The sequence below is a fragment of the Roseivivax sp. THAF197b genome (assembly GCF_009363255.1).
Lineage (GTDB): Bacteria > Pseudomonadota > Alphaproteobacteria > Rhodobacterales > Rhodobacteraceae > Roseivivax.
Genome location: NZ_CP045318.1, coordinates 767,030 through 824,300, shown reverse-complemented (window position 1 = coordinate 824,300; position 57,271 = coordinate 767,030). Strand labels below are relative to the sequence as shown.

Genomic DNA, 57,271 nt, shown 5'->3' with positions numbered 1-57,271 from the left:
TTCAAGAAAGCCCTCGCCGAGGCGACCAAGGTGATGGCGCATGACCCGGACCTCACGGTCAGCTATACCGTGGACCCGTCGGGCGTGTCGGGCGATGCGATGCGCCTGCCGCAAGTGTCGCGCCGGATGGGACGCGACGAAGTGCTGCTCGCGCGCGGCACGGCGGATGCGCTGGCGCTGCACCGGCGCTACCACGATATCGGAACGCATTCGAAATACGCCCCCCAGGGTGACATGGCGCGCGAGATCTACGAAGCGATGGAAACCGCCCGCTGCGAGGCGGTGGGCGCGCGTGACATGCCCGGCACCGCCGGCAATATCGACGTCAAGATCGGCCACGAAGCCCTGCGCAAAGGGTATGACCAGGTCAAGGATGCCTCGGACGTGCCGCTGCCTCAGGCGCTGAACTATCTCGTCCGTCACCTCGCCACGGGGCGCGATCTGCCGCCCGCCGCGCAGAACGTGATGGAGCTGTGGCGCAATCACATCGAGGACAAGGCCGGGACCACGCTCGAAAACCTCGAAAGCGTCATCACCGATCAATCCGAGTTTTCCCGCTTCACCCGCAAGATGATCACCGATCTGGGCTATGGCGACCAGCTGGGCGACGACCCGGACGACCTCGATGACGAAGCAGAGGATGAGGCCGACGAAGGCGGCGAGGAGCAGGAAGAACAGAACGAAGGCGACGAGGATAGTGGCGAGGAAGACGACGAGGCCTCGCCCGAGCAGAGCCAGGAGCAGACCCAGGACGCAAGCCAGGCCCAGGTCTCCATGGAGGATGTGGGCGAGCAGGACGACAGCGACGAGGTCGAGATGCCGGAAGGCGAGGCCCCGCTCGAGCCGCCCGCCCCGCAGCCCGTCTCCGATGCCGATCCGAATTACCGCGTCTATACCGCCGAATTCGACGAGGAGATCCGCGCCGAGGAACTCGCCGAACCCGCCGAGCTCGAACGCCTGCGCGCCTATCTCGACCAGCAGCTCGATCCGCTGAAAGGCGCGGTGTCGCGGCTCGCGAACAAGTTGCAGCGCCGCCTGCAGGCGCAACAGAACCGGTCATGGGAATTCGACCGCGAGGAAGGCATCCTCGATGCGGGTCGCCTCGCGCGCGTCGTTGCCAACCCCACCACGCCGCTCAGCTTCAAGGTCGAAAAGGACATGGAGTTCCGCGATACGGTCGTGACGCTCCTTCTCGACAATTCGGGCTCGATGCGCGGCCGCCCCATCTCCATCGCCGCGATCTGCGCTGATGTCCTCGCCCGCACGCTGGAGCGGTGCGATGTGAAGGTCGAGATCCTGGGCTTCACCACCCGCGCCTGGAAGGGCGGACAGAGCCGCGAAAAATGGCTCAACTCGGGCCGCGAACAGCAGCCCGGCCGCCTCAACGATCTGCGCCACATCATCTACAAGGGCGCCGATGCGCCGTGGCGCCGCGCACGGGCCAATCTCGGCCTGATGATGAAAGAGGGCCTTCTCAAGGAAAATATCGACGGCGAGGCGCTGGAATGGGCGCATCGGCGCATGGCGGGCCGTCCCGAGGCGCGCAAGATCCTGATGGTGATCTCCGACGGCGCACCGGTGGACGATTCCACCCTGTCGGTGAACCCCGCCAATTACCTCGAGAAACATCTGCGCGACGTGATCGCCATGGTCGAACGCCGCCGCCAGGTGGAACTTCTGGCCATCGGCATCGGCCACGATGTGACGCGCTATTATGACCGCGCCGTGACGATCACCGACGTGGAACAGCTCGCAGGTGCGATGACGGAACAGCTGGCCTCGCTCTTCGACAGCGATCCGCGCGCGCGCGCCCGGATGATGGGCATCAAGCGCGCATCGTGACGATCAGGCACATGGAGGCGCGAGGGCGCACGCGTGGTGCGGCACAGGTGGCATCCTCGTTCGTCTACGTTCCGGCGTTCGATGTGCGATCTGCGCGTATGACAAAAGGTCAGAGACAGGAAAGGCAGGCATGCCATGAGTGATGATGGCTATTTCCAAAGCTTTGTCGAAGCATCGCGGCCCGAGCAAGGCCCGCCGCGCCTGGCCGCCTTGCGCTCCGAAATGGCGCGCGACGGGCTCGACGGCTTCGTGGTGCCGCGCGCCGATGCCTTTCAGGGAGAATATGTCGCGCCGCGGGACAACCGCCTTGCCTGGCTGACCGGCTTTACCGGCTCCGCGGGACATTGCGTGGTGCTTGTCGAGACGGCGGGCCTCTTCGTCGATGGGCGCTACAGGCTTCAGGCCCGCGCGCAAGTCGCTTCGGATTTCACGCCGGTCGACTGGCCGGAAGTCTCGCTTGGCGATTGGATCAACGACACCGCGACGTCCGGTGCCAAGATCGGCATCGATCCGTGGTTGCTGAGCGTGGACCAGGCCGAACGGCTGGAGGCCACGCTCGACGATGCGCGCCTTGTCCGGTCCGACAACCTCATCGACCGGATCTGGGAGGATCAGCCGGACCCGCCCATGGGCGCGGTCGCCCCACAGCCCGTGGCCCTTGCGGGCGAGGCGCATGGCGAGAAGATCGCGCGCCTGTCGCAGTCCCTCGGCCCGGCGGCGCATTTCGTGCTGACGCAACCGGACAGCCTTGCCTGGCTTTTGAACATCCGCGGCACCGACATCCCGCGCAATCCCGTGCCGCATGGATTTGCGATCCTTCATGCGACCGGCCAGGTGACGCTCTTCATGGCCGCCGGGAAGCTTGACGCCGTGCGCGAGCACTTGGGCGACAAGGTCATTCTTCGCGACCCCGATGCTCTGCTGGAGGAGATCGCGCAACTCGAGGGCCGCGTCGGGATCGATCCGGCGACCTGCCCTCTGGCCGTGCTCGACGCGCTCGAGACCGCCGAGATCCCTGTGCACCGCGCCGAAGACCCCTGCCTTCTGCCCAAGGCCTGCAAGAACGAGACGGAGATCGCGGGCGCGCGCGCCGCACATCTGCGCGATGCTCACGCGATGTGCCGGTTTCTGGCGTGGCTCGACCGCACTGCACCCGGCGATCTCTACGAGACCGACGTGGTCCGCAAACTCGAGGAGTGCCGCCGCGAGACCGGCGCGCTTGTTGATATTGCGTTCGAGACGATCTGCGGGGCGGGTCCGCATGGTGCCATCGTCCATTACCGTGTGACCGAAGGCACGGATGCGCCGATCCGCGACGGCCAGCTTCTCCTGGTGGATTCCGGCGGGCAGTACCGCGACGGCACGACGGATATCACCCGCACGATTGCCATCGGCACACCCGGCGACGAGGAACGCCAGAACTTCACCCGCGTGTTGCAGGGCATGATCGGGGTCAGCCGCCTGCGTTGGCCCGCAGGTCTGGCCGGGCGCGATATCGACTCCATCGCGCGGCAACATCTGTGGCAGGTCGGGCTCGATTACGGTCACGGCACCGGCCACGGCGTCGGCGCCTATCTTTCGGTGCACGAAGGGCCGCAACGCATCGCGCGCACCGGACAGGTTCCGCTGAAACCCGGCATGATCCTCTCGAACGAGCCGGGCTTCTACCGGGAAGGCGCATATGGTATCAGGATCGAGAACCTCGTCGTGGTACAGCCCATGGCCAAGATCCCCGGTCAGACGGTCTCGGAGATGTTGTCCTTCGAAACCCTGACCTATGTCCCCCTCGACCGCAGATTGATCATGCAGGACATGCTGACCCGCGACGAACGGGACTGGATCGATGGCTATCACGCGGAGTGCCGCGCGCGGCTCTCTGCCGATCTGGACGACGAGACACGAAGCTGGCTCGAGACGGCCACAGCGCCGCTTTGACGAGAGGCCGCTTTGACAAGCCTATGACACAACCGTTCGGTAAACGCGGTAACGGAACGATAAAAGGGAGATTGGGATGACGAATGATATAAGGATCCGCCCGGTAGACGGAACATGGGTTGTCCGTGCGGGCGGTGCGGTGATCGGCGAAAGCAATGCCGCGCTGGAGTTGAGCGAGGGCGACCGCGCCCCGGTAATCTACTTCCCGCGCGAGGATATCGGCATGGCGTTTCTCGATCGCACAGATACGGAGACGACCTGCCCGAAGAAGGGCAAGGCGGCGTATTACTCGATCATGTCGAAATCCAAGACCTATACCGACGCGGTCTGGACCTATGAAGATCCGAAGGAAGACGTGGCCCAGATCAAGGGCTACCTCGCCTTCTACGAGCAGGATGGCGTGACCGTCGAAGAGCTCTGACGCGACAAAAACTCTGCCCGGGCACAGCGCTGCACCGGGCAGATCCTCGCCCGTACCAGCCTTATTCAGCGGCCGGAAAAGGGCACCTTTCCGCACATATACCGTCGCCCGGCACGGTCCGCATAAATGGACCGGCGATCAGCTATGCTCTTCCGCTGCGGTGGCCGCGAGCGCCCGGTTGTAGGCTTTCAGCGCATCGACGTGGAATAATGCCCCTTGCAGGATGGCCGCGTCGCTCTCTTCGTCGCGCTTGACCACCGGCAGGAAGGCCACTCCCGATTTCTCGAACAGCGGCAGCGCGGTCTCCAGCGTCGAGGTGAGGTTCACGAAGAGCTCCTGCTCGATCATCTCGTGGCAGGCCTGCTCATCCGCCGCTTTCAGATCGGTCGGCTTCCGCATCACCCCCGACACCCCGAACATCGCCAGAAGATAGGCTTGCGGCCCCGCGGCCAGATGAACGTTCCGCCGCTCGAGCTGGCTGAGAAAGAAGGACCGGTCCACGAGCCGGGACGCCAGCGCCGTCGAGATGGAGACCGAGACCATCACCGCGAGCCCCGTCTGCCAGTCGCCCGTGAGTTCGAACACAATGAGCGTGGTCGAGATCGGCGCGCCGAGAACGGCCGCCGCCACAGCTCCCATCCCCGCCAGCGCATAAAGCGTCGAGGAGCCCGATTGGTTGGGGAAGATCCCGGTCGCGATCAGCCCGAATGCGAGCCCGGTCAGCGCGCCGATCATCAGCGACGGCGAAAACACCCCGCCCCCCATGCGCCCCGCCAGGGTGATCGCCAGCGCCACGACCTTCAGGACGACGAAGATGATGGCCTCATGGGTCAGAAGATTGCCCGTCAGCGCCAGCGACGTGGTCTCGTAGCCGACCCCGATGATATGCGGATAGAAGATCGCAAGGCCGCCCAGTAAAACGCCTGCCACCGCGGGCCGCAGGAAGTGCGGCAGGCCCAGCCTGCGCTGCAGCCCGGTACCCCAATCATCCGCCATGAAGATCGCGCGCATCGTGATGACGGCGATCAATCCCGCCAGAAGCCCGAGGATCAGGAAGGCGGGAAGTTCGAGGTAGAATTCCACCGTTGTGGTCCCCGGCAGACGAAATTCGGTCACATCGCCGAAGGTCAGCCGGTTGATCACCGTGCCCGCCGCGCTTGCCACCACGATCGGCGCAAAGGCATGGAGCGCGAAATGCCGCAACACGACCTCGAGCGCGAAAAGCGCCCCCGCGATGGGCGCGTTGAAGCTCGCGGAGACGGCCGCCGCGACCGCGCAGCCCAGAAGATCCCGGCCGGTGATCCCATCGACGCGCAGCATGTTCGACACCCAGCTTGCGATCATCGCCGCGATATGGACGACCGGCCCCTCCCGCCCGGATGAGCCGCCCGTCGAGAGCGTGATCCAGGAGCAGAGGGCCGAGGCGATGCCCGCCTTCTTCTCCACCCGCCCGTCATTGAGGGCGGCCCCCTCGATCACGTCCGAGACGCTGCGCACGCGACCATCCGGGGTGAAATAATGCACGATCACACCCACCGTCACACCGCCAAGCGCCGGAATGGCCATGACGAAATACCATGGCAGGGTCTCGGCGAAACTCGCCAGCGTGTTTGGATCTTCGATGCCATAGGCCGCGGTCTGCAGCGCCTCAATCGCCAGACGGAAGAGGATGGCCGCAAAGCCCGCCGCGATCCCCACGGCCAGCGCGATGAACCAGAACTGGATCTGCCCCGGCCCTTCATGGCGCAGCATGTCCCAGCCACGGCCACAGGATGCTGTGGCGCTTCTGAGCTGGCGCGCGAAAAAGGACTGCTCCGTCATGTCACCACACGGGGGCTTCGGGTATGTATCCCGTGCTTAAGCCATTCACCGTATTGGAGGAAAGGGGCGGCGCCGGATTTCTCAGGTCTGCATTCGGCGCGGTGCTGCGTGGGCTGGTCTCGTGTCGTGCTCGGATTCCCGGACACGTGCCGGATCAGCCCTGCAGGAGCGCCCGAGCGGCTGCCCGCGCCTCTTCGGTCACGGTATCGCCCGCGAGCATCCGCGCGATTTCCGTCTCCCGCGCCGGAGGATCGAGCGCCAGCACCGTCGAAGTGGTGACATCGTCGGTCACGCTCTTGGCCACCTGCCAGTGATGCGCGCCGAGGGCGGCCACTTGCGGCGAATGGGTCACCACAAGCACCTGGCCACCGTCTGACAAGGCTGCAAGGCGGCGTCCGACCGCGTTCGCCGTGGCCCCGCCGACGCCGCGATCGATCTCGTCGAAGATCATCGTGCGGCCCGCCTCGCCCTCGGCCAGACAGACCTTGAGTGCCAGCAGGAAGCGGCTCAATTCCCCGCCCGACGCGATCTTGTTGAGCGGGCCTGCCGGCGCGCCCGGATTGGTCGCCACGGTGAAGACCACGTCGTCCCGCCCGTCGGGGCCCGGCTCCGCCTCCGTGATCTGCGTGGCGAAGACCGCGCGTTCCATCTTCAGCGGGGCAAGCTCCGTGGTGACGGCCTTGTCGAGCCGGTCCGCTGCCGCCCGGCGCAGGGCCGTCAGCGCATCGGCCGCCGCATCATAAGCCGCCTCCGCATCGGAAAGCGCTGCTGTCAACGCGGTGATATCATCCGCCCCGCGGTCCAGCCGCTCCAGCCTTGCGCGCAATGTCTCCGCCAGCTCCGGCAAGGCATCGGGGGTCACGTTGTGCTTGCGCGCCAATGCGCGGATGGCGAACAACCGCTCCTCGGTGGCCTCGAGCTCGCTCGGATCGAAGTGCAAGCCATCAAGACAGGCCTCGACGCCCGAGACAGCCTCGCCAAGCTCGACCATGGCCCGTTCCAGTGCCGAGATGGAGGCATCGACTGCCCCCTCGGCCCGGTCCGCGACCCCTTCAAGCCAGCGGAGCCCATCGTTCATCGCGCTTTCTGCACCATCGGCAAGGGAATGCCGCGCGCGCTCGATATCATCGCGGATCTTTTCCGCGCCCTGCATCCGGCGCCGCGCGACATCGAGCTCGGCATCCTCGCCGACCTCTGGCGCGAGGGCATCAAGCTCGCCCACCGCGTGCCGCAGGAATTCCTCCTCCGCCTTCACTTCGGCGAGGTCCGCCTCTGCTTGCTTCAGGGCGCGAGCGGCCTCTGCCCGGCCGCGCCAGGTCGCGCGCGTGGCCGCCTGCGCCTCCGAGGCATCCGCGAAATCATCCAGCAATTGCCGATGCCCGCGCGGGTTAAGAAGGCCCCGGTCGTCATGCTGACCATGAAGCTCGACCAGCGTCTCCGACAGACGCCGCAGCACTTCGCCCGAGCAGCGCCGGTCATTGACCCAGGCCGTCTTGCGCCCGTCCCGTGCGTTCACGCGGCGCAGCAGCAGATTATCCTCGACAGGCAGTCCCGCCTCTTCAAGGATGGCCCGTGCAGGATGCGTGGCAGACAATTCGAATTCGGCGACCACTTCGCCCTGGGACGCGCCCTGCCGCACCAATTCCGCCCGACCGCGCCAGCCCAGCACGAACCCCAAAGCATCGAGCAGGATCGACTTGCCCGCGCCGGTTTCCCCGGTCAGCACGTTCAGACCGGGCTGAAACGCGAGGTCCAACCTGTCGATAATCAACATGTCGCGGATTTCGAGTGCCCGCAGCATTCGTTCACCCCGTAGGATGCGCGTTGAAGCGCAGTCTGCGCCTATGCGCTTGTTATAACCACTCGCCCTTGACGGTCTGGCGATAGATCCGCGACAGCCAATTGTCGCCGCGCGACCGCATCTCGAGGCCCTGCCCCGTCAGAAGCGCGAAGCTGTCCTCGTACCATTCGGTCGATTGGTAATTGTAGCCGAGGATCGCGCCCGCCGTCTGCGCCTCGTCCGTGAGGCCGAGCGACAGATAGGCTTCGACCAACCGGTGGAGCGCTTCCGGCGTATGCGTCGTCGTCTGGAAATCCTCCACCACGACGCGGAAACGGTTCACCGCCGCGGCATAGTGCTGACGCTTCAGGTAGTAGCGCCCGATCTCCATTTCCTTGCCCGCAAGGTGGTCGAAGGCCAGGTCGAATTTCAGGATCGACGAGCGCGCGTATTCGCTCTCGGGATACCGCTCGATCACGGTGCGCAGCGCCTGGAGCGCCTGGAAGGTCAGCCCCTGATCGCGCCCGACCTCTTCGATCTGATCGTAATAACTCAGCGCCAGAAGATACTGGGCATAGGCCGCGTCATCGTCGAGCGGATAGAAATCGATGTAGCGCTGCGATGCGGAGCGGCTGTTCTCATAGTCGCGATCCTGATGGTAGGCAAAGGCCTGCATGATCAGCGCGCGCTTGGCGAATTCCGAATAGGGGTAAAGCCGCTCGACCTCGGCGAAATACTCTGCCGCGTCTTCGGGCCGGTTGCGATCCAGTTCGAACTCACCGCGTTCGAAGATCTGCTGCGCAGTAAAGTTCTCAAGCGGTTGGTTGGCCGGGTTCGGCTCTGCGGCACGGAAGAAGTTGCCGACGCTCGATCCCACGGAATTCACCGCGCCACATCCCGTGAGTGACAGAACGAGACATCCTGCAACGAGTGCCGATTTCACCCTTACACCGCCTGTCATGCCCGATCTTCCTCGTCCGTCTCGGCGGGCTGTACCGCCCGGTTCAGGATCGGTCCTAGCACAGAAAATTCCGGGGCAAAACGTCTTAACGGCAATTCCCGTGCGGTCGGACACGGGCGCGTGCATTGCCGGGTTCAGGCGACGGCCGGCATCTCGGCAAGGGCGACGCCCGCACCGGGAAGATAGCCGCGCGTGACCGGATCGCAGACCTGCATGCGGAACGCGCCCTCGGTGGTGAAGAGCGCTTCGAGAAGCATGTTCGTCATTGAATGGCCTGCCCGCACGCCCGTGTAATGCCCGAGGATCGGCGCGCCGGCCAATGCCAGGTCGCCAAGCGCATCGAGCATCTTGTGGCGCACGGCTTCATCCGCGTGGCGCAGGCCACCGGGGCTCAGAACGCGATCACCATCGACGACGACGGCGTTTTCATAGGTGCCGCCGAGCGCCAGACCCTGCGCCTGCATCGCCTCGACATCGCTGAGACGGCAGAAGGTCCGGCTGTCGCACAATTCGCGCACGAACGCGCCGTTGGCCAGCGTGATCCGCTTCGTCTGCGAACCGATCGCCGCATCGTCGAAATCGATGTGGAATTCCATGGACGGCGTCCGCGACGGCTCAAGCCGCGCCCAGCCATTCGGCGTCTCGACACTGACGGTGCGCATCACCTCGATCGCGCGCACAGGCACGTTGAGGCTGCGCAGACCGCGCTCGAGGAAGGCTTTCACGAAGGGCAGCGCGCTGCCATCTAGGATCGGCACTTCCGGTCCATCGATCTCGATCAGGGCGTTCTGGATGCCGCAGCCTGCGAGCGCGGCCATCAGATGCTCGATCGTGGAGACCGACACGCCCGCGCCATTCACGATCCGCGTGCAGAGCGGCGTGCGCTCCGCCGCATCCCAGCGCGCGGGCACCAAGGCATCGCCGATGGAGATATCGACGCGCTTGAACCAGATCCCATGCTCAGCCACAGCAGGACGCACGACCATGCGAACCTTGCGGCCCGAATGGAGGCCTTGGCCTTCGAACATCACTGGTGCCTTGAGCGTGGTTTGCACATCGAACTCCAATTCACGCCGGACAGAATTCGCCCGGTGCATTGGACCTAAACGCGCGCCCGCGATCTCTCAAATCAAGTATTACAACGCGTTGAAACATGCGCTGTAACATATGGGCGAAGCACCGCCTGCCCCTGGCAATTCATTAATATTAAACGAAAAACGCCCCCGCAAAGCAGGGGCGCTTCCTCCGGAATGTGACCGGTTTTTAGTTGGCCTGACGCCGCAGGAAGGCCGGGATCTCGATCCGGTCCTGATCTTCGTCCTCATGACGGTCGCTCACGGGATCGGGCTGCTGGGCATGCATCGGCGGCTGGGTGCGGCGCGCGGGCGCTCCACCCTCGGCCGCATGGCCCGTCATGCGGTTGATCAGCGAGTTGATCCCGAAGCGCGGCTTGTCGGCATCGCCGTGGCGCGCTTGCGCCTGCGGCTGGACCTGCGGACGCGGAGCGGGCCGCGCGGGACCTTCTTCGCGGGCGCGCTCGGCAGCGGCCTGAAGGCGCGCCATCGTGTCGGCCGACGGTGTGCCGGGCGATTGCGCGCGCGGCGCGACGAAAGCCTCGGGATTTTCATCGAAGGACGCGGTGTGCGCGCGTGTCTCTGCCCGGCGGGGCTGATAGGCCGGCGGCGGCAGACCGTCATCCTCGACCGCGCGCTCTTCCTCGAAGATGTGCTCCATCTCGTCTTCGGCTGCGGCGCGCTGCGTCTCCAGTTCGGAGAAGAGTGACGGTTCGTCTTCCTCGTAGCCGACATCGGCCTGGCTGCGCGCTGCGACAGGTGCCGGGGCAGGCTCTGCAGGCGCCGGGGCCTGAGCCGGTGCGGGCTCTTCGGCCACGACCGCCTGCTTCAGCGGCTCGGAGAGCTTCCGACGCGGCACGGCCATTTCAGAGGCGCCTTCAGTGGCGTCGATGCCGGTGGCGACGACGCTGACGCGCATCTGGCCCTCAAGGCTGTCATCCAGCGTGGAGCCCACGATGATGTTCGCGTCCGGATCCACTTCCTCGCGGATGCGGTTTGCGGCTTCGTCCAGTTCGAACAGGGTCAGGTCGTGGCCGCCGGTGATGTTGATCAGGACGCCCTTGGCGCCGCGCAGGCTGATTTCGTCCAGCAACGGGTTCGCGATGGCCTTCTCGGCGGCCTGGATCGCGCGATCTTCGCCATCTGCCTCGCCGGTGCCCATCATGGCCTTGCCCATCTCGTCCATGACCGCGCGCACGTCGGCGAAGTCGAGGTTGATGAGGCCCGGACGCACCATCAGGTCGGTCACGCCCTTCACGCCCTGATAGAGGACATCGTCCGCCATCGAGAAGGCTTCGGTGAAGGTGGTCCGCTCGTTCGCCAACCGGAAGAGGTTCTGGTTGGGGATGATGATCAGCGTGTCGACGACCTTCTGAAGGGCTTCGACGCCCTCCTCGGCCTGCTTCATCCGCTTGCCGCCTTCGAACTGGAACGGCTTGGTGACGACGCCCACGGTCAGGACGCCCAGTTCACGCGCGGCCTGCGCGATGATCGGGGCCGCGCCGGTGCCGGTGCCGCCGCCCATGCCTGCGGTGATGAAGCACATGTGCGCGCCCGCGAGGTGATCGACGATCTGTTCGATGCTTTCCTCGGCAGCGGCGGCGCCGACCGTGGCCCGTGCGCCCGCACCCAGACCTTCGGTGACCTTCACACCCAACTGGATGGAGGTCTGCGCCCGGCTTTGCTGAAGCGCCTGCGCGTCGGTGTTGGCCACCACGAAATCGCACCCGTCGAGCGATTTCTCGATCATGTTGTTCACAGCGTTGCCGCCTGCCCCGCCCACACCGAACACGGTGATGCGCGGCTTCAACTCGTCGTGCCCTGGCACGGAAAGGTTCAAAGTCATCGCTAATCCGCCTGCTTTTTTGTGGACCGTTAGGGCCCTTTTTCGCCTATTCCCGCCCAGTATTAACGCCGACGGCACGTTTCGTCATCAAAAAAACGGCAAAATCCCACCAAATATGGCAGTTTTAAGGCCGGTCTTCGCGGTATTTCGCCGATCTCGCGACATATTGGGGTCACCAGTTGTCTCGGAACCATTTGACAGCCCGCTGAAAGGATTTCGCGGGCAGCCGGTCCACCGGGATCTCGAAGTCCCACCATTCGTCCTGCGGATGCGCTGCAAAGAGGCACAGGCCCACCGCGCTCGAGAAGCCGGGACCGGTGGCCGCCTGCGGCAGACCATGCACGCGCATGGGCCGCCCGAGCCGCACCTGCTGGCCCAAGATCTTCGCCGCAAGCCCGTCAAGCCCGGGGATCTGGCTGCCTGCCCCCGTCAGCACGATCTGCTGGGAGGGCAGGTGATCGAAGCCCGCCGCATCGAGCCGGGCGCGCACCTCTTCGAGGATTTCCTCGACCCGCGGGCGCATGATGCCGATCAGCTCGGCGCGGCTGACCGTGCGTCGGTCATGCTCCCAGTCGCCCGTTTCGCCGCCGATCTCGATCATCTCGCGGTCATCCATGCCGGTGGCGACGACGCCGCCATAGAAGGTCTTGATGCGCTCCGCGGTGGCCATCGGCACCTGCAGGCCCATGGAGATGTCGGAGGTGATGTGATCGCCGCCCATCCGCACCGCGTCGGCATAGATCATGTGTTTCTTGATGAAGATCGAAATGCCCGTGGCCCCGCCACCGAGATCAATCGAGGCCGCGCCCAGCTCCTGCTCGTCTTCAACCAAAGCAGCGATCCCGCTCGTGTAGGCCGAGGAGGCAAGCCCCGCGAGTTCCAGGTCACAGCGCTTCACGCAATGGGCGAGGTTCTGGATCGCCATGCCGTCGACCGTGAGCATGTGCATGTCACAGGCCAGGTCCTGGCCGATCTGACCGCGCGGATCGCTGAGGCCGGAACGATGATCGAGCGCGAAATTCACCGGCTGCGCGTGCAGCACTTCGCGCCCATCGCCGAAATCAGGCACGTCACAGGCGGAAAGCACCCGCGCCACGTCCTGCTCGCTGACCTGCGTGCCTTCCAGCTCCACCTGCCCTGCCAGCCCGTAGGACCGCGGATCGGCGCCCGAAAAACAGGCGATGACGTGATCGACGCGGATCTGCGCCATTTTTTGCGCGGCCTGCACGGCGGTGCGGATGGCGCGCTCGGTTTCGTTCATCGCGGCGATCTCGCCGAAGCGCACACCGCGCGAGCGTGTCGTCGCCGCCCCGATCACCCGGAAGCCCGATTGCCCGGCGAGCGAGCCGACACCGTCGACATCCATGTCGCGGCCGGTGCCGTCAAAGCGCAAGATCAGGCAGGCGATCTTGGACGAGCCCACATCGAGCACCGCAACCACACCCCGCTGCATCGCGGCCTTACGCATGTTTCGCATTGCCCGTTGGGATTCATAGAGCTCGATCATGACGTCAGTCGTCCCCTGCCTCGATTTGCCTGATACGCCAGAGGTCCTCCAGCGCGGTTTGTGTCATTCGGAGCGTTGGCCGCTCTCTCAGCCGAAGGTCGACCGCGACGAGGTCGCGCGCCAGCATGTCGACCGCCTGATCCATGGCGATGGCGCGCTCCAGCGCGCGCACCGCGCCCTCTTCGGGCAGCATGATGCGCTGACCGCGATCCAGCACGACGTCCCAGCGCCGCTCGCCCATCCGCTCCAGCCCGCGCAGCCGGTGCCGCAAGGGGGCGGCGGCCGCCACAAGGCGCAAGGCTTCGTTGACATGGGCGTCAGCGCCCGATCCCGCGATGACGGGCAGATCCGGGAAGGCGGCGCGCGTGCTCACCGGTCCGGTCATCACGCCGCCCCGATCCAGCAGTTCGAGCCCCGCTTCGGTCCGCCACAGGACCACAGGTTCGCGCTTGCGCACATTGACCTGCAAAACGCCGCCCTGACGCACGAACAGGCTCGCGGATTCCACCGCGTCGAGGCCGGTGATCGTGCGGCGCATCGCATCGAGGTCGAGATCGAAGGACGAGATCGGAAAATCGAGCGGTATGATCTCGCGAATATCCTCGGAGATGGCGGGGTCCGCGCCGTCGATGGCCATCAGCTCGACCATGAATTCCGGCCGCTCCTGGATCGCCGCCCGCGCATCCGCATAGGTCAGCGCGATCCATTCCCGGTTTTCCTCGTGGGACAGCCACCAGCTCGCCGCCCCGAAGGTCAGCGCGAAGGGCAGACCGACCCGCAGGAGCAATCGGTAGAGCGGGGTCAGCATCATCCGCTCGACGCGGTACTTCAGCCGCGAGGGGGCAGGATCGAAGCGCGTCATCTCTGACATGAAGCATCCTCCACCATCCAGCGGCAGAATTGCCCGAAGCTGAGGCCCGCCTTTTCCGCCTGCTCGGGCGACAGCGATGTGGGCGTCATGCCCGGTTGCGTGTTGGTCTCCAAAAGGATGAGGCCCGCGAGACCCTTGCTTTCGTCCCAGCGGAAATCGGTGCGTGTCACGCCCCGACAGCCCAGCGCGGCATGGGCCCGAAGCGCGTAATCGCGGCAGGCCGCGGCGATCTCCTCGGGGATGTTCGCCGGGCATTCATGGCGCGAGCCACCCGGTTTGTACTTGGCGTCGTAGTCGTACCAGCCATCGGTGATGATGTCCGTGACGCCCAGCGCCCGGTCGCCCATCACGGTCGTCGTCAGCTCGCGGCCCGGCGCGAAGGCCTCGACCATCACGGTCTCCGGCATCTCGGCTGAGAGCTGCGGCGGCGCAGCCCCTTCAGCGACAAGATAGACGCCGACCGACGAGCCTTCGTTATAGGGCTTCACCACGTAGGGCGGCGGCATGACATGCGCGGTCATCACCTCGGCCTTCGAGGCAAGGCGGCTTTCGGCCACGGGAAGACCATGGGCGCGGTAGACGTCCTTGGTGCGCTCCTTGTCCATCGCCAGCGACGAGGCGAGCACGCCCGAATGCGTATAGGGCAGACCCTGCCATTCCAGCAGGCCTTGGACGCAGCCATCTTCACCCCAGCGGCCATGCAGGGCGTTGAACACGACATCGGGAGAAATCTCTGACAGACGCACAACGAGGTCGGGGCCTGCATCGACCTCGACCACGTCAAAACCTTCTGTCCGCAAAGCGGCGGCACATTCCTTGCCGGAACTCAGCGACACCTCCCGCTCCGCGGAAGGTCCACCCATGATTACCACCACTTTGGGGTTTGCCCTGCTCGACATCCCCAAAACTGCCTCTGTCCGGGGCTTTGCCCCTTGTTCCGATCCCGCCGCCTGCCTGCGGCACGAACCTTATTATCGGGGCTTTTCGCCCTCTGTCTCAGGCGCCGGTTCACCGATGCGCATGATTTCCCACTCTAGCTTTATTCCACTGGTTTGGAAAACCTTTTTTCGAACCTCTTCGCCCAAACCTTCGAGGTCCGCCGCCGTGGCGCCGCCGTTATTGATCAGGAAGTTGGAATGCTTCTCGCTCATTTGCGCCCCGCCGCGCATGGCACCGCGCATGCCCGCGTCGTCGATGACCTTCCAGGCCTTCAGATCATGCACATCATCCGCCCGTCCCGTCGAGGAATGCCCGGCGGGATTGCGGAAGGTGGACCCGGCGGTCCGCTCCTTGGTGGGCTGGGTCGCATCGCGCTTGGCAAGCTGCGTCTCCATGCGCGCGGCAAGCGCCTCCGGATCGCCCGATGGCCCCTCGAAGACCACCTCAACGATCACGGTTCCCTCGGCCAGATCGGTCTGGCGGTAGCGGAAATCGAGATCCTCGGCGGTCAGCGTGACGATCTCGCCCGCGCGTGTCACCGCCGTCGCCTCGACGAAGACATCTGCCACATAAGATCCATAGCATCCGGCATTCATCCGCACGGCACCGCCCACGGCGCCGGGGATCGTGCGCAGGAATGTCAGGTCCACGCCTGCCTCGGCTGCCTTCCGCGCCACATGCGCGTCAAGCGCGGCCGCCCCGGCGCGCACGCGGTTTCCCTCGACCGTGATCGCGTTGAAGCCGCGCCCCATGCGGATCACCGCCGCATGCAGGCCCCCGTCGCGCACGATCAGGTTGGAGCCGACCCCCATGGGGAAGACCGGAACGTTCGGCGGCAACGCTTTAAGAAAATCTGCGAGGTCCCGCACATCGGCAGGCTGGAAGAACCAATCCGCAGGCCCGCCGACACGCAGCCATGTCAGGTCGGCCAATGGGCGGTCCGCTGTCAGGCGTCCGCGGGTTTCGGGCATTTTCGTCATGGCCGCGGGTATCGCGCGCAGTGATCCGAGTTACAAGCCCGCCCGGACTGCCTTACCTCTTGGCAATCGCCGCGCCACGCACCGCGCCGACAACTCAGGTTTCGGCCCCGAAGCGACGCCGCAACCACCGCCCGAGATACAGCATCGGCCAGCGCAAAACGCTCGCCCCCGCCGCGAAGACCAGAAGTCCGATCCACGGGCCGTTCTCGTACGTGACGTAGCCCAGGAGCGGGATGCCTACCGCTATCAGGCCATAGGCGCGTCGCCAGTGATTGTCCTGCGACGGGATCATCGCAAGGATATTGGCCGAGAGCGCCCAGATCAGCGCGAGGATTAGCGAGGTTGTCATTCCGGCAGCTCCGGTTTGTGGCCGCGCAGGCGGGCCCAGAAATATTTGAGCGGGTTTCGGAACATCGACAGGAAGGCCGCACATCCCGCAAGCGCCCATACGGGGCCGATACTGACACCGATCCAAACCAACAGAAACGGCGCTGCGACCAGAAGGGCCACGCCGGGGATATATTGCCGCTTCATCGGCAGGCAGGCGGTGATCGTCGCCGCGAGCACCCAGAAACACCCTGTCAGCAATGCGGGTGCCATGGGTCAGCCCTTCAACCGCTTGGGCAGGTTATTGGCCCAGGCCGAGATCGTACCCGCGCCAAGGCAGACCACCATGTCACCCGGTTTTGCCTCCGCGCGCACCAGCGCCTCGAGGTCGTCTTCGTTGTCGATCGCATGGGCGCTGCGATGTCCGTGACGGATGAGCCCCCCAACGAGGTCGTCGCGCGACGCGCCCTCGATGGGATCCTCGCCCGCGGCGTAGACATCGGCAATGGCCACGACATCCGCCTCATTGAAGCAGGCGCAGAAATCATCGAACAGCGAATGCAGCCGCGAGTAACGATGCGGTTGATGCACCGCGATGACGCGGCCCTTCGTTGCATGGCGGGCAGCCTTCAGCACAGCCTGAATCTCCACCGGGTGATGGCCGTAATCGTCGATCACGGTCACGCCCCCAACTTCGCCCACGCGGGTAAATCTTCTGTTAACGCCGCCAAATGCGGCCAGTGCCTTGCGGATTTCGGACGGCTTCATCCCGAGATGCCGCGCCACCGCCACGGCCGACAGCGCGTTCGAGACGTTGTGATCGCCCGGCATCGGAAGCGCGCAATCCTCGATCACGCGGCCCTCCGCCTGCAGCGCGATGTCGAAATGCGCCACACCGTCCTCGTAGCGCAGGTTGACCGCGCGCACATCGGCCTGCGTGTTGAAGCCATAGGTCACGATGCGCCGGTCGGTGACGCGGCCCACGAGGCGCTGGACCTCCTCGTGATCGGTGCAGCACACGGCGAGCCCGTAAAACGGGATGTTCGAGACGAAATCGGTAAAGCCTTGCTTCAGCCGCTCGAAATCGCCCCAATGCTCCATATGCTCGGGGTCGATATTGGTCACGATGGCGATAGTGGCGGGCAGCCGGTTGAACGTGCCGTCCGACTCGTCGGCCTCCACGACCATCCACTCGCCCTGCCCCATCCGCGCGTTGGAGCCGTAGGCGTGGATGATGCCGCCGTTGATGACGGTGGGGTCGATCCCGCCCGCGACCAGAAGCTCCGCCACCAGCGTCGTGGTCGTCGTCTTGCCGTGCGTACCCGCGACCGCGATGTTTGACTTGAGCCGCATGAGCTCCGCCAGCATCTCGGCCCGGCGCACGATCGGCAGACCGGCGAGCCGCGCCGCATCCAGCTCGGGATTGCCTGGCTTGATCGCCGACGAGATCACCACGACCTCCGCATTCTCGAGGTTCTTGGGGTTCTGGCCCACATAGATGCGTGCGCCGAGGCTCTCGAGCCGCTCGGTGATCTTCGAGGCCTTCAGGTCCGATCCCTGCACCGTGTAGCCAAGGTTCAGCAGCACTTCCGCAATGCCCGACATGCCGATGCCGCCAATCCCGACGAAATGGATGGGGCCCACATCGGTGGGCAACTTGGTGGCGGCGGCTGCGTTCATTTCGCTTGGTCCTTGTCTGCAAGTGTCTCGACCATGGCTGCCAGCGCCTCGGCGGCATCGGGGCGGCCCACCGAAAGGGCGGCCTGCGCCATCTGCAGCGCGCCTTGCGGGTGGTCGAGCACGCTTCGAATGGCGTCCGTCATGGCCTCGACGGTCAATTTGGATTCCGGAATGCGGATCGCGGCCCCGGCTTCGGTCAGAGCGCGGGCATTGGCGGTCTGATGATCGCCGGTGGCAGCGGCAAAGGGGATCAGGATCGCGGGGCGACCGATCACCGAAAGGTCCGCTACGGAGGATGCGCCCGAGCGCGAGATCACGAGCTGCGCCTCGCTCATCCGGGCGGGGATATCGTGGAAGAAGGGCTGCACATCGGCATCGATGCCGTTCTCGGCATAGAAGGTCGCGACCCGTTCCCCATCCTCGTCGCGGGCCTGATGGCTGACGCGCAGATGCTGGAGCATGTCCATCGGCAAGGCGGCGATGGCGGGCGGGACCACATCCGACAGGATCCGCGCCCCCTGAGAGCCGCCGATTACCAGAAGCGACATCGGGTAATCGCCCGGCGGGATATAGGCCGCGCCCTGGCGCTCATGGACCGACAGGCGCACGGGATTTCCCGTATGCGTCGCCTCGACACCTTCGGGCAGCGCTGTCGGCCATGTGCCGCAGGCCACCGCATCGACGCGACGGGCAAAGATCTGGTTCACCCGGCCCAGCACGCCGTTTTGCTCATGGATCATCCGCGGAAGCCGCATCAGCGTGGCGGCCCCCAGCGCCGGGATGGAGGGATAGCCGCCGAAGCCCACGACCACGTCGGGGCGGTCGCGCAGCATGCGCATGGCCATGCCGACGATGCCGCCCGCCACCCGGAACGGCACCAGCGCCTTCGAGAGGAGGCCGCCCCGCGCGAAGGTCGCGCTCGAGACCTGCTCGATTTCAACGGAATGCGGGAAGCCGCCGGTATACCGCGCGCCGCGCGCATCGGTGGAGAGTTTCACCCGCCAGCCGCGCCGCAGCATCACCTCGGCCAGGCTCTGGGCGGGAAACATGTGCCCGCCCGTGCCGCCGGCGGCGATCACGAGAAGAGGGCGGTCGTGCTGTGCCATATGCGCGCTCCTTCCGTCTCGTCCCGCGCCCGGGGCGGGCCGCTAGCGCAGCCGCCCGCGCAGGATATCGCCAATCTCACCCTGCGGCCGTGTCCGTGTGAAGGCCAAAAGCATGCCGACCGAAATGCCCATCGCGATGAGCGAGGATCCGCCGTAGCTCACGAAGGGCAAGGTCATCCCCTTCGCGGGCAGAAGCCGAACCGCGACGCCCATATTGATCATCGCCTGGACGCCGAACATGCAGGCCAGCCCCGTCCCTGCGAGCCGGATGAAGGGGTCGCGTTCCTTCATCAGCCGCAGGAGCGACCGAACGACGACGCTCGCATAAAGACAGATGATGAAGAGGACAAGGACGAGGCCGTATTCCTCGGCGGCAACCGCGATGATGAAGTCCGTATGCGCGTCGGGCAGCGACCATTTCACCTGTCCCTCGCCCACGCCGACACCGAAAAAGCCGCCCTCCTGGATCGCGTTGGTGGCGTAGCCGATCTGGGTCGTGGGATCGATGTCGGGGTTGAGGAAGCCGTCGATGCGACGCGCGAAATGCTCGGAATTGTTGTAGGCGAACATGCCGCCCAGCACGACCATTCCGGCCATTCCCAGAAGCAGGAACATGGGCGCACCGGCTACGAAATACATCACGCCCCAGCCGAAAAGCACGAGGCAGGCCTGGCCGAAATCAGGCTGCATCGCCAGCATCAGCACGATGGCCATGACCAGAAAGAAGGACCAAAGCCGCCCCGGCGGGCCACCGATCTCCTGGCTGGCGGCCATCATCCAGGCCGCGACGATGATGAAGGCGGGTTTTAGGAATTCCGACGGCTGCACCGATGCAAAGCCGAGGCTGTACCACCGCACAGCGCCCTTGCCGAAATCGGTGCCGAACAGGGGCAGGAACGCCAGCGCCACAAAGGCCACAAGGAAGGCCAGCACCGCAAGTCTGCGCACGAGAACCGGCGACAAAAGCGACGTGACGACCAACGCGATCAGCGCGACCGTTCCGAAGATGGCCTGACGCTGCACGTAGTGAAACGCGTCGAAGCCGTTGCGTTCCGCCAGTGGCGGCGATGCCGCGAGCCCCAGAAGGATGCCGATTGCAAAGAGAATGAGGATGCAGGACAGCGACCATTTGTCGATTGTCCGCCACCATTTCGGCAACACGGGTTCGCTGTCGCGCACCCGGACCGTGCCGTACACCATCTCGGTCATGAAAACCGCCTGAATAACTGCCTCGAATGCCCGGTTTTCCGGGTCTGACGCGGAGTCTAGCCAATCCGCCGTGTCATTGCCAGCAAAACAAGCACGCTTATGCCGCAATTACAGGCGCGCGGGGATGCGCCCCTCGCCACGCAGCCCGACCTACGCTCAGCCCGTCTGCGCCTTGATCTGCATCCAGATCGCGCCCGGATCGATGAGCGTCCATTCCCGGCGCAGGCCACCGGGGCCGAATTCGGCCTGGCTCATGCCCATGACATGCACCTCCGCTCCGGTCGGTGCCCCGAACAGCCCCGGCCCGTCATGGCGTCCGTCCAGAGACCAGCGCAGGAAAGCCCGCGGCGGCAGAAGCGGCGTCTCCAGCCCGAAGCGGTGATGCACCTTGAATTGCGCCGAAGGGAAGGCCGCGCGCAGGCCCAGCCAGAATTGCCGTGCCGCCGCACCCCCACGCCGGGTGATGCCGCCCGGCAGCGCGATTTCGGCGGCAGGGTCGGTCTGACCATCGAAAAGATCGAAGCCCCCATCCATCGCGCGCTCGAGGAGTGCGGCCCAGGCGCGGCCCCATTCGCTGCCATTGCCCTGCGCCGTGTAAGCCCCGGGCTCATCGATACCGGGTCGAAAGGGCGCGCTGTCGCGGTCGCCCCAGGCGAGACGCTCCGCCGCCCAACGTTCCGGATCGAGGCCAAGGGCGGCGAAGATCGCCGCACTGTCGCGCAAGCGCCAGACCTCACCGATCACGGCCCCCTTGGCCGCAACATCCATCAGAACGCGGTATTTCGCCGCCTTGCCGGTGGCTGGCCCGTAAAGCCCGGCCCCGTCATGCGTGCCCTCGCAAAACAGCCGTAAAGCGCCTGCCCGCGTGCCACCCGCGATCGCGGTCCATCCCGCATCCTCGACATATAGGCTGCGCCCCGGAAACGCCGCCAACGGCTGCAGCGCCGCCGTCGCAATCGCCAAGCGCCCCTGAAGAAGGTGATCCGGCCCCCGCAGGATCGCGTCGGGATGCAGATGCGCCTCGAACAACCGTCCGAATTCGGCCCTGCCCCAAACGGCATCGGCCACCCCCCTCAGGGTTTCGGCGAAATCGACGCTCTGATCGCTCCAGTCCTTCACGCGCTGCCCTGCTCTGCCTTGCCGGTCTTCGATTCAGCTCGGGTCTAACGCGGGATTGGTTAAGCGCGGATTAATCAGAGACGGGCGCGACGGGGAGGGCGCGGGCCCAGTCGACGATGCGAGCCACAACAGGCCCGGTCATCTCCGGCGACAGGATATCGCCCGCGATCACATGCGCCGCAGGCTCAGTCCGGGCGGGATCGACGGGCATGATCTCCACGGGCCCGCCCCAGGCCGAGGCCACCTGCCGCGTCACGCCCGCATCGACGACCTGATCGAGATCCGAGAACACGAAGAGCGCAGGCGTGTCGATCCGGTCATGCGGCACGGCACGCGCGGCCTTCACCGTCTCGGCCATCGGCAGCAGCGCGGTGGTGGGATAGGCTGTGGTCCAATGCGCGGCGTGATCCGCATTCTGCGGCGAGAAGCGGCGCTCCGCCCCGGCAAGGAGCGGCCCCCAATAGCGCACGCCCGGCCAAGTCAGAATCATCGCGGAGAGACTTTTAACGCGGTAGTTCGGCGAGATCAGGACTAGCCCCGCGACATCTTCGGAAAGATCCGGGTCATGAGCGGCCAGGGTTGCGAGCGTGCCGCCGGTCGAGGTGCCAAGGACGAGAACCCGCTCCCCGATACGCCGTCCGATGGCCATCGCCTCGGCCACGTCCCCCATCCAATGCGGCAGGCTGGCTTCGGCCATCGCGGCCCCGTCGCGGCCATGTCCCGTCAGGCGCGCGAAATAGAGGTTGGCCCCCAGCGCCTCAGCCACGCGGTCCGGCACCGGGCGGATTTCCTCGGGCCCTGCCGAGAAGCCATGCAGATAGACGACCGCCCACTCGGTCCGATCTTCCGGCACCCTCGCCCAGATCACCCGTTTTGCAGCTCCTTCGCGCAGATCCGGGACGCGCGCCTCCCGTCCTTCCAGGTAAGCGTCGACGCCGTCCGACAGCAGGGCTTCATCGAATTGGGCGCTCAGATCATCTGGCTCCTCCGGGGCGAGCCAGAGCGCCACTGCCACAACGAGGATAAGCCCCGAGAGCAGCCTGACGACCCATCTCACGCCTCGGACCCTGCCAGAACCTCGAGGATCGCCGCCTCGATGAGCGCGAGACAGGCGGGGTCGGAAAAGCGGTGATCAGCCCCCTTCACGAGGCTCAGCCGCACATCCTGCCCGTCGATGTGATCGAGCAGCTGCAACGCCGTCTCCCGCGTGACGGAGCCGTCCTCCGTCCCCTGAAGAAGGCGCACCGGATAGGGCATCGGCAATGGCGTGCGCATGACAAGGTTCTCTCGGCCATCCTCGATCAGGCGCCGGGTGATGATGTAGGGATCGTCATATTCCGAGGGCAGCGCGATCTGCCCGTCGGCCATGAGCCGGTCGCGATCATCCGCGCTGAAGCTCGCCCAGAACGCATCTTCCGTGAAATCGGGCGCCGCGGCGATGCCGACGAAACCCGCGACCTCGCTCAGACGCCGGGTCATCAACGTGGCGATCCAGCCCCCCATGGAAGAGCCGACCAGCACCACGGGGCCGGTCGTTGCATGTCGGATCACCGCTTCGGCATCTGCGGCCCAATCGCCGATGCAGCCGTCCTCGAACGCGCCGCCCGACTGGCCGTGCCCGGAATAATCGAACCGCAGGAAGGCGCGGCCCTGCGCCTTGGCCCAGGCCTCGAGATGCACCGCCTTGGTGCCTTCCATGTCCGACTTGTAGCCTGACAGGAAGACGATGCAGGGCCCTTCCCCATTGGTCTTCACGTAAGCCAGATCGCGCCCCTCGGGGCTTGTCAGTCGCTGCGTGCCGCTCATTCCATCTGCCCGTTTGCACTCTGCCTTGCGGGACTATGCCGAACTCACGCGGGCGGCGCCAGTCCGACCCGGCGCGTGACCGGGCCAAGACCAGCCTGCTTAATCCGCCAGTTCCTCGACCTCATTGAGGCCCAGCGCCGTGACAGCGCCCAATGCGGACAGAACGGCAAATCCGGCCAATGCGATCTCCGGCCCCAAGGTCGCAAGCGCACCACCAAAGGCGCCTGCGACGAGCAGCAGCGTTCCGATCGCGGTGTTGGCAAGGGCCGCGTAGGAGGCGCGTTGATCCTCCGGCGCCATATCGACGAGATACGTGGACCGGCCCGACCGCACCCCCTGATAGGCGATCTGAAGCCCGAACAGGATGACGGGCGTCACCCAAATCGCGGAGGTGAACCCCAGAAGCGCTGCGACCACCGCGACGACCATGGCCGCACTGCCGCTCAGCCCCGCCAGGATCAGCACCCGCCGCGAGGAACGGTCCGACAGCCGTCCCCAGATATAAGACGACACGAACGCGGCCGCTGCCGAGGCCAACAGGAGCGCACCCAATTTCTGAAGCGCGCCACCACCATCGTCGAGCAGCACCAGATAGGGCGGGGCCAAAGCGGTCGCGGTCAGAAAGCCGCGCGCGGCAATGAAGCGGCGGAACTGCGCATCTTCCCGGAGCGGCGCCAGGTTAAGACCATCTCTCTCTCCCGGCTCGGACGCCTCTTCTTCAACGCGGGTAAAGATGGCCGCGGCCACGATCCAGAGTACGGCAGCGAGGCCTACCGCGATGGCAAGCGGTGTGATGTCCTGCATTAGGCCCGACAGCAGAAGCAACGCGAAGATCAGCACCGCCGCGGAGGAGGCCGACCCCGCAACGCCCTTGACCGCGCCGCGGCGCGTCTTTTTCACCGTCTTGCCGAGGATGTCCTTGTAGCTCACCGAACAGGCCGCGCGGGAGACGGCCAGCACCGCCAGAAGCCCGCAAATCGCAAGCCCGCCAACCCAGCCTTCCAGCGTCAATGCTGCGACCGCGATGCAGGCAGCCGCGATACCCTGCCCCAGCGCGCCCGCGATCCACATCCACTTATGGTACCGCATCGCCTCGACGGGCCCGGCCAGCAGGACCTGAGGCAGCAGCGCTCCGGCTTCGCGGATCGGGACCAGAAGCCCCACGAGGGCGGCAGGCGCGCCGATGGATTGCATGATCCAGGTCAGCACCAGCTTCGGCGAGATCAGGCCGTCCGACACCTTCGTCATCGACAGCGACAGCATGTGCCGCAGACCGTCGCGAGCCTCGCGCGCGGAGGCTTCCCCGCCATCGTCGGTCAGCGTGCCATAGAGATCTTTAGCGTCGGTGTCCGTCACGTCGACCATGTCCCATCCTTGTCTGCAATCATGCTACCGAACGCCCGTCTTGACAGCGGGTTCCCCCCCGGCCATTCAGTCGCACATCGACATATACCCGCAACCGGGCGTTCCGTGGGCGCCAAACCGACGAGGAGTGCTGGCCAATGGCCCAGATTTCCCTGACTTTTCCTGATGGCAATGCGCGCGACTACGCGGCTGGCGTGACGCCCGCCGAGGTGGCCGCATCGATCTCCAAATCGCTGGAGAAGAAAGCCATATCCGCAAGCGTGAACGGCGCGCATTGGGACCTGCAATGGCCCATCGAGGCTGACAGCGCCATCGCCATTCATACGCTTCAGGACGACGCTCAGGCGCTCGAGCTCATTCGCCACGACCTCGCGCACATCATGGCCCGCGCCGTGCAGGAGATCTGGCCGGACGTGAAGGTCACCATCGGCCCCGTTATCGAGAACGGCTGGTACTACGATTTCGACCGCGCCGAGCCCTTCACGCCCGAGGATCTGGGCGAGATCGAAAAGCGCATGAAGCAGATCATCGCCGCGCGCGAGCCCGTCCGCACCGAGGTCTGGCCGCGCGACAAGGCCGTGGCGCACTATGAGGCCAATGGCGAGCCCTACAAGGTCGAGCTGATCGACGCCATTCCGGGCGACGAGCCGTTGCGCATGTACTGGCACGGCGACTGGCAGGACCTCTGCCGCGGCCCGCATCTGCAACATACCGGTCAGGTCCCCGCGGATGGGTTCAAGCTGATGTCCGTGGCGGGCGCTTACTGGCGCGGCGACAGCTCCCGCGCGATGCTCCAGCGAATCTACGGCGTGGCCTTCAAGAACAAGGAAGACCTCAAGGCGCATCTGCACATGCTCGAAGAGGCCGCGAAGCGCGATCACCGCAAGCTCGGCCGCGAGATGGACCTCTACCACATGCAGGAAGAGGCGCCGGGCCAGATTTTTTGGCACCCCAACGGCTGGTCGATCTACACGAGCCTTCAGGATTACATGCGCCGTCAGCAGCGCGCGGGCGGCTACGTCGAGGTCAACACGCCCCAGGTCGTCGACCGCAAATTGTGGGAGGCCTCGGGCCACTGGGACAAGTACCAGGAGCACATGTTTATCGTCGAGGTGGACGAGGAGCATGCCCGCGAAAAGGCGGTCAATGCGCTCAAGCCGATGAATTGCCCCTGCCACGTCCAGATTTTTAACCAAGGGTTAAAGTCTTACCGCGATCTTCCTCTGCGCATGGCCGAATTCGGATCGTGCAATAGATATGAACCATCCGGTGCCTTGCACGGTATAATGCGTGTCCGCGGATTTACGCAGGATGACGCTCATATTTTCTGCAGAGAGGATCAGATCGAAGATGAAACACGACGCTTTATCGACTTTCTCAGTGAAATCTACCGCGACCTCGGATTCGAAAGCTTCAAAGTCAAGTTCTCCGACCGTCCAGAGACCCGTTCGGGATCGGATGCCGTCTGGGACAAGTCCGAAGCCGCCCTCAAGGCGGCCACGACTGCCGCAGGTTGTGCGTTCGAGCTGAACCCCGGCGAAGGCGCTTTCTACGGACCGAAGCTGGAGTTTGTTCTGACCGACGCAATCGGCCGGGATTGGCAATGTGGCACGCTGCAGGTCGATTTTGTCCTGCCGGAACGGCTCGACGCAACCTATGTAGGCGCCGACGGGGCGAAGCACCGCCCCGTCATGCTGCACCGCGCGGTTTTGGGCTCGTTCGAACGCTTCATCGGCATCCTGATCGAGGAACACGCGGGCAAACTGCCCTTCTGGCTGGCCCCGCGCCAGGTCGTCGTGGCCTCCATCGTGTCGGAGGCAGACGATTACGTGCACGAGGTGGTCGCCAAGCTGCAAAAGGCAGGCGTCCGCGCCGAAGCCGACATCCGCAACGAGAAGATCAATTACAAGGTCCGCGAGCATTCCGTGGGCAAGGTGCCGGTCATCCTCGCCATCGGCCACCGCGAGGTCGAGGAGCGTACGGTGACCGTCCGCCGTCTCGGCGAAAAGCAGACCGCAGTTGCAGCGCTCGATGAGATCGTCGCGACATTGGGTGCGGATGCGACCCCGCCCGATCAGCGCGACTGAGAACGCCCAAAGACTGTAACATTTCTGGCGCGCGCCGTGAGCACCCCTCCGGCGCGCGCTTTGCTGCGGGTGGTCGGTTGCAACATTCCAGCGCGGGAGCCTTTGGAATTGTTACAGACACGCGGGACTGTCGCGCGGTCACCACGCTAAAATGCGCTCAAATACAGGCACTTGAGCACACCCGCTCACGGCTTTCGCACCCGCAGAACGATAATCGGAGCGTGAAGCACAGCCCTGTGAGTGGCGCGACCCTCCGTCGCAGGCCAGTCTGGATGCGACCCGGCGGCCCACCCGTCGGGGCTTGTGACCAGATAGCCAATGAGGTTCGACACGATGTCCACAACGATCAAGACCGCCGCGCTTGTCGGCGCCGTCGCCGCCAGCTTCGCTGCAACCGGCGTTCACGCTCAGGCCAAGGAAAAGTGCTTCGGCGTCTCGCTTGCCGGCGAGAACGATTGCGCCGCGGGCCCCGGCACGACCTGTGCGGGCACCTCGACCGTCGATTACCAGGGCAATGCCTGGACGCTCGTGGATGCTGGCACCTGCACCGAGATCGACCTGCCGCAAATGGCCGACGGCACGCCGCGCGAAGGCTCGCTCGAAGAGCTCGACCGCGATCTGCCCACGGGCTGATACGCCTTTGAAATCGATCGGGCGGGTTCAGGCCCGCCCGACGCCGTCCGTCTCTGTCCGACCTGTCTGTCCCACCCGTTCGAGGACACGCCGATCATGTTCGATCACAGCCCAAACACGCTGCCCGCAGCGCCCGGCATCGGCTTCAAGGCGCAGCACTTTTCCGCCCTGACCGAAGATCCCGGCCCCGTTCGCTGGATCGAGATCCACGCCGAGAATTACATGGGGGCCGGTGGCCGCCCGATGGCGCAGCTTGCAAGTCTGAGTGAACGCTTCCCCCTTTCGATCCACGGCGTGGGCCTGTCCATCGGCGGAGAAGGCCCCCTCGACCCGGAGCATCTGGCGCGCCTGAAACAGCTGATCGACCGGACCGGGCCCGCCAGTTTCTCGGAGCATCTGGCGTGGTCGACCCACGAGACCACGTATCTCAACGATCTGCTGCCCCTGCCCTATACGGAGGCCACGCTGGCCCGCGTCGCGTCTCATATCGATGAGGTGCAGGAGACGCTCGGTCGACAGATGCTGCTTGAGAACCCCTCCTCCTATCTCGCCTTCGAGGCCTCGACCTATTCCGAGCCCGAATTTCTGCGCGCATTGGTGCAACGCACCGGCTGCGGGCTGCTTCTGGATGTGAACAACGTCTTCGTATCCGCCACCAATCTCGGATACGCGCCGCAGGATTACATCGACGCCTTCCCGCTGGAGGCGGTGGGCGAGGTGCATCTCGGCGGCCATGACGAGGATACCGACGATCATGGCGCGCCGCTTTTGATCGACAGCCATGGCCGCGCCGTGGCCGACCCGGTCTGGACGCTGCTCGACGCGGTTCTGGCCCGCACCGGTCCGAAACCCGTTCTGATCGAATGGGATACCGACGTGCCCGACTGGCCGATCCTCGCCGAGGAAGCCCGCAGGGCCGAGGAGGCGCTGTCCCGCCTCAGCGTGCCCGCATGACAGGCGCGAGGGCCTTCCATCCCGCGCTTCTCGATGCCGAAGCGTCCGTGCCGCCTGGCCTCACCGACGGGAAGGGCCGCCCGGCAGGTCGCCGCTACGCCGTCTATCGCAACAACGTCGCCGTATCCCTGACAGAGGCGATCACCACCGGCTTTCCCGCCATCGCCTCCCTTCTGGGTGCGAAAAATATGGGCCATGTCGCAGGCGCCTATATCCGCCGCGAACAGCCCGACACGCCGATCCTGTCGCAATACGGCGCAGGGTTTCCAGACTTTCTGGCAGCACAGGATCAGCTGTCGCACCTGCCATATCTGGCCGATGTCGCCCGGATCGACCTCGCGATGCGCCGCTCCTATCACGCGGCAGATCACACGCCCCTCGATCCCGCGATCCTGACCAACCCCGACGAGGCAGCGCTCATGGCAACCAGGCTGCCCCTCGCACCCTCGGTCGAAACGGTCTCATCGGCGTGGCCCATCTGCCAGATCTGGCGATTTGCCATGGGGCAGACCCGTGAAAAGCCCCAAGGCGGGGCAGAAGACGTGGCCATCCTGCGCGCCGAGTTCGATCCGGTTCCCGTAGCCCTCCCGCCGGGCGGCTTGCCGTTTCTCAACGCTCTGCGGGACAAGGCCCCGCTTGGCGACGCGATCGCTGTCGCGGGCGCGTCCTTCGATCTGACCGCCACTTTAACGCTGCTTCTGACCCATAACGCGTTTGCCGCGCCCCAGCCCCAAGGATGATGCCGATGCTTCGCGCGCTTCTCTTCGCCCCGTCCGATCGCAACGACCAATGGCTCCCGCTGATGGCGCGGTTCGTCTTCGCGGCAACGCTCTTGATGTATTTTTGGAAATCCGCCCTGACGAAGCTCGACGGCGGTCCGTTCACCCTCTCGACCGGCGCCTATGCGCAGATCTTTCCAAAAGCGTTCGAGGCCGTCGGATATGATGCCAGTCAGTTCGGATTTTATCACTGGGCCGTCGTCATGGCAGGCACCTATGCGGAATTCGTGCTGCCCGCCCTTCTGGTGATCGGCCTTCTCGCCCGGCCCGCCGCCTTGGGCATGATGGGCTTCATCGTCGTGCAAAGCCTGACCGATCTTTATGGCCATGGCGGCATTGCCCATACCGAAACGCTGGGCGCCTGGTTCGACCGCATCCCCGATGGCGTGATCCTGGATCAACGGGCCTTCTGGATGCTGGGTCTCACGCTGATTGCCGTGAAAGGCGCGGGCGCGCTGTCCGTAGACCGCTTTCTTGCGAGGGACGCCGCACAGCCGCGCGGCGCCCTTCCGGCCGAGTGATTAGACGCCCAGCGCCTCGCGCGTCTGCGCGTCAAAGCCGAGATACATCTCGTCGCCCGCCTCGATCAGCGGCCGTTTCATCAACGTGGGATAGGCACCGATCAGCCAGACGGGCTCCTTCTTGCGCTCCGTCTCGGGCAGATCCCGCCAGGTGGTCGAGCGGGTATTCAGCACCTTGTCGCCGAAGCGCTCCAATGCGGCGGTCAGCACCTCGCCGGGCAAACCATCTTCGCGCACGTCTACGAATTCCGCGTCGGGCAGCGCCTTGCGCGCCTGGCGGCAGGTGTCGCAGGTTTTGATGCCGTAGATCTTCATGAATGCAGGCTCCTTTGTTCAACGGACCGCCGCAGCGCGCACATCACGCCGCTTGCAGCTTCTCCGCCTCAACGCGCGCCAACGCGATCAGGTCCTGCACAAATGTCTTGCCCTCGTCTGCGCTGCGCGTGGCGGCATAAAGCCGCCGGGTGATCCCGGTCTCGGTCAGGGGCCGCGTGACGTAGTCCGAGCTGTATTTCACCTCGCGCACAACCCAGTCGGGCAGAACCGCCACGCCGCGATTGGAGGCCACGAGCATCAGGATCACTGCCGTCAGTTCCACCTGCCGGATCGCCGCGGGCTCCACCTTTGCCGGGGTCAGAAGCTGCGAGAAAACATCGAGGCGCGAGCGTTCCACCGGGTAGGAAATCAGCGTCTGACCGCGGAAATCCTCGGCCGTGATGAAGGATTTCTGCGCCAGCGGATGGGCCGCGGCCGCCACGAAGACCGGATTGTAATCGAACAGTTCCGTGAAGGTGACGCCGGGTATTTCCTCGGGATCGGAAGAGACGACGAGGTCCACCTCCTCTTTCAGCAGGGCGGGCAGCGCATCGAAAGCCAGGCCGGGCCGGATATCGACATCCACGTCCGGCCAGGTCTTGCGAAACGCATCGAGCACCGGGAAGAGCCACTCGAAACAGGCGTGGCATTCGATCGCGATATGCATCCGCCCGGTTACGCCCTTGCGCAGCCCTTCGAATTCCGCGGTCAACGCCTCGACCTGCGGCAGGACCTGTTCCGCGAGGCGCAAGAGGCGCAGCCCCGCAGGCGACAGCTTCATGGGCTTCGAGCGGCGCACGAACAGCTCCACCCCGGCCTGATCCTCGAGGCCCTTGATCTGATGCGACAGCGCGCTTTGTGTAATGTTGAGCTGTTCGGCTGCCCGCGCGACGCCGCCCGCGTCATGGATCGCCTTGATCGTCCTGAGATGACGGAATTCGATATGCACCCGCAGTCTCGCTCATGTTGTTGTTGAGTATTATGAGTTTGTTTCACAGACCGTGACATGCGACAAGGCTCATCACGCAAAGAAGGATTGCCCAGAATGACCCGCCGTCCCGACGTCTCGTTCGAGTTTTTTCCGCCCCAGACGCTGGATGCGTCTTTCCGGCTTTGGGACACGGTGCAGACCCTGGCCCCGCTCGGGCCGCGTTTCGTATCCGTGACCTACGGTGCGGGCGGCACCACCCGCGAGCTCACGCGCGAGGCGGTCGGCACGATCCACAAGCATTCCGGCCTGCGCACGGCGGCGCATCTGACTTGCGTGAACGCCACCCGCGAGGAAACGCTCGGCATCGCACGCGGCTTTGCCGAGGTGGGCGTGACCGATATCGTGGCGCTCCGCGGTGATCCGCCCAAGGGCCAGGACAAATTCGTCGCGACCGAAGGCGGTTTCCGCGACAGCTGCGAGCTGATCACGGCACTGAAGGAAACGGGCGATTTCACGATCCGCGTGGGTGCTTATCCCGACACGCATCCCGAAGCGCCGACCGACACGGCTGATGTCGAATACCTCAAGCGCAAGTTCGATGCGGGCGCGGATGAGGCGCTGACGCAGTTCTTCTTCGAGGCGGAGACGTTCTTCCGTTTCCGTGACGCCTGCGAGAAGGCAGGGATCGACAAGCCCATCGTGCCGGGCATCTTCCCCATCGAGAACTGGAAGGGCGCGCGCCGCTTTGCGGAGAAGTGCGGCACCAAGATCCCGCAATGGGTGATCGACGCGTTCGAGACGGCCACCCGCGACGGGCGCGAAGACCTGCTGGCGACCGCGCTCTGCACGGAGCTCTGCTCGAACCTCATCGACGGCGGCGTGGACAAGCTGCATTTCTACACGCTGAACCGTCCGGAGCTGACCCGCGATGTGTGCTTCGCGCTGGGCGTCACCCCGGAAACCCGTCTCGAAAACGTCGCCTGATCGGGGATTGCAACCGTCCTGCTTCGCGGTGGATCGCGGGGCGGGATCTGCGCCACCCGCCCGAAAAACCGATACAATATTTGACTTGCGGCACGCGGCGGCACCCCGCATTCCTGTCCCGGACAGGTATCGGGAGGCGGATATGCGCATTGCCATCAATGGCTTCGGACGGATCGGGCGCACCGTTCTGCGCCAATGCCTGACCCTCGCGGATCACGACGATATCGAGGTCGTGCTGCTGAACGACATCGCGCCACGCGCCGATTGCGCCTATCTCTTCAAGTATGACAGCGTCTACGGCCCCTTCCCCGGCGATGTGCAGGCCACGGATGAAGCGCTTGACGTGGACGGTGTCTCGATCCCGTTCACACGGCATGCGGACCTCGCCGAGCTCGATCTTGCGGGGGTCGACGTTCTGCTGGAATGCACCGGAATCGTATCGACCCGCGCGGAGGCCGCGCGCGGTCTGTCGGCAGGTGCGCGCAATGTCCTGATCTCCGGCCCCTGCCTCGAGGCGGAGCGTACGATCGTTCTGGGCGCCAACGAGGAGACGATGGGCGACGCGCGGATTGTCTCCAACGCTTCGTGCACCACCAACGCGCTTGCCCCGCTTCTGAAGGAGCTCGATGCGACGGTCGGCGTGCGCCACGGGCATATGACGACGCTGCATTGCTATACCGGCAGCCAGCCCACGGTCGACAAACCGCGCGGCCCGTTCGAGCGCTCGCGCGCCGCGGCCGTCTCGATGGTGCCCACGACGACAAGCGCGGCAACCCTCATAGATCATGTACTGCCGGGCCTCGCCGGGCGCATTACCGGTGCGGCCGTGCGCGTGCCCGCGATCAGCGTGTCCGCCGTGGACCTCGTGGTGCAACTCGAAAAGGCTCCAATCGAGGGCGCGGAGGCGCTGCTTTCCCAGATCGCTGCCCGCTCAGCCGTTCTTGGCGCGACGCGAGATCCCTGCGTCTCGGTGGATATGCGCGCACGTCCCGAAAGCCTCGTGATCGCGCTGCCTGAAACCCAGGCCAGCGCACCGGATCACCTGCGCATCTTCGGCTGGTATGATAATGAATGGGGGTTTTCCGCCCGCATGCTCGACATGGCGCGCCTGATGGCCGCGCGTTAGGACCGCAAGCCCCTGAGACAAGCCCGCGCATCTGCCGCCTCCGCAGCCCGGCCCTTATGGGTCAGGCGCGCTGTCAGCGCCTCGGCTTGCGGGATGCAGGCCGTGTCGAAATACCCCGCCGCACCGCCTTCGCGCCGTGACACCCGGATGGATCCGACCTCCTTTTGCTCCGCTCCGAAGTGGGAACTGCAAGGCGCGTCGCCATGGCCGAAATCGTATTCGGTGAAGCCGCGCTCGATTGCCCATCTGATCGATTGCGCATGGAGAACCAGCCCCAAGGGCTTGTCGGCAGCCTGCGCATCAAATCCCGCAACAATGAAATGCACGCGGTTCATGTCGTGGTCGAGGATATGTGCCTGCGCCGCGATGGGGCGGTCCCCGTCCCAAAGGATTGCAAGGCACAGACAATCGATCTTGAACGCATTGGTCAGCATGGCGCGGTAGTTCCGCGCGATCCGCTGGGCCTCATCCGCGCCCTTCTCCGGCACCCAGTTCTGCACCCCATGCTCCGATAGGATGTCGAGATCGCGACGCACCGTCTCCGCATCCGAGAAGGTCACGCGCCACGCCCCCCGCACGAAGTGACGCCGCCACATCTGCCGCAGCGTCTTGCGGGTCTTGCTCGAAGGGATTCCGTCGCGGAAGGCCTCGTAGGTGTCGAGAAGATCCACCCGATGGCTGGCCCGGGGGGCGACGGCATCCTTGGCGACCCGGTGCTCCGGGAACGCGACCGTGAATCGTGCATCCGTCTCGAACGCGGTGGCGAAACTGCGCAGGCGATCATTGCTCGCCTCATGCCGCATTTCGAAATGCAGCCATGTCATCTGTTTCAATGCAGCACCCGTAAGGCGGATCGCGTCGGGGTCGTAATCGGGATGGCACAGCCAACCCGCATATTCCGACCAGATCAACTGACCGCCCGGACCGAGAAGCGTGCAGAATGCGCCCTTTTGCCCGCTCCAGCCGGTCTTGACCTGGAGCGGCAGGATGCAGACCGGGTCGGGGCCGCGCGCCGGATCCCGTACGACCACCAGCCGCCAGGCCTCCGGATTGTCGCGGAAGGTCCGCTCTAGCCAAGCCCAGCTCAAAAAGACGGTGTAGTGCGGATCGAGTGCCTCAAGCGCCTGCCAGCCGCTCTTGAGCGCAAGGAAGTCCTCGAAGTCCGCGATGACCGAGACCTCGAGAGTGGCCTTCCCGAATTGCAGGATAGAGGCCGATCTTTCGTGAATTGATCCACCGTCAGGCATGATGCACCTCTCCGATCCGCGATGTGTGGGGAGCTTTGCGCATTTTGGGCGGCGCAGTGCAGTTTTCGACGCACACACTGCACTTTTTGCACGGCCCTGCCGGGCTTGGCCGGGCTGAATCCTCCAGCCTGCGGACCTTCGCCATGATGTGTTCACGTCGCGCCATCGCGCATCACTCCCGGTGACTTCGCAAGGATCATGCGAAGGCCACGCGGCAGCATCGGCGCGGAATTGGGGCAATTTCAGGGAATATTAACCTTAACGGGCCGCATTGTTTCGCAACGCGGCCCGTTCGGGGAATGTCAGCCTTGCTGGTCGTCGGCCTCGGGGTCGGGCTGGCCGACCCCCTTGAAGACCCATTTGAACGGCAGCGCCCACAGGATGCCAAGCACCGCATAGATCAGGAATTCGACCAGGATCGGCGGTCGGTCCAGCCAGGTCATGATCGACACGGCAATCACGGCATATACCGGCAGACCCACCAGCAAAATCAGCAATGCGAGGCGTTTCTTGGTCTTGTAGGTCAGCGTCTCTCTCCTCAATCGGCGAAAGGATCGGTCACCAGGATGGTGTCTTCCCGTTCCGGCGATGTGGAGAGTAGGGCGACGGGGCAGTCGATCAATTCCTCGACCCGGCGGACATACTTGATCGCCTCGGCAGGCAGATCGGCCCAGCTGCGCGCACCCTCGGTCGAGGCGGACCAGCCCCGCATCTCCTCGTAGATCGGAGTGCACCGCGCCTGTTGATCCGCCGCCGTGGGCAGATAATCGTAGCGTTCACCGTCCAGATCGTAGCCCACGCAGATCTTCAGCGTCTCGAACCCGTCGAGCACGTCGAGCTTCGTCAGCGCGATTCCGTTCACGCCCGACGTGGCGCAGGTCTGCTTCACGAGGCAGGCATCGAACCAGCCGCAGCGCCGCTTGCGGCCCGTGGTGGTGCCGAACTCGTGACCGCGCTCGCCGAGGCGATTGCCGTCCTCGTCATGCAATTCTGTCGGAAAGGGCCCTTCGCCCACACGGGTCGTGTAGGCCTTCACGATGCCCAGCGTGTAGTCGATGGCCTGCGGCCCGAGGCCCACGCCCGTCGCCGCCTGCCCCGCGATGACGTTGGACGAGGTGACGAAGGGGTAGGTGCCGAAATCGATGTCCAGAAGAGCGCCCTGCGCGCCTTCGAACAGGATCCGCTTGCCCGACTTGCGCTTTTCCTGAAGCACTTTCCACACCGGGGCCGCAAAGGGCAGGATCTCGTCCGCGATGGCCACCAGCTTCTCGATCAGCGCCGCGCGGTCGATGGCCTCGATGCCCAATCCCTTGCGGAGCGCATTGTGATGGGTCAGCGCCCGGTCGACCCGCGCCTCCAGCGTCGCGCGATCCCCAAGGTCCGCCACGCGGACGGAACGCCTGCCGACCTTGTCCTCATAGGCAGGCCCGATGCCCCGCCCGGTCGTGCCGATTTTGGCGCCGGGATTGGCGGCCTCTTCGCGGGCGCGGTCCAGCTCTCCGTGAATGGGCAGAATGAGCGGCGTGTTCTCGGCGATCATCAGCGTCTCGGGCGTGATCTCGACGCCCTGCTCACGCACGGTGGCGATCTCCTGCACGAGATGCCAGGGATCGAGGACAACGCCATTGCCGATGACCGACAGTTTGCCGCCGCGCACCACACCCGATGGCAGGGCATGCAGCTTGTAGACCTTGCCATCGATCACCAGCGTGTGGCCCGCATTGTGCCCCCCCTGGAAGCGCGCGATCACATCGGCGCGCTCCGAGAGCCAGTCCACGATCTTGCCTTTGCCTTCATCGCCCCATTGGGCGCCCACGACGACCACGTTTGCCATATCGACCCCTCGTCACGGCTTTCAAACGATGCCCTCTTAACGGGCGGGCGCGCGAGGGGAAACCGGGAAAAGCGCGGCGACGCGCGATGACCGGACCCGGCTTTAAGTTTTCGCCCCCGCCTGCGGAAAGTCGAGGTCGTCCAGATCGGCGACCGCCCAGGGCAGACCTTTGTTGCGGAAGATGCGTTTGCCCTTCTCCGGATAATCACCCACGTCGTGATCGAGCCGCTGGCCCACCACCAGCAATTGCAGGACGCTCTCGCCCGTATTCTCGATGTCATGCGCTTCGCCGCCTGCCGCGTAGCCCAGAAAGTCGCCGGGCCCGATGGCCTGCTGTGCTGCGCCGTATCGTGCAATCCCCGTCCCCCGAAGCACGAAGACGCATTCATCCTCGTGGTGGTGGCGGTGATATTCGGTGGTCAGATCACCCGGCGCCACTTCGATCAGATGCACGCCGAGCCCTGTCAGACCGCAGGCGTCGCCGAGCGACTTGTTCAGCCGTCTTGCGCGCGGGTTCAGAAAATGGGCCTTTTGCAGACCCGCCATGGCGGCGATCTCGGCGGCTGTCAGATGGACTTGCATATCGCTCATGAGGAGGCTCCCTTGCGGCAGAACGGGCGGCGACGGGGCGCCTTGGTGCAAGCTGACACGACAAAGCCTGGTCAAGGCAAGCGCGCCGGGTTGCGGGCCGCGATCAAATCCCCTATCTCGCACTGAATTGCAGCCCAGCCACAAGCGGACCGACATGCAGAACGTCATCCTGATCGTGCACCTTCTTCTCGCACTCGCGCTCATCGGCGTTGTGCTTCTGCAGCGCTCCGAAGGGGGCGGTCTGGGCATGGGCTCCGGCGGCGGGGGTGGTGCTATGTCCGCACGCTCCGCGGGCACGGCGCTGGGCAAGCTGACTTGGGCCCTGGCCGCGGCCTTCATCGCGACCTCGATCACGCTGACGATCTTCGCGGCGCAGAACTCGGCTTCGGGCTCCGTTCTGGATCGCCTGGGCGTTCCCGGGGCGGCCACGGACGACACGGGCACCGGGGTGCCCGCACTCGACACGGACGGCCTTCTGCCGCCGCCTTCGGGCGATACCGGCAGCGCGGGCGATGGCCCGCTGATCCCGCAGGCTGAGTAACCCACCAAACTGAGGACGGGCCGACACGTCGGCCCACCACCCTTTGCGGATACGCGCGCCGTCGCAACAGCATCTTGCGGTCGGCTTGCCATGGGCATGCGAATCCCCTACGATCCAAATCCCGTGATGCTGCGGTCCGAGCGGGCCGCGGGTGGGGCCATTCCAGCCCTTCATCGCTCGATAATACTGAGGCAAATCACGGGGTTCGCGCCATATGGCACGCTTTATCTTCATCACGGGCGGTGTTGTGTCTTCTCTGGGCAAGGGGCTTGCCTCCGCCGCACTCGGGGCTCTTCTTCAGGCCCGCGGTTTTTCCGTCCGGCTGCGCAAGCTCGATCCCTACCTCAACGTCGACCCCGGCACGATGTCGCCCTTCGAGCATGGCGAGGTCTTCGTCACCGATGACGGCGCCGAGACGGATCTCGATCTGGGGCATTACGAACGCTTTACCGGGGTGCCCGCGCGCAAGACCGACTCGATCTCCTCGGGCCGCATCTACACCAACGTGCTCGAGAAGGAGCGCCGCGGCGATTACCTCGGCAAGACGATCCAGGTCATTCCGCACGTCACCAACGAGATCAAGGACTTCATTTCCATTGGCGAGGACGAGGTCGACTTCATGCTCTGCGAGATCGGCGGCACGGTCGGCGATATCGAGGGCCTGCCCTTCTTCGAGGCGATCCGCCAGTTCAGCCAGGAAAAACCCCGCGGCCAGTGCATCTTCATGCACCTCACCCTCCTGCCCTTCATCAAGGCGTCGGGCGAGCTGAAGACGAAGCCCACCCAGCACTCCGTCAAGGAACTCCGCTCCATCGGCCTTGCCCCCGATATCCTCGTCTGCCGCTCCGAAGGGCCGATCCCGCAGAAGGAGCGTGAGAAGCTCGCGCTCTTCTGCAACGTGCGCCCCGACAGCGTGATCGCCGCGCAGGACCTCAAGTCGATCTACGAGGCGCCGCTGGCCTATCATTACGAGGGCCTCGACCAGGCGGTGCTGGATGCGTTCCAGATCACCCCTGCCCCGAAGCCGAACCTCAGCGTCTGGGAAGACGTGGCCGACCGCATCGCCAACCCGGAAGGCGAGGTGAATATCGCCATCGTCGGCAAATACACCCAGCTCGAGGACGCCTATAAGTCCATCGCCGAGGCGCTGACCCATGGCGGCCTCTGGAACCGCGTGAAGGTCAACGTGGACTGGGTCGATGCGGAGATCTTCGACCGTGAGGATCCCGCGCCGCATCTCGAAGGCTTCCACGCGATCCTCGTGCCCGGCGGCTTCGGCGAGCGTGGCACGGAAGGGAAGATCAAGGCCGCGCAATTCGCCCGCGAACACAAGGTGCCCTACCTGGGCATCTGCCTCGGCATGCAGATGGCGGTGATCGAGGCCGCGCGGAACGTGGCCGGTGTCACGCGCGCAGGCTCCGAGGAATTCGACCACGAGGCCGGCAAGAAGCGCTTCGAGCCGGTGGTCTATCACCTCAAGGAATGGGTGCAGGGCAACGAGAAGGTCAACCGGAGCGTGGCCGACGACAAGGGCGGCACGATGCGCCTCGGCGCCTATGACGCGGTGCTGAAAGAGGGCTCCCGCGTGGCGGGCGTCTACGGCCAGACTACGATCGACGAGCGCCACCGCCACCGCTACGAGGTCGACATCACCTACAAGGACGCGCTGGAGAAGGCGGGGCTGTGTTTCTCGGGCATGTCGCCTGACGGCAAACTTCCCGAGATCGTGGAATGGTCCGACCATCCGTGGTTCATCGGCGTGCAATTCCACCCCGAGCTGAAGTCGAAACCGTTCGATCCGCATCCGCTGTTCAAGGACTTTGTGCGGGCGGCTAAGGATGTGAGCAGGTTGGTTTGATACGTCATTTGCTAAGGCTTCGGGAAACTGGTTTCGGTCGGCTATTAATTTCTAGTTTATCTTGTGGGAAACGCTTTTCCCAAGTTTCTACAAGAAAAATTGTCAGAGCCGACGCAGTAGAAACTGATGGCCTAGCAATCCTAGGATCGAGTCTCCGAAAACCCCTCTCTCTCTTCCGTGTGCGGTTCCTGCATGGGTACGCAGTGAACCGATTCCCTGTGCTAAATTCGATAAAGCGCTCAATATAGCGCGAACATCGCCCTCAATCTCACTCTGAGAAATGCTCTTATCTGGAGCCAACCCTAAAGGCTCTCGAACAGACAAATATAGAGACTTGATATCCATTCTCTTTGGCCTCTCAATTTCCCTTGTTGCAATGATTGATTTACATACGCCTTCCAACATCGAACACGCTGCGGTCACTGATGCCTCTGGATCTTTCTCTACACTATCGAAAGCCCGCTGAAATTCTCGCTCGACGGTATCCAGCGTCCACTCCTTTGTCAGCTTTGAAAAATGCGGCTGTACCATTTGCACAGGAGCAGTTCCAATTTCATCAATCAGTTCTTGGAACGGCTTATCCTCAACCGCTGCATTATCCAAAAGGATCTCAACATACTCAGGTGTTATTGAAAATGATTCTAGGCTGGACTGCATGACTGCCTGTTCGATTTCGGAATCCCTCTCCTTGTTTCTTCTTTTCCAGAGAAGGTTGAGAAGCTCTACTACAACGTGTGACGGACAGACTTCTATGAAGCAGAGCAGCCTGTTGAGCTTTGAGGTGCCCTTTTCACTGAAAACTTCCACATAAATATTTGTCTCAAAATGATCTTCGAAAAACTCTGCAAATGTTTTATTTGAAAAATCCAGTACATACCCAGGGCTAGGACTAAAGAGCTCACAAATTTTTTCGCGTTGGTAATTTTTGATCTTCATGAAAACTCCTATTCTTGCATTAAAACAATGAGCATGATTGGAACCCTGTCTCTCAGTAGATATTTCTCAAACATTCGACTACCAAGAATTCACCCTATCACATCTTCATATAAACCAGCCCGAATAGCACCAAAGGTGCCGGGCCTGCGCCGGACCGGTCCCGCCGGTCTGGCGCATCGTCACAGCCAGCGCCCCGCTCAAGCAGAGCAATGACACCACAACCATAAAGCGCCCATCACGACCCGGGCAGCGCCAGCCCCCCGGTCCGGCGCAGGCCCGGCACCCCAGCGTTGCGCGCGATGAGACGTCATCCTCGGGCTCGACCCGAGGACCTTTGACCAAATCGTGCGTCAGTTGATCGGAGATCCTCGGGTCGCGCCCGACGATGACGGGGACGAGAGCGGGCGGCCGCGAGTTCCTCGGATCATGCCCGAGGATGACATCGCGCGCGCCCCATGTAGGGTGGGTGAAAACCCACCACGCCGCCCCACATCTCTCACATGCCCCGCCTCGGAACCCTCGCCGCTCTCTTCCTCGCGCTCATTGCCGCGCCCTTCGCGCTCTATTCCGGCGCGTTCGGCCTGCGCGGCCTGACCACTGACCTCTCAAGCGAAAGCCGCCTCTACACCTATCTCGCCCCCAACCTCGCCATCTTCACCCACATGATCGCGGGCGCGCTCATCACCGCACTGGCGCCCCTGCAACTCATCCCCGGCATCCGGGCGAAATACCCACAGTTCCACCGCAAGCTCGGCTACACGCTCCTCGTCGCCGCCACGCTCACCGGCGCGGGCGGGCTCCTCTACATCGCGCTCCGCGGCACGATCGGCGGCCCGCTCATGTCGGCGGGTTTCGCGCTTTACGGCGTGCTGATCCTGATCGCCGCGGCCAACACCACCTATCACGCCATCGACAAGGCGCGCGTGCGCCACCGCGCCTGGGCGCTGCGGCTGACGGTGCTGGCGGTCGGCTCGTTCCTTTACCGGCTGATCTACGGGCTGTGGTATTGGGCGACGGGGGGCGTGGCGTCGAACGAGCAATTCACCGGCCTTTTCGACCAGTTCATGTTCGTGGGCTTCTACCTGCCCTTCCTTGGCCTGCTGGAGCTCTACCTCGCCCGCGAACGCCGCCTTGCGCGCCCCGTCCGCAGCGCCTAAAGCCCGGCCATGCTGTCCTACCAACACGCCTATCACGCCGGGAATGCCGCCGATCTGCACAAGCACGGGCTTCTGGCGGTGATGCTCGACTACCTGACGCTGAAGGACAAACCGCTCAGCTATATCGAGACGCATGCGGGCCGGGGTCTTTACGATCTGGACAGCGCCGAGGCGCGGAAGACCGGGGAGGCCGCGGCAGGGGTGGATCGCATCGCCCTGCCCGAGGCGCATCCACTGGCCCGTGCACTGGAGGCGGTGCGCGCGCAGCAAGGCCCGCGGTCCTATCCGGGTTCTCCCCTGATTGCGGAGACGCTCCTGCGCGAAAAGGACGCGCTGCACCTCGCTGAGCTGCATCCGGCCGAACATGCCGCGCTGTCGCGGGCGGTCACGCGGGCGCAGACCTACCGCCAGGACGGCTTTGCTCTCGCCCACAGCCTTGCCCCGCCGGAGCCGCGCCGGGGGCTTCTGCTCTGCGATCCCTCCTACGAGGTGAAGGAGGATTACGCAGCGATCCCGCGCCACTTCGCCAAGCTCGCCCGCGCCTGGAATGTGGGCGTTCTGGCGCTGTGGTACCCGATCCTGCATGACGCCCGGCACAGGCCGATGCTGAAGGCTCTGAACGCGCAGTTTCCGGACGCGCTGACCTCCGAGGTGCGCTTCCCCCCGGCCCGCGCGGGGCACGGCATGACCGGCTCGGGCCTGTTCGTGGTCAACCCGCCCTGGGGTCTTGCCGAGGCAGCCCGGGACATCGCCACCCTCATCGAGCGCTGACTGACGCAACACCGCCTTTGCGTAAACTTGATGGACAAGTACCCCGCCCTCGGACAAGCTGAGCGGATTGCGGCGCGTTTGCGTCGCTCTATGACATGCACGGCCTCGTCATCATATGGCCGGGCCACCACGGCGGGAGGGTCAGGATGTCAAAGCGTCTGCTGATGTGGATCAACGCGCCGCATGCCGGCTGGCTTGACCCTGCCGATACGCCGCTCGCGCTGGCGACGCTTGCCGTGCACGCGGCCAATCGCGACCTGCCCGATGCGCTGATCGGGCCGCCGGAGCTTGACCGCATCCTCGCACGCCGGTTCGATCTTACCCGCGCGGAGGCCTCGGAAATGCGCGCCACCTGCGAAGCCTTGGCTCGCGCCGTCCGCTCCGGCGAGGAACTGGCCCAGCTCGTAAGCTGCCACGTGCCCGAAAACGAACGTCGCCTGCTTGCCGATTGCATGTCCGCCGAGCTGCGCGGGCGGCACCCCGATGCATCACGGCTGGAGCGGACCTTGTCCGCCCGGTTCGGCCTGCCCGGACAGCGCGGCGGCGAGTATCGTGTGAACTAGCCCTTTGACAGCGCCGCCCGAGCGTTTATCTGGCAATCATGTTCAAAGATTTCCTAGACCGGCTGACCTCGCCGACGCCCGCTCCGCTGCCCGATGCCGATGCGCGCCTGGCACTCGCGGCTCTCATGGTGCGCGTGGCGCGCGCCGATGGCCATGCCGACCAAAACGAGCTTGCGCGCATCGACCGCATCCTCGCGACCCGGTACGATCTGTCCGCAAGCGACGCGACCGCCCTCAGGCAGGATGGCGAAGCGCTGGAGGCTGAAGCGCCAGATACGGTCCGGTTCACCCGCGCGATCAAGGACGCCGTGGATTACGAGCATCGCATCGCGGTGGCCGAGGCGCTCTGGGCCGTGGCCCTTGCCGATGGCGACCGGGATCCCGCGGAAGATTCGCTCCTGCGGCTCGTGACGAACTTCCTCGGCATCAGCGACCAGGACAGCGCCCGGGCCCGCCAGCGCGTCGCATCGCAGGATTCCTGAGCAGATCACGACCTGACGCAGGGTTATTCGCGGCGAATCTGCCCGTTTTATGGGCTTTCGCGTTGCAAATGCCCCGCGAATACTCTCATTTTCGCAAGTCGGAGAGAGACCGTCCGCAAAAGAGAGTGCGCCTTGACCAACGAGACGACCGTCCTGGAAATCCGCGATCTGCACAAAGCCTATGGCGCGCTTGAGGTGATCAAGGGTGTCAGCTTCAGTGCGGCGCGCGGCGACGTGGTCTCGCTGATCGGATCGTCCGGCTCCGGCAAGTCGACCATCCTGCGCTGCGCCAATCTCCTCGAAGACAGCCAGCAGGGCGACATCCTGTTCAAGGGCGAGCCCGTCAAATGGAAGGGCGCGGGCCACAATCGCCGACCCGCCGATCCAAAACAGGTTCTGCGCATCCGCACGAACCTGTCGATGGTGTTCCAGCAGTTCAATCTCTGGGCGCACATGACGATCCTTCAGAACGTCATGGAAGCGCCCCTTACCGTTCTGGGCCGCGACCGCGCCGAGGTCGAGCAGGCCGCGCGGGGATATCTCGACAAGGTGGGCATCGGCGACAAGGCCGACAATTACCCGGCGCAGCTTTCAGGCGGTCAGCAGCAACGGGCGGCGATCGCGCGCGCGCTCTGCATGGAGCCCGAAGCGCTGTTGTTCGACGAGCCGACCTCGGCCCTCGATCCCGAGCTCGAACAAGAGGTCGTGCGTGTGATCAAGGATCTCGCCCGCGAAGGCCGGACCATGCTGATCGTGACGCATGACATGAAGATGGCACGCGACGTCTCAAGCCACGTCGTGTTCCTGCATCAGGGCCTGATCGAAGAAGAAGGCTCTCCGGAGACGCTGTTCGGCGCTCCGAAATCCGAACGGCTCCGGGGCTTTCTCAGCTCCACAATGGCGGACTGAACGCGCCGAGCCGAAACACCGATGTCCAACCTCAGGGAGAGAAAAGACATGAAGAAAGCAATGCTGGGCACCGCCATTCTGGCCATGACCGCCTCGACCGCATTCGCGGCCGAGCATTCCGTGGTCCGCCTGGGCACCGAGGGCGCCTACCCTCCGTACAACTACCTCGACGATGCAGGCGAAGTTGCGGGCTTTGAGCGCGAGCTGGGCGACGAGCTTTGCACGCGCGCCGAGATGACCTGCGAATGGGTCACCAACGACTGGGATTCGATCATTCCGAACCTGGTCTCGGGCAATTACGACGCGATCATCGCGGGCATGTCGATCACCGACGAGCGTGACGAGGTTGTGGACTTCACCCAGAACTACACGCCCCCCTCGCCCTCGGCCTTTGCTGCGATGTCCGAGGATGCCGATCTCGAAGGCGGCGTCGTCGCGGCACAGACCGGCACGATCCAGGCCGCGCATGTGGCCGAAACCGGCGCGACCCTGCTCGAATACCCCACCCCGGACGAGACCATTGCCGCCGTCATGTCCGGCGAGGCGGACGCGGTCATGGCCGACAAGGACTTCCTGATCCCGCTCGTTGAGGAAAATGCAGAGATGGTCTTCGTGGGCGACGACGTCCCGCTGGGCGGCGGCATCGGCATGGCCTTCCGCGAAAGCGATCCGGAGATGCGCGAAGCCTTCGACGCCGCGATCCAGTCCATGAAGGATGACGGCACGCTGAACGAGCTGATCGTGAAGTGGCTGGGCGAAGACAGCCCCCGCTTCTGATCCTGCCCGACCCGGAAGGGGCCCGCGTGGCCCCTTCCCGTTTGACGTCCTTCCCAATAGTCTTCACTCGACCTGAACCGGGACGCCCATGCTTTCCTGCGCCGATCCGAGCCAGCTTTCCGGCCTTTCCTGGCTGATGTGCTACCTGACGACGGGCAAGCACCTGTCGCTCTATATCTCGGTCGGGACCGTGCTTCTTCTGCTTGCGATCACCGCGCCCACTGCCCTTCTCTTCGGCTTTGGCGGCGCCTCTGCCGCGCGGTCGCGCTTCCTGCCGCTGCAATGGCTGGGCAAGGGCTACATCGCCGTGGTGCGCGGCGTGCCGGATATCGCCTTCTTCCTGTTCTTCGTGATCGCGCTCGACCAGGGCTTCGAATGGCTGCGCCACCAGTGGAAATGCCCCGACTGGTCGGAACCCATCCGCCAGGGATCGGATTTCATCGTCTGCGCCGAGGCCAAGTTGCCCTTGGGCACCGCGCCGCAATGGGTGCATGAAACCTACAGCTTCTTCGTCGCGGTGCTGACCTTCGCCATCGTCTTCGGCGCGTTCGCCGCCAACGTGCTTTACGGCGCCATGCGCGCCGTGCCCCGCGCCCAGATCGAGACCGCAGAGGCCTACGGCCTGTCGCAGCGCCAGACCTTCTGGCGCATCCTCGTGCCGCAGATGTGGGTCTTTGCGCTGCCGGGCCTGTCGAACCTCTGGATGGTGCTGATCAAGGCCACGCCCCTGCTGTTCCTGCTCGGGATCGAGGATATCGTCTACTGGGCGCGCGAGCTGGGATCGGCCAAGACACCGCGCTTCACCGATTACCCCCATGGCGACTGGCGCATGTGGTACTTCCTTGCGCTTCTGATCTTCTATCTGGCGTTCACCCGCGTTTCCGAGATCGTGCTTGCCCGGATCATGGCGCGGCTTACCCGCGGACAGGCCACGCTGGCCGGTGAAGCGCAGCGGAAGGCCGCGGCATGAGCTGTACCCAGACGATCATCGATTACGGCCTGCGCTCCATCGGTATTGGCGAGCGGCTGCTGCCGCGCACCGACTTCACGCTTTGTCAGCAATTCACGCTGATCGGCTCCGGCATGATCTGGAACGTGTATTTCGGCATCTTCGCGCTCACCTTCGGCTTCTTCCTCGCCACGGCCGTGGCGATGGGCAAGGCCTCGACGAACCCGGTTCTGCGCAAGGCGTCGGAATGGTTCATCTTCGTCTTCCGGGGCTCGCCGCTCTTCATCCAGTTCTTCTTTGCCTATTTCTGCTTTCTGGCCCTAAAGCCAGTGGCACCCATGTTCGATGTTCTCAGCTCGGCCTGGCTGGGTGCGCTCATCGTGCTCTTTCTCAACACCGCCGCCTATTCCGGCGAGATCTTCTACGGCGCGCTGCAATCGGTCCCCAAGGGCGACATGGAGGCGGCGGACGCCTACGGCCTTTCCGGCTGGTCGCGATTTCGCCGGATCACCTGGCCCACCATGCTGCGGCTGGCCTGGCCCGCCTACACGAACGAGGCGATCTTCCTCTTTCACGCGACGACGCTGGTCTTCTTCTCGGGCTTTCCCGCCTGGCAACAGCGAGGAGACGCGCTCTACTACGCAAGTTATTTTGCCGACAAGACGTTCAATCCCTTCGTGCCCTACCCCATCCTCGCGGGCTATTTCATCCTTGTGACGCTCTGCATCATCGGGCTTTTCGGGCTCATCAACCGCCGCCTGAACCGCCACTTGCCGAGCGACCGGCGGACAAGGCTGAAGATGCGGATGAACGTGATCCGGTGACTTGACCGGCGCTGTCCTCGGTTGGGCTTGGTAGCCCCGAGCGCCATTCAAGATGGTCAGGCGCTTTCAACGGTGCTTTTGCAGCCGCGAACCCGCGCTCGGGCTTTGAGCCCACCCCGTCCCGAACTTGATCAGCGCTCTCGCAGACACCAACGTGCTCCAAACGATCCTGCCCCCCTTGTCAGTTGTCGCGGCCCATGCAAAATTTGATCAAATTCCACGAAGGCCCATCCCATGTCCTCCCTCACGATGAAAAACTACCTGCGGAAACACCCCGAGATCCGCACCTTCCGTGTGGCCGCCTGCGATCTGAACGGCCAGCCCCGCGGCAAGCGCGTGCCCGCACGGTTCGGCGACAAGATTGTCGAGGACGGCACCCGGTTTCCGATGTCGGTGCTCAACCTCGATATCTGGGGCGAGGATATCGACGACAGCCCGCTTGTCTTCGAGACCGGTGACCGCGACGGCATCCTGAAGCCCACCGAACGCGGCTTCATCCCCATGCCCTGGCTCGAAGCGCCCACCGCGCTTTTGCCGATCTGGATGTTTCGCGAGGATGGCCGCCCCTACGAAGGTGATCCGCGCCACGCGCTGCGCGCAGTGCTAGAGCGCTACAAGGCGCGAGGCCTGACACCCGTCGTCGCGGTGGAACTCGAGTTCTTCCTGATCGACGATTCGGGCCGCACGCTCGAGATCCCGCTCTCGCCCCGCTCGGGCAAGCGCCGCAAGGCCGCCGAGACGATGTCGATCCGCGCGCTCGATGCCTTCGATACGTTCTTCACCGATCTCTATGATGCCTGTGAGGTAATGGATATTCCCGCCGATACGGCCATTTCCGAGGCGGGGCTCGGCCAGTTTGAGATCAACCTGATGCATTGCGACGATGCCCTGCGCGCGGCCGACGATGCCTGGCTGTTCAAGATGCTGGTCAAGGGGCTTGCCCGGAGCCACGGCTTTGCCGCCTCCTTCATGGCCAAGCCCTATGAGGATTACGCGGGCTCCGGCATGCACACGCATTTCTCGGTGCTCGATCAGAACGGCGACAATATCTTCGACGATGGCGGCCCGCAGGGCACGCCGGTTCTGCGCCACGCCATCCAGGGCTGCCTTGAGGCGATGAAGGACAGCGCGCTGATCTACGCCCCGCACCTGAATTCCTATGACCGCCTCGTGCCCGGCGCCCATGCGCCCACGGGGCTGTGCTGGGCCTATGAGAACCGCACGGCGGCCCTCCGCGTGCCCTCGGGCGCCCCTTCTGCACGCCGGATCGAGCATCGCGTTTCGGGCGGCGACGTGAACCCCTATCTTTCGCTCGCGGCGATCCTGGGCGCCGCGCTCAACGGCATCGAGGATGCACGAGCGGCCCCCGAGCCCATCACCGGCAATGCCTACGCGCTCGAAATGGACCACATGCCCGACAATTGGGCCGATGCGATCACGCTGTTCGAACAAAGCGAAATCATGCCGCGCATCTTCCACAAGGAGCTGATCCGCAACTACCTGCTCACCAAGAAACAGGAACGCCACTACATGGCGGAGCTCTCCCCGAAAGAGCAGGTGGAAATCTATCTCGACACGGTCTGATCCTTGTCCCGGACGCAGTGCTCAATTACGTCTGGGGCAAATCCAATCTCTGGTGACCCATGAAAATCGGCATTCTTCTGACCGGCCTCCTGCCGCCCGAAATCTCGGTGCGGACGGGCGAATATGACGCGCTTTTCCGCGAGCTTCTGAAAGGGCGCGGCTTCACCTTCGAGACCTGGCGCGTGGTCGACGGTCAGTTCCCGCCGGGACCGGATGCGGCAGATGGCTGGCTGATCACCGGATCGAAGCATGGCGTCTATGAGGATCATCCCTGGCTGCCACCGCTGGAGGAGCTGATCCGCGCGATCTACGCGGACGGCCGACCGCTGGTTGGAGTGTGTTTCGGCCACCAGATCATCGCCCAGGCCCTCGGCGGACGGGTGGAAAAGTTCGAGGGCGGCTGGTCCGTCGGCGCCACCGATTACACCTTCCCGGAAGGACAGATGAAGTTCCACGCCTGGCACCAGGACCAGGTGATCGCCGCACCCGCCGACGCCCGGGTCGTGGCAGGCAATGACTTCTGCGCCAATGCGGCGCTGCTTTACGGCAAGCGGGCCTATTCGGTGCAGGGTCACCCGGAATTCGACGATGCCTTCATCAACGACCTGATCGAGAAGCGCGGCCCCGGCGTGGTGCCCGACGACAAGCTTGCCTCCGCCCGCGCGCGGATGGGCGCATCTTTGAACAGGGCCGACATTGCCGACCAATTCACCCGCTTTTTCCGCGGCGAGGAGATATTCGCATGAGCGACGACTGGACCACGGCGCTGCCGAAGGCCGCGCAGGATTACCTCGAGAACCGTCGCCTCGACGAGGTGGAGTGCATCATCTCCGACATCCCCGGCATCGCGCGCGGCAAGGCCGTGCCCGCGTCGAAATTCGCCAAGCAGAAGACCTTTCACCTGCCCGACTCGATCTTCTTCCAGACGATCACCGGCGATTGGGGGGAGGCTGCAGACGAGGACGAGGGCTTCATCGAGCGCGACATGATCCTGAAGCCCGACATGGGCACCGCGACCGCAGCACCCTGGACCGCGGACTGGACGCTGCAGGTCATCCACGACGCTTATGACCGCAAGGACCGTCCGATCCCGTTTGCGCCGCGCAATATCCTGAGGCGGGTCGTGGACCTCTATCGGGCCGAGGGCTGGCAGCCCGTCGTGGCGCCGGAGATGGAGTTCTACCTCGTCGCGCGCAACGTGGATCCCGCGCAGGATATCAAGCCGATGATCGGCCGCTCGGGCCGTCCCGCAGCCGCGCGCCAGGCCTATTCCATGACCGCCGTGGACGAGTTCGGCCCTGTCATCGACGACATCTACGATTTCGCCGAAGCCCAGGGCTTCGAGATCGACGGCATCACGCAAGAAGGCGGCGCGGGCCAGCTCGAAATCAATCTGCGGCACGGCGATCCCGTGAAGCTCGCCGACGAGGTGTTCTACTTCAAACGCCTCATACGCGAGGCCGCGCTGCGCCACGACTGTTTCGCCACCTTCATGGCCAAGCCCATCGCCGACGAGCCGGGCTCCGCCATGCATATCCACCATTCGGTGAACGATATCGAGACGGGCAAGTCCATCTTCTCGGGTCCGCAGGGCGGCGAGACGGACGCGTTCTTCCACTTCATCGGGGGCATGCAGACCCACCTGCCCGCCGCGACCGCGATCATGGCGCCCTATGTCAACTCATACCGCCGCTACGTGCGTGACCATGCGGCGCCCATCAACCTCGAATGGGGCCGCGACAACCGTACCACAGGCATCCGCATTCCCCTTTCGGGACCGGAGGCGCGGCGCGTGGAAAACCGGCTCGCGGGCATGGATTGCAACCCCTATCTCGGGATCGCGGCTTCGCTCGCCTGTGGCTATCTCGGCATGAAGGAAGAGCGCTGGCCGTCGAAACAATACAAGGGCGATGCCTATGACGGCGACGGCGACCTGCCGCGCGTTCTGGGTCAGGCGCTGGAATTGTTCGAAGCCTCCACCGCGCTGCACGATGTCCTCGGCCATGAGTTTGCGCGGGTCTACGGCATCGTGAAACGCACCGAATACGAAGAGTTTCTGCAAGTCATCTCGCCTTGGGAGCGGGAGCATCTGCTGCTGAACGTCTAAGCGCGCCTTCGCCAGACGGCGCGTTAGATGGGCAGGCTGGGGGGCTGTCTGCCCCCGTCGCCATTGTCTCTCGGACCAATGGCGCGACAATGCCGACCCCCGAGAGGTATTTTTGGTCCGAACGTGAACAAGAGGCGCTTCATTGGATCTGCTCTACGCTAACGACAAGACGGGGCGCTATCCCGACAGCTGGTATGCCTCCACGGTGAATCTGCCCGATGCAGCGCCGCCCTTGCGGGGTGAGACGCACGCGGATGTCTGTGTTGTGGGCGGCGGGTATACCGGCCTCTCCGCGGCGTTGCACTTGGCTGAGGCAGGGATGGATGTCGTCCTGCTGGAGGCGCATCGCGCGGGCTTCGGCGCCTCGGGGCGCAATGGCGGGCAGCTCGGGTCGGGGCAGCGGGTTGACCAGATGTCGCTCGAGGCGCTCGTTGGGCGCGAGGACGCGCGGCGCTGTTGGGCGCTTGGCGAGGAGGCCAAGGCGCTGGTCAAGGACCTGATCGCGCGGCACGGGATCGACTGCTACCTGCGTCCGGGCGTGGCCGAGGCCGCCTCCTCCGAAAAGGGCGTGCGCGAGCTGGCGCATTACGCGGCGCATATGGCCGAGCATTACGATTATCCGCATATCGAGACCTTTGCAGCAGAGGATTGGCACGCGCTCTGCCCCTCGCCCGCCTATCGCGGCGGCATACTCGACCACGACGCGGCGCATCTGCATCCGCTGCGTTTTGCCCTGGGACTGGCGGAGGTCTGCCGCCATGCGGGGGTGCGGATCTTCGAGACGAGCCGCGTCCATCATGTGGAGGATCGCACCCCCGCGCTCGTGCAGACCGATAGCGGCCGCGTCACGGCGGATCACGTCGTCCTGGCGGCCAACGGCTATCTCGGCGGGCTTTCGGGCGATGTGGCGCAGCGGGTCATGCCGATCAACAATTTCATCGTCGCGACAGAACCCCTGGGCGCGGATGCGGCGAAGGTGCTTGGCCGCGACGTGGCCGTGGCCGATGACCGCTTCGTGGTGAATTATTTCCGGCTGTCCCACGACCAGCGCCTCCTGTTCGGCGGCGGCGAAAGCTACGGCTACCGCTTCCCGGCTGATATCCGCGCCGTCGTCTCGAAGCCCATGCTGCAGGTCTTTCCGCATCTGAAGGACGTAAGGCTCACCCATGCCTGGGGCGGCACGCTCGCCATCACCATGAAGCGGCTGCCCTACCTCGCCCGGCCGGGCAAACGCATCCTGTCGGCCTCTGGCTATTCGGGGCACGGCGTCGGCACGGCCACCCATGCGGGCCGCCTCATGGCGCAGGCGATCCAGGGCGAGACGCAGGGCTTCGATGCCATGGCGGCGCTGCCCACCCCGCGGTTTCCCGGACGGGGCGCGCTGCGCACGCCGCTCCTTGCGCTGGCCATGAGCTGGTACGCCCTGCGCGACAGGATTGGCCTCTAGCCACACTGGTCAGGATGTCGCGCCATTAGGACTTGCGACACGGCGACGCCGCGTTAACACTCTCGCCCGAGTGAGGCAGGAGAGATTGATGACGCGCATCCCTGACATGCACGATGCAGAGCCTATTCCCGACGCCGCCCGCGCGGAGGTCGAGCGGCTCTTCGCAAGTGGCGATCTGTTCCGCTACCACACGGCCGAGGACAATCCGGTCACGCTGCTTGAAGACGAATTCGCGGCCTTCCTCGGGAGCCGCTTCGCGCTGGCGGTCTCCAGCTGTTCCGCCGCGCTGTTCCTGTCGCTGAAAGCGCTCGACCTGCCGCGTGACGCGCGCGTTCTGCTGCCGGGCTTCACCTTTGCAGCGGTGCCCTCTGCCGTCATGCATGCCGATTGCATCCCCGTCCTCTGCGAGGTCGGCGCAAATTACCGGATCGACCTGTCGGATTTCGAGGCGAAGATCAGCGGCGTCGATGCGGTCATCATCAGCCATATGCGCGGGCATACCTCGGATATGGACGCGATCCTGCGCATTGCCGACGCACATAGCGTCCCAGTGATCGAGGACGCGGCCCACAGCCTCGGCACGAAATGGGGCGGTCGGAATATCGGCACGCTGGGGGCGATCGGCTGTTTCAGCTTTCAAAGCTACAAGCTCGTGAATGCGGGCGAAGGCGGCATCCTTGTGACCGACGATCCGGACCTCGTGGCCCGCGCGGTCATCATGTCGGGCGCCTATGAGAGCAACTGGAAGAAGCACAGCGTCCTGCACGATGCGGTCGCGCGCTGGCAGAACAAGCTGCCGCTCTACAACATGCGGCTGTCGAACCTGTCGGCGGCGATCATACGCGCCCAATTGCCCGAGATCCCGCGCCGCGTGCGCGACGGGCGGCGCAACCACGATTATGTCGCGGGCATTCTGCGCCAATCCGCGTGGTTTCACGTACCGAACGCCTTGGCGCCCGAAGAACGCGCGCCCGATTCCCTGCAATTCAACCTGTGCGGAATGTCGGATGAGGATGTGACTGCCTTCGTCGCAGCAGCCGCCGATATGGGGGTGAAGGTGCAGGTCTTCGGGCTGAGCCAGAACAACGCGCGGGCCTTCTGGAACTGGGAATTCCTGTCGGAGCGGGTGGAATTGCCCAAGACACGGGCGATGCTGATGCGGGCCTGCGATACCCGCCTGCCCGCCCGGCTGAGCCTTGAGGAATGCGCGCTGGTCGCCCAGATCCTCGCCGAGGCGGCGGACAGCGTGATGGGGCCGGCCCGGACCTACGGGACCTGAGCCGACACCCGAAAACGGATCAATTGCCGAGTTTCGAGAGCTTCTTCTGAAGCTCGGCAAATTCCTTCTTCAGCGCGTCGAGCTCTTCCTTGCTTTGCGCGGCTTCGTTCTTTGCCTCCGCGACCTCATCCTTGGCCGTCGGCTGTTCGCCTGCCGCGCCGCCGGTCATGGCCTTGAGGAAGGCCTCCTGCTGGGCCTGCATCGCCTCGAAGCCCGGCATTTTCGACATGGGGTTCATTGCGCTCATGTTCTCGACCCATTTCGACTGGCTGTCGCGGAACATCTCGAAACTCTGGGACAGGAATTGCGGCACCATGGAGGTCGCCTGGCTGGTATAGCTGCGCACCAGGTCATTGAGCACGTTCACGGGCAGAACGGATTCCCCGCGGCTTTCATGCTCGGCAATGATCTGCAGAAGGTACTGCCGTGTGAGGTCGTCGCCGGATTTCAGATCCACGATCTGCACCTCTCGCCCGTCACGGATGAACCCCGCGATATCCTCAAGCGTGACGTAATCGCTGGTCTCGGTGTTGTAGAGCCTGCGCGATGCATAACGCTTGATGAGCAGTGGTTTATCGTTCTTGGACAAGTGAGACCTCCCGGTTTGTCGGCTATCCCGGACTCTACGCTGCAGCCCAGCAAATGAGCAAGTCTTGTCGTGCCCGGCCAGAAAGCCAGGGCGCGCGCGCCGGGGGCCGTCCCAAAGAAAAAGAGCGGACCCGAAGGCCCGCTCTAGTGATTGCGCTCCTAAAGGGAGGAGAACGGAGCGCTATCTTTTAATCGTACCGGTCGCGATTACTTCGCGGCTGCGGTGGTCGCCTTCTTGGCGTTGGCGGTCATGTCCTCGGTTGCCTTCTTGACGGCAGCCGATGCGTCTTCCGACATGTCCTTGCCTGCGGCCATCATCAGCTCGACCGTGTCCATCTGGACCTTCTTCGCGATCTCGGCGAATGCGGCCATGTGCTCGGCGCTGACTTCTGCCTGAGCGGATGCGAAATCGGTCATCGCCTTGGCGTAGTCTGCGGGCTCTGCCTTTGCTTTGGTCAGGTCGCCCATCTTGGCGAGCGTGTCACGGGTCCACTTGGCGGACAGCTCGGACGACTTCTCGGCTGCTTCCAGAGCAACGTTCGAGAGCTTCTCGTTCAGGGTCGCCTGGGTCTTGAACGCGCCTTCGAAGGCTTTCGTGTCGACCGGGAATGCACCCATCATGTCTTTCATCATCGCGGTAAAGTCTTGTTGCTTAGCCATCTCTAAATCCTTTCGCTGCTTGTCTTCGGCAGGCCCACCCTGCCGTTTCCGTTGAGCGTGACCTGAATATGCATGCTGCACTGCGGCATTTCAAGGATTTTTGCTGCGCTGCAGCGAAAAATTTCCCGGACTTCGATAACCCCATGACGTGAAACGAAAGTTTCTCTGCTCGTCATGAGCGCCAATGCCTCGAAAGCCTTGCCGCAACGTAACATAACGGCCCGAACCATGCAAAAATGCGCCGTTCAAAGCCCCTCAAGGCGCCTTCGGACCTTGTGCAGGCCCATGGCGCCTATCGGCCATGGCAGGGATACGCTCCGCGGATCTTCTATGGTTCGACCTCGCGCGCTTTTGCCATCACGTAGGTTCCCGGCGCAGGCCCGAGAGAGGGATGCTGTTCATCCCCCGGCGTGCGGGCCGCGACCCATTTGCCCGAGCGCTTGGAGATCCATTTCTCCCAGACCGGCCACCAGGAGCCACTGTGATGCTCGGCCTTGGATTTCCAATTCTCGAACGTGCCATCGAACTCGTCATTGATGTAATGCCCGTACTTGTCGCGCGAAGGCGGGTTCACGATCCCCGCGATATGACCCGACTCGGACAGGATGAAGGTCCGCTCCTTCGATCCCATCAGGCTCACGCCGCGATAGCAGTCGGAGGCCGCCGCGATGTGGTCGGTCTCGCAGGCGATGGAGATCAACGGTACATCCACGTCCTTGATCGACAAGGTCTCGCCCAACAGCTCGATCCCCTCCTCGGCAAAGGCATTCGACTGGCACAAACCTCTCAGATACTGCACCGCCATGCGCGCAGGCAGGTTGGAGCCGTCCCCGTTCCAATAGAGAAGATCAAAGGCGGGCGGCGTCTCCCCCATCATGTAATTCTGGATCGCCGGCCGGTAGATCAGGTCGTTCGAGCGCAGGAACGAGAAGGTCCGCGCCATGATGAAGGACCGCAGCACACCCGTTCTTTCAACTTCGTCCTCGATCCCGTCGATGAAATCGTCCTGCAGGAAGGGCGTGAACTCCCCCTGATCGGAGAAATCGGTGAGCGTGGTGAAGAAGGTCGCCGACTTGATCGAGTTGTCGCCGCGTTTCTTCAAAAGCGCCAGCGTCAGCGACAGCGTGGTGCCCGCAATGCAATAGCCGATGGCGTTCACGCGCTTCTGCTTGGTGATCGCCTTCACTTCCTCGATCGCTGTCAGGAAGCCTTCTTCGATGTAAGTATCAAGGCCGACGTCACTATAATCGTGATCGGGATTGATCCAGCTGACCACGAACAGGGTATAGCCCTGCTCCACGACCCAGCGGATGAAGCTGTTACTCTCGCGCAGATCGAGGATGTAGAACTTGTTGATCCAGGGAGGGAACAGGATGATCGGCGTTTCCTTCACCTTTTCCGTGCTCGGCGAATACTGGATGATTTCCATCAACCGATTGCGGTAGACCACTTCGCCATCCGCCGTTGCGATGTTCTCGCCGATCTTGAACGCCTCTTCATCGGCCAGTTTGACGACCAGTTCGCCGTTATTCGCCTCCAGATCCGAGATCAGGTTCTCAAGCCCTTTCACGAGGCTCTCGCCCTCGGTCTCGATGGCCTTTTGCAGAACATCGGGGTTTGTGGAGATGAAGTTTGTCGGCGCCATCATGTCGACGATCTGACGCGCGAAATAGGTCAGGCGCCGCTTTTCCTTGGGATCCATGTCCTCGATATCGGCGACCGCCTGCTCAAGCGTGCGGGAATTGATCAGGTATTGCTGCTTGATGAAGTTGAAATAAGGATGCGTGTCCCACAGGGGATTCGCGAAGCGCTTGTCGCGCGGTCCCGGATCGTCTGGCGCCTTGAGCTGCCCCGTGGCCAGCGCCTGCTGCGCCTCCACGAGGTGCTTCATCGTATCCTGCCAATAGGCAAACTGATGCTCGATCACCCGCGCGGGGTTCTGCATCCAGGTTTGCCAATAGCCCTGAACGGCTTGGGTATAGACTTCGTGATCCGGTGCCTGAAGCGATGTATCCAGCGGCTTTCGGTTGGTCATCGCCGAGATCAGACGCTGCGACAATTCCTCGACACGCGAAAGGTTCTCCTGAAACTTCTCAAGATTCTTCTCTTGGTCCAAGGTCTCTGTTGTCATCGGGCCGGTTCCTCCCTACCTTTGCTGCTACGCAGAAATTTTGTCGCCAGGGCGTGCGGCAGACCGGAATGCTTCCGTCCCTCGCGCCCGAGCGAAAGGAGACCACCTATGCGCTACATGGCCACCTATGACTTCATGGAGACCGTGCGTAACACCAATCAGTGGCTCGGTGCCACCGCTCGCACGATGGCATCCTATCCCGGTCTCGCCTTGCTGCCCCATCCCGGCATCCGCTGGATGGAAGCCTGGGGCACGGTGACCGAGCGCACGTTCGAGCGGATGGTCGCCAAACCCGACTGGGGGATCGACAGCTTCACCTGCGACGACGGCAAGGACCACATCGTCACCCCGAAGACCGTGGTCAGCAAGCCCTTCGGCGATCTGATCCACTTCGAGGTTGCCGGCCGAAAGACACAGCCGCGCCGCATCCTTCTGGTCGCACCGATGTCGGGCCATTACGCGACGCTCCTCCGCTCCACGGTGAAATCCCTCATCACCAATTGCGAAGTCTATGTGACCGATTGGCACAACGCGAGGGATATCCCGGTTTCCGCAGGCAAATTCGACGTCGAGGATTACACCCTCTATCTCGTCGACTTCATGCGCGAGCTTGGCCCCGACACGCATGTCATCGCGGTTTGCCAGCCCGCGCCGCTGACGCTGGCCGCCACCGCCTACCTCGCGGAGGAGGACCCCGACGCGCAGCCGCGCACCCTGACCCTGATCGGCGGACCGATCGACCCCGAGGCCGCGCCGACCGAGGTCACCGATTTCGGGGCCCGCGTCACCATGGGCCAGCTCGAGGAATCGATGTGTCAGCGCGTGGGCTTCCGCTATGCGGGCGTCGGCCGCAGGGTCTATCCCGGCCTGTTGCAGCTGTCGTCCTTCATCGCGATGAATTCCGACACCCATGCCCGCGCCTTCCGCGACCAGATCATGGCCGTGGCGCGCGGAGAGGCGTCCGATCACGACAAGCACAACAAGTTCTACGACGAATACCTCGCCGTGATGGACATGCCCGCGGAATTCTACCTCTCCACGGTGGATCGCATCTTCAAGCGCTGCGAGATCGCCAACAACGACTTCACGGTGCAGGGCAAGCATGTCGATATCGGCAA

The 57,271-nt window shown here is 64.2% G+C and carries 54 protein-coding genes (2 of these 54 cut by a window edge); 26 read left to right on the top strand and 28 right to left on the bottom strand.

What is annotated here, in order from left to right:
- The 3 genes from cobT to FIV09_RS04140 all read left to right on the top strand — a co-directional run.
- Positions 1–1,842, top strand: partial view of a cobaltochelatase subunit CobT gene (cobT, locus tag FIV09_RS04150; protein ID WP_152448811.1) — the 3' portion only. 33 nt of this gene lie to the left of the window's left edge; the window shows 1,842 of its 1,875 coding nt (coding positions 34–1,875); its start codon lies beyond the left edge, outside the window; its stop codon occupies positions 1,840–1,842.
- 135 nt (positions 1,843–1,977) lie between these two features.
- Entirely contained in the window at positions 1,978–3,777 is a 1,800-nt protein-coding gene (locus FIV09_RS04145; RefSeq protein WP_152448810.1) for an aminopeptidase P family protein, read from the top strand.
- A 76-nt stretch (positions 3,778–3,853) separates the two neighbouring features.
- Positions 3,854–4,198, top strand: coding sequence for a DUF427 domain-containing protein (locus FIV09_RS04140; RefSeq protein WP_152448809.1), 345 nt, complete (start codon positions 3,854–3,856; stop codon positions 4,196–4,198).
- Positions 4,199–4,336: 138 nt separating this feature from the next.
- On the opposite strand, the gene FIV09_RS04135 is transcribed toward FIV09_RS04140, so the two are convergent.
- The 18 genes from FIV09_RS04135 to FIV09_RS04050 form a co-directional block, all read right to left on the bottom strand.
- Positions 4,337–6,019, bottom strand: coding sequence for a chloride channel protein (locus tag FIV09_RS04135; protein WP_254702307.1), 1,683 nt, complete (start codon positions 6,017–6,019; stop codon positions 4,337–4,339).
- Between the two features lie 154 nt (positions 6,020–6,173).
- Entirely contained in the window at positions 6,174–7,820 is a 1,647-nt protein-coding gene (recN, locus tag FIV09_RS04130) for a DNA repair protein RecN (RefSeq protein WP_152448808.1), read from the bottom strand.
- A 52-nt stretch (positions 7,821–7,872) separates the two neighbouring features.
- On the bottom strand, positions 7,873–8,760 hold the full coding sequence (locus tag FIV09_RS04125; protein WP_152448807.1) for an outer membrane protein assembly factor BamD: 888 nt from the start codon (positions 8,758–8,760) through the stop codon (positions 7,873–7,875).
- Between the two features lie 134 nt (positions 8,761–8,894).
- On the bottom strand, positions 8,895–9,815 hold the full coding sequence (gene lpxC, locus FIV09_RS04120) for a UDP-3-O-acyl-N-acetylglucosamine deacetylase (protein WP_152448806.1): 921 nt from the start codon (positions 9,813–9,815) through the stop codon (positions 8,895–8,897).
- A 208-nt stretch (positions 9,816–10,023) separates the two neighbouring features.
- Positions 10,024–11,679, bottom strand: coding sequence for a cell division protein FtsZ (ftsZ, locus tag FIV09_RS04115; protein WP_152448805.1), 1,656 nt, complete (start codon positions 11,677–11,679; stop codon positions 10,024–10,026).
- Positions 11,680–11,851: 172 nt separating this feature from the next.
- Positions 11,852–13,186, bottom strand: coding sequence for a cell division protein FtsA (gene ftsA, locus FIV09_RS04110; protein WP_152448804.1), 1,335 nt, complete (start codon positions 13,184–13,186; stop codon positions 11,852–11,854).
- A 4-nt stretch (positions 13,187–13,190) separates the two neighbouring features.
- Positions 13,191–14,057: a cell division protein FtsQ/DivIB gene (locus tag FIV09_RS04105; RefSeq protein ID WP_152448803.1), complete on the bottom strand. Its 867-nt coding sequence runs from the start codon at positions 14,055–14,057 to the stop codon at positions 13,191–13,193.
- Positions 14,045–14,920 carry a D-alanine--D-alanine ligase gene (locus tag FIV09_RS04100; protein WP_254702306.1) on the bottom strand — a complete coding sequence of 292 codons (876 nt, stop codon included), beginning with the start codon at positions 14,918–14,920 and terminating at the stop codon, positions 14,045–14,047. Before FIV09_RS04100 ends, FIV09_RS04105 begins: the two co-directional genes overlap by 13 nt.
- A 108-nt stretch (positions 14,921–15,028) precedes the next feature.
- Positions 15,029–15,976 carry a UDP-N-acetylmuramate dehydrogenase gene (gene murB / locus FIV09_RS04095; protein WP_152448801.1) on the bottom strand — a complete coding sequence of 316 codons (948 nt, stop codon included), beginning with the start codon at positions 15,974–15,976 and terminating at the stop codon, positions 15,029–15,031.
- 94 nt (positions 15,977–16,070) lie between these two features.
- The gene (locus FIV09_RS04090) at positions 16,071–16,325 is read right to left on the bottom strand and encodes a DUF2484 family protein (protein ID WP_152448800.1); all 255 of its coding nucleotides are present in this window, start codon (positions 16,323–16,325) and stop codon (positions 16,071–16,073) included.
- Positions 16,322–16,576 carry a DUF2484 family protein gene (locus FIV09_RS04085; protein ID WP_152448799.1) on the bottom strand — a complete coding sequence of 85 codons (255 nt, stop codon included), beginning with the start codon at positions 16,574–16,576 and terminating at the stop codon, positions 16,322–16,324. The genes FIV09_RS04090 and FIV09_RS04085 overlap by 4 nt, the downstream gene beginning before the upstream one ends.
- Positions 16,577–16,579: 3 nt before the next feature.
- The gene (murC, locus tag FIV09_RS04080) at positions 16,580–17,983 is read right to left on the bottom strand and encodes a UDP-N-acetylmuramate--L-alanine ligase (RefSeq protein WP_152448798.1); all 1,404 of its coding nucleotides are present in this window, start codon (positions 17,981–17,983) and stop codon (positions 16,580–16,582) included.
- Positions 17,980–19,089, bottom strand: a complete 1,110-nt coding sequence (locus FIV09_RS04075) for a UDP-N-acetylglucosamine--N-acetylmuramyl-(pentapeptide) pyrophosphoryl-undecaprenol N-acetylglucosamine transferase (protein WP_152448797.1) — start codon at positions 19,087–19,089, stop codon at positions 17,980–17,982. The genes murC and FIV09_RS04075 overlap by 4 nt, the downstream gene beginning before the upstream one ends.
- A 42-nt stretch (positions 19,090–19,131) precedes the next feature.
- Positions 19,132–20,298, bottom strand: coding sequence for a putative lipid II flippase FtsW (ftsW, locus tag FIV09_RS04070; RefSeq protein ID WP_152448796.1), 1,167 nt, complete (start codon positions 20,296–20,298; stop codon positions 19,132–19,134).
- Between the two features lie 156 nt (positions 20,299–20,454).
- The gene (locus FIV09_RS04065) at positions 20,455–21,417 is read right to left on the bottom strand and encodes an ester cyclase (RefSeq protein ID WP_254702305.1); all 963 of its coding nucleotides are present in this window, start codon (positions 21,415–21,417) and stop codon (positions 20,455–20,457) included.
- Positions 21,418–21,487: 70 nt separating this feature from the next.
- Positions 21,488–22,474, bottom strand: coding sequence for a carboxylesterase (locus FIV09_RS04060; protein ID WP_254702304.1), 987 nt, complete (start codon positions 22,472–22,474; stop codon positions 21,488–21,490).
- Positions 22,471–23,223 carry an alpha/beta fold hydrolase gene (locus FIV09_RS04055; protein WP_152448793.1) on the bottom strand — a complete coding sequence of 251 codons (753 nt, stop codon included), beginning with the start codon at positions 23,221–23,223 and terminating at the stop codon, positions 22,471–22,473. The genes FIV09_RS04060 and FIV09_RS04055 overlap by 4 nt, the downstream gene beginning before the upstream one ends.
- A 99-nt stretch (positions 23,224–23,322) precedes the next feature.
- Positions 23,323–24,588 (bottom strand): MFS transporter, encoded by a 1,266-nt coding sequence (locus tag FIV09_RS04050; protein WP_152448792.1) that lies wholly within the window; start codon positions 24,586–24,588, stop codon positions 23,323–23,325.
- Positions 24,589–24,725: 137 nt separating this feature from the next.
- On the opposite strand from FIV09_RS04050, the gene thrS reads away from it, so the two are divergent.
- The 5 genes from thrS to FIV09_RS04025 all read left to right on the top strand — a co-directional run bounded on the left by thrS (position 24,726) and on the right by FIV09_RS04025 (position 29,562).
- Positions 24,726–26,675, top strand: a complete 1,950-nt coding sequence (gene thrS / locus FIV09_RS04045) for a threonine--tRNA ligase (RefSeq protein ID WP_152448791.1) — start codon at positions 24,726–24,728, stop codon at positions 26,673–26,675.
- Between the two features lie 333 nt (positions 26,676–27,008).
- Positions 27,009–27,308 (top strand): DUF2282 domain-containing protein, encoded by a 300-nt coding sequence (locus FIV09_RS04040; protein WP_152448790.1) that lies wholly within the window; start codon positions 27,009–27,011, stop codon positions 27,306–27,308.
- A gap of 96 nt (positions 27,309–27,404) precedes the next feature.
- Positions 27,405–28,262: a DUF692 domain-containing protein gene (locus FIV09_RS04035; protein ID WP_152448789.1), complete on the top strand. Its 858-nt coding sequence runs from the start codon at positions 27,405–27,407 to the stop codon at positions 28,260–28,262.
- The gene (locus FIV09_RS04030; RefSeq protein ID WP_152448788.1) at positions 28,259–29,002 is read left to right on the top strand and encodes a DNA-binding domain-containing protein; all 744 of its coding nucleotides are present in this window, start codon (positions 28,259–28,261) and stop codon (positions 29,000–29,002) included. Before FIV09_RS04035 ends, FIV09_RS04030 begins: the two co-directional genes overlap by 4 nt.
- Entirely contained in the window at positions 28,999–29,562 is a 564-nt protein-coding gene (locus FIV09_RS04025; RefSeq protein ID WP_371417749.1) for a DoxX family protein, read from the top strand. Before FIV09_RS04030 ends, FIV09_RS04025 begins: the two co-directional genes overlap by 4 nt.
- On the opposite strand, the gene FIV09_RS04020 is transcribed toward FIV09_RS04025, so the two are convergent.
- A complete protein-coding gene (locus FIV09_RS04020) occupies positions 29,563–29,877 on the bottom strand; it encodes an ArsC/Spx/MgsR family protein (RefSeq protein ID WP_152448787.1) in 315 nt (104 codons plus the stop codon).
- Positions 29,878–29,920: 43 nt separating this feature from the next.
- Entirely contained in the window at positions 29,921–30,826 is a 906-nt protein-coding gene (locus FIV09_RS04015) for a LysR family transcriptional regulator (protein WP_152448786.1), read from the bottom strand.
- Between the two features lie 96 nt (positions 30,827–30,922).
- Between FIV09_RS04015 and metF the strand changes: the two genes are divergently transcribed.
- Together metF and FIV09_RS04005 are read left to right on the top strand one after the other, a co-directional pair.
- Positions 30,923–31,792, top strand: a complete 870-nt coding sequence (gene metF, locus FIV09_RS04010; protein WP_152448785.1) for a methylenetetrahydrofolate reductase [NAD(P)H] — start codon at positions 30,923–30,925, stop codon at positions 31,790–31,792.
- A gap of 142 nt (positions 31,793–31,934) precedes the next feature.
- Positions 31,935–32,918, top strand: a complete 984-nt coding sequence (locus FIV09_RS04005; RefSeq protein WP_152448784.1) for a type I glyceraldehyde-3-phosphate dehydrogenase — start codon at positions 31,935–31,937, stop codon at positions 32,916–32,918.
- On the opposite strand, the gene FIV09_RS04000 is transcribed toward FIV09_RS04005, so the two are convergent.
- The 4 genes from FIV09_RS04000 to FIV09_RS03985 all read right to left on the bottom strand — a co-directional run bounded on the left by FIV09_RS04000 (position 32,915) and on the right by FIV09_RS03985 (position 36,590).
- On the bottom strand, positions 32,915–34,165 hold the full coding sequence (locus FIV09_RS04000) for a GNAT family N-acetyltransferase (RefSeq protein ID WP_152448783.1): 1,251 nt from the start codon (positions 34,163–34,165) through the stop codon (positions 32,915–32,917). The genes FIV09_RS04005 and FIV09_RS04000 overlap by 4 nt on opposite strands.
- A gap of 302 nt (positions 34,166–34,467) precedes the next feature.
- Positions 34,468–34,707, bottom strand: a complete 240-nt coding sequence (locus tag FIV09_RS03995) for a DUF2842 domain-containing protein (protein ID WP_152448782.1) — start codon at positions 34,705–34,707, stop codon at positions 34,468–34,470.
- Positions 34,704–35,999 carry an adenylosuccinate synthase gene (locus tag FIV09_RS03990; protein WP_152448781.1) on the bottom strand — a complete coding sequence of 432 codons (1,296 nt, stop codon included), beginning with the start codon at positions 35,997–35,999 and terminating at the stop codon, positions 34,704–34,706. Before FIV09_RS03990 ends, FIV09_RS03995 begins: the two co-directional genes overlap by 4 nt.
- Positions 36,000–36,101: 102 nt before the next feature.
- On the bottom strand, positions 36,102–36,590 hold the full coding sequence (locus FIV09_RS03985) for a cupin domain-containing protein (RefSeq protein WP_152448780.1): 489 nt from the start codon (positions 36,588–36,590) through the stop codon (positions 36,102–36,104).
- A 154-nt stretch (positions 36,591–36,744) separates the two neighbouring features.
- Between FIV09_RS03985 and secG the strand changes: the two genes are divergently transcribed.
- Positions 36,745–37,131 carry a preprotein translocase subunit SecG gene (gene secG / locus FIV09_RS03980; protein WP_152448779.1) on the top strand — a complete coding sequence of 129 codons (387 nt, stop codon included), beginning with the start codon at positions 36,745–36,747 and terminating at the stop codon, positions 37,129–37,131.
- Positions 37,132–37,345: 214 nt separating this feature from the next.
- Entirely contained in the window at positions 37,346–38,989 is a 1,644-nt protein-coding gene (locus tag FIV09_RS03975) for a CTP synthase (RefSeq protein WP_152448778.1), read from the top strand.
- A 102-nt stretch (positions 38,990–39,091) separates the two neighbouring features.
- On the opposite strand, the gene FIV09_RS03970 is transcribed toward FIV09_RS03975, so the two are convergent.
- Complete coding sequence (locus tag FIV09_RS03970; protein WP_152448777.1) at positions 39,092–39,925, bottom strand: abortive infection family protein; 834 nt, start codon at positions 39,923–39,925, stop codon at positions 39,092–39,094.
- Positions 39,926–40,425: 500 nt separating this feature from the next.
- On the opposite strand from FIV09_RS03970, the gene FIV09_RS03965 reads away from it, so the two are divergent.
- The 13 genes from FIV09_RS03965 (at position 40,426) to FIV09_RS03905 (ending at position 52,774) form a co-directional block, all read left to right on the top strand.
- Positions 40,426–41,082, top strand: coding sequence for a DUF2306 domain-containing protein (locus tag FIV09_RS03965; protein ID WP_152448776.1), 657 nt, complete (start codon positions 40,426–40,428; stop codon positions 41,080–41,082).
- Between the two features lie 9 nt (positions 41,083–41,091).
- The gene (locus tag FIV09_RS03960) at positions 41,092–41,853 is read left to right on the top strand and encodes a 23S rRNA (adenine(2030)-N(6))-methyltransferase RlmJ (protein ID WP_152448775.1); all 762 of its coding nucleotides are present in this window, start codon (positions 41,092–41,094) and stop codon (positions 41,851–41,853) included.
- A gap of 146 nt (positions 41,854–41,999) precedes the next feature.
- Positions 42,000–42,416, top strand: coding sequence for a hypothetical protein (locus FIV09_RS03955; protein ID WP_152448774.1), 417 nt, complete (start codon positions 42,000–42,002; stop codon positions 42,414–42,416).
- A 38-nt stretch (positions 42,417–42,454) separates the two neighbouring features.
- On the top strand, positions 42,455–42,898 hold the full coding sequence (locus FIV09_RS03950; RefSeq protein ID WP_152448773.1) for a TerB family tellurite resistance protein: 444 nt from the start codon (positions 42,455–42,457) through the stop codon (positions 42,896–42,898).
- Positions 42,899–43,030: 132 nt separating this feature from the next.
- The gene (locus tag FIV09_RS03945; RefSeq protein WP_152448772.1) at positions 43,031–43,807 is read left to right on the top strand and encodes an ABC transporter ATP-binding protein; all 777 of its coding nucleotides are present in this window, start codon (positions 43,031–43,033) and stop codon (positions 43,805–43,807) included.
- Between the two features lie 48 nt (positions 43,808–43,855).
- Positions 43,856–44,584 carry a transporter substrate-binding domain-containing protein gene (locus tag FIV09_RS03940; protein ID WP_152448771.1) on the top strand — a complete coding sequence of 243 codons (729 nt, stop codon included), beginning with the start codon at positions 43,856–43,858 and terminating at the stop codon, positions 44,582–44,584.
- Between the two features lie 88 nt (positions 44,585–44,672).
- Entirely contained in the window at positions 44,673–45,554 is an 882-nt protein-coding gene (locus FIV09_RS03935; RefSeq protein WP_152448770.1) for an ABC transporter permease, read from the top strand.
- Positions 45,551–46,357 carry an ABC transporter permease gene (locus FIV09_RS03930; RefSeq protein WP_152448769.1) on the top strand — a complete coding sequence of 269 codons (807 nt, stop codon included), beginning with the start codon at positions 45,551–45,553 and terminating at the stop codon, positions 46,355–46,357. Before FIV09_RS03935 ends, FIV09_RS03930 begins: the two co-directional genes overlap by 4 nt.
- A 249-nt stretch (positions 46,358–46,606) precedes the next feature.
- Entirely contained in the window at positions 46,607–47,941 is a 1,335-nt protein-coding gene (locus tag FIV09_RS03925; RefSeq protein ID WP_152452335.1) for a glutamine synthetase family protein, read from the top strand.
- Positions 47,942–48,000: 59 nt separating this feature from the next.
- Positions 48,001–48,687 carry a type 1 glutamine amidotransferase gene (locus tag FIV09_RS03920; RefSeq protein WP_152448768.1) on the top strand — a complete coding sequence of 229 codons (687 nt, stop codon included), beginning with the start codon at positions 48,001–48,003 and terminating at the stop codon, positions 48,685–48,687.
- On the top strand, positions 48,684–50,048 hold the full coding sequence (locus FIV09_RS03915; RefSeq protein ID WP_152448767.1) for a glutamine synthetase family protein: 1,365 nt from the start codon (positions 48,684–48,686) through the stop codon (positions 50,046–50,048). Before FIV09_RS03920 ends, FIV09_RS03915 begins: the two co-directional genes overlap by 4 nt.
- 142 nt (positions 50,049–50,190) lie before the next feature.
- On the top strand, positions 50,191–51,495 hold the full coding sequence (locus FIV09_RS03910) for an FAD-binding oxidoreductase (RefSeq protein WP_152448766.1): 1,305 nt from the start codon (positions 50,191–50,193) through the stop codon (positions 51,493–51,495).
- Between the two features lie 88 nt (positions 51,496–51,583).
- On the top strand, positions 51,584–52,774 hold the full coding sequence (locus FIV09_RS03905; RefSeq protein ID WP_152448765.1) for a DegT/DnrJ/EryC1/StrS aminotransferase family protein: 1,191 nt from the start codon (positions 51,584–51,586) through the stop codon (positions 52,772–52,774).
- A gap of 19 nt (positions 52,775–52,793) precedes the next feature.
- Here FIV09_RS03905 and phaR read toward each other — a convergent pair whose 3' ends face one another.
- The 3 genes from phaR to FIV09_RS03890 form a co-directional block, all read right to left on the bottom strand.
- A complete protein-coding gene (gene phaR, locus FIV09_RS03900; protein ID WP_152448764.1) occupies positions 52,794–53,363 on the bottom strand; it encodes a polyhydroxyalkanoate synthesis repressor PhaR in 570 nt (189 codons plus the stop codon).
- A gap of 206 nt (positions 53,364–53,569) precedes the next feature.
- A complete protein-coding gene (locus tag FIV09_RS03895) occupies positions 53,570–54,022 on the bottom strand; it encodes a phasin family protein (protein ID WP_152448763.1) in 453 nt (150 codons plus the stop codon).
- A 328-nt stretch (positions 54,023–54,350) separates the two neighbouring features.
- Entirely contained in the window at positions 54,351–56,153 is a 1,803-nt protein-coding gene (locus tag FIV09_RS03890; protein WP_152448762.1) for an alpha/beta hydrolase, read from the bottom strand.
- Positions 56,154–56,261: 108 nt separating this feature from the next.
- Between FIV09_RS03890 and phaZ the strand changes: the two genes are divergently transcribed.
- Positions 56,262–57,271 carry the 5' portion of a polyhydroxyalkanoate depolymerase gene (gene phaZ, locus FIV09_RS03885; RefSeq protein ID WP_152448761.1) on the top strand. The gene runs 292 nt beyond the window's last position, so 1,010 of the gene's 1,302 nt are visible here — the first part of the coding sequence; its start codon is at positions 56,262–56,264; its stop codon lies off the right edge, out of view.

Excerpts from the sequence above, each read along its gene's own strand:
- FIV09_RS04145 (WP_152448810.1), top strand. The coding sequence starts at position 1,978 with ATGAGTGATGATGGCTATTTCCAAAGCTTTGTCGAAGCATCGCGGCCC.
- FIV09_RS04140 (WP_152448809.1), top strand. The coding sequence starts at position 3,854 with ATGACGAATGATATAAGGATCCGCCCGGTAGACGGAACATGGGTTGTC.
- FIV09_RS04135 (WP_254702307.1), bottom strand. The coding sequence starts at position 6,019 with ATGACGGAGCAGTCCTTTTTCGCGCGCCAGCTCAGAAGCGCCACAGCA.
- recN (WP_152448808.1), bottom strand. The coding sequence starts at position 7,820 with ATGCTGCGGGCACTCGAAATCCGCGACATGTTGATTATCGACAGGTTG.
- FIV09_RS04125 (WP_152448807.1), bottom strand. The coding sequence starts at position 8,760 with ATGACAGGCGGTGTAAGGGTGAAATCGGCACTCGTTGCAGGATGTCTC.
- ftsZ (WP_152448805.1), bottom strand. The coding sequence starts at position 11,679 with ATGACTTTGAACCTTTCCGTGCCAGGGCACGACGAGTTGAAGCCGCGC.
- ftsA (WP_152448804.1), bottom strand. The coding sequence starts at position 13,186 with ATGATCGAGCTCTATGAATCCCAACGGGCAATGCGAAACATGCGTAAG.
- FIV09_RS04105 (WP_152448803.1), bottom strand. The coding sequence starts at position 14,057 with ATGTCAGAGATGACGCGCTTCGATCCTGCCCCCTCGCGGCTGAAGTAC.
- FIV09_RS04100 (WP_254702306.1), bottom strand. The coding sequence starts at position 14,920 with ATGGGTGGACCTTCCGCGGAGCGGGAGGTGTCGCTGAGTTCCGGCAAG.
- murB (WP_152448801.1), bottom strand. The coding sequence starts at position 15,976 with ATGACGAAAATGCCCGAAACCCGCGGACGCCTGACAGCGGACCGCCCA.
- FIV09_RS04090 (WP_152448800.1), bottom strand. The coding sequence starts at position 16,325 with ATGACAACCTCGCTAATCCTCGCGCTGATCTGGGCGCTCTCGGCCAAT.
- FIV09_RS04085 (WP_152448799.1), bottom strand. The coding sequence starts at position 16,576 with ATGGCACCCGCATTGCTGACAGGGTGTTTCTGGGTGCTCGCGGCGACG.
- murC (WP_152448798.1), bottom strand. The coding sequence starts at position 17,983 with ATGAACGCAGCCGCCGCCACCAAGTTGCCCACCGATGTGGGCCCCATC.
- FIV09_RS04075 (WP_152448797.1), bottom strand. The coding sequence starts at position 19,089 with ATGGCACAGCACGACCGCCCTCTTCTCGTGATCGCCGCCGGCGGCACG.
- ftsW (WP_152448796.1), bottom strand. The coding sequence starts at position 20,298 with ATGACCGAGATGGTGTACGGCACGGTCCGGGTGCGCGACAGCGAACCC.
- FIV09_RS04055 (WP_152448793.1), bottom strand. The coding sequence starts at position 23,223 with ATGAGCGGCACGCAGCGACTGACAAGCCCCGAGGGGCGCGATCTGGCT.
- FIV09_RS04050 (WP_152448792.1), bottom strand. The coding sequence starts at position 24,588 with ATGGTCGACGTGACGGACACCGACGCTAAAGATCTCTATGGCACGCTG.
- thrS (WP_152448791.1), top strand. The coding sequence starts at position 24,726 with ATGGCCCAGATTTCCCTGACTTTTCCTGATGGCAATGCGCGCGACTAC.
- FIV09_RS04040 (WP_152448790.1), top strand. The coding sequence starts at position 27,009 with ATGTCCACAACGATCAAGACCGCCGCGCTTGTCGGCGCCGTCGCCGCC.
- FIV09_RS04035 (WP_152448789.1), top strand. The coding sequence starts at position 27,405 with ATGTTCGATCACAGCCCAAACACGCTGCCCGCAGCGCCCGGCATCGGC.
- FIV09_RS04030 (WP_152448788.1), top strand. The coding sequence starts at position 28,259 with ATGACAGGCGCGAGGGCCTTCCATCCCGCGCTTCTCGATGCCGAAGCG.
- FIV09_RS04025 (WP_371417749.1), top strand. The coding sequence starts at position 28,999 with ATGATGCCGATGCTTCGCGCGCTTCTCTTCGCCCCGTCCGATCGCAAC.
- FIV09_RS04020 (WP_152448787.1), bottom strand. The coding sequence starts at position 29,877 with ATGAAGATCTACGGCATCAAAACCTGCGACACCTGCCGCCAGGCGCGC.
- metF (WP_152448785.1), top strand. The coding sequence starts at position 30,923 with ATGACCCGCCGTCCCGACGTCTCGTTCGAGTTTTTTCCGCCCCAGACG.
- FIV09_RS04005 (WP_152448784.1), top strand. The coding sequence starts at position 31,935 with ATGCGCATTGCCATCAATGGCTTCGGACGGATCGGGCGCACCGTTCTG.
- FIV09_RS04000 (WP_152448783.1), bottom strand. The coding sequence starts at position 34,165 with ATGCCTGACGGTGGATCAATTCACGAAAGATCGGCCTCTATCCTGCAA.
- FIV09_RS03990 (WP_152448781.1), bottom strand. The coding sequence starts at position 35,999 with ATGGCAAACGTGGTCGTCGTGGGCGCCCAATGGGGCGATGAAGGCAAA.
- FIV09_RS03985 (WP_152448780.1), bottom strand. The coding sequence starts at position 36,590 with ATGAGCGATATGCAAGTCCATCTGACAGCCGCCGAGATCGCCGCCATG.
- secG (WP_152448779.1), top strand. The coding sequence starts at position 36,745 with ATGCAGAACGTCATCCTGATCGTGCACCTTCTTCTCGCACTCGCGCTC.
- FIV09_RS03975 (WP_152448778.1), top strand. The coding sequence starts at position 37,346 with ATGGCACGCTTTATCTTCATCACGGGCGGTGTTGTGTCTTCTCTGGGC.
- FIV09_RS03970 (WP_152448777.1), bottom strand. The coding sequence starts at position 39,925 with ATGAAGATCAAAAATTACCAACGCGAAAAAATTTGTGAGCTCTTTAGT.
- FIV09_RS03965 (WP_152448776.1), top strand. The coding sequence starts at position 40,426 with ATGCCCCGCCTCGGAACCCTCGCCGCTCTCTTCCTCGCGCTCATTGCC.
- FIV09_RS03960 (WP_152448775.1), top strand. The coding sequence starts at position 41,092 with ATGCTGTCCTACCAACACGCCTATCACGCCGGGAATGCCGCCGATCTG.
- FIV09_RS03955 (WP_152448774.1), top strand. The coding sequence starts at position 42,000 with ATGTCAAAGCGTCTGCTGATGTGGATCAACGCGCCGCATGCCGGCTGG.
- FIV09_RS03950 (WP_152448773.1), top strand. The coding sequence starts at position 42,455 with ATGTTCAAAGATTTCCTAGACCGGCTGACCTCGCCGACGCCCGCTCCG.
- FIV09_RS03940 (WP_152448771.1), top strand. The coding sequence starts at position 43,856 with ATGAAGAAAGCAATGCTGGGCACCGCCATTCTGGCCATGACCGCCTCG.
- FIV09_RS03935 (WP_152448770.1), top strand. The coding sequence starts at position 44,673 with ATGCTTTCCTGCGCCGATCCGAGCCAGCTTTCCGGCCTTTCCTGGCTG.
- FIV09_RS03930 (WP_152448769.1), top strand. The coding sequence starts at position 45,551 with ATGAGCTGTACCCAGACGATCATCGATTACGGCCTGCGCTCCATCGGT.
- FIV09_RS03925 (WP_152452335.1), top strand. The coding sequence starts at position 46,607 with ATGAAAAACTACCTGCGGAAACACCCCGAGATCCGCACCTTCCGTGTG.
- FIV09_RS03920 (WP_152448768.1), top strand. The coding sequence starts at position 48,001 with ATGAAAATCGGCATTCTTCTGACCGGCCTCCTGCCGCCCGAAATCTCG.
- FIV09_RS03915 (WP_152448767.1), top strand. The coding sequence starts at position 48,684 with ATGAGCGACGACTGGACCACGGCGCTGCCGAAGGCCGCGCAGGATTAC.
- FIV09_RS03905 (WP_152448765.1), top strand. The coding sequence starts at position 51,584 with ATGACGCGCATCCCTGACATGCACGATGCAGAGCCTATTCCCGACGCC.
- FIV09_RS03895 (WP_152448763.1), bottom strand. The coding sequence starts at position 54,022 with ATGGCTAAGCAACAAGACTTTACCGCGATGATGAAAGACATGATGGGT.
- FIV09_RS03890 (WP_152448762.1), bottom strand. The coding sequence starts at position 56,153 with ATGACAACAGAGACCTTGGACCAAGAGAAGAATCTTGAGAAGTTTCAG.